This is a genomic window from Methylophilus sp. DMC18 (genome assembly GCF_056314005.1).
In genome coordinates, this window is sequence record NZ_JBQUZE010000003.1 from 1 (window position 1) to 57671 (window position 57671).

Here is a 57671-nt window from a genome sequence, read left to right on the forward strand (position 1 = left end):
TCCCGCAGCAGCTTACGGGTTGTGTAAGCTGCCAGGTTGAGTTCTGCAACCGCGACTGACGAGTAATGAAATCAAGGTAGCCTTTAGGCCGTGATGGCTGGGTGCCCTCTTCTTTGGTTACTTTCTGTGGGGCAAGCAACAGAAAGTAACTCGCCTACGGGCGAAATAAAATGTGGCTTAAACGATGTGATCTACTATTTGCCTAAAAATCACCTTTTGAATAACGGCCCTATCGCCGCCATCAACCTTTCCGTTGTCCCTCTATGCTGCAAGGTAAACCCCTTCGCTGCTTCCGCCATCGTACGCACTTTCACTTTATCCGCTGCCAGTGCCGCAATCATCCCATGCAACTCACTTACATCCTTTAGCTGTACCGCCGCATCCGCCATGACCGCCGCTTGCGCCACTTGCGCAAAGTTAAACATATGCGGCCCTAGTATGGTCGGCACGCCCATGGCGGCGGCTTCAATCAGGTTTTGCCCGCCTAGTGGCTGCAGGCTGCCGCCCATCACGGCAAAGTCGCTGGCGGCGTAATAGGTATACATTTCGCCCATGCTGTTGCCCAGCACGACTTGCACATCGGCAGGCAAGGGCTGGACCAGTTCGGTGCGCAACACATAGCGCAGGCCACGGGCTTTGAGCAGCGCTTCCACCTCGGCAAAGCGTTGTGGATGGCGGGGCACCAGCAGGGTGAGCACATTTAGGCCTTGCACGGCGTCGAGAATCAGCAATTCTTCGCCTTCGCGTGTGCTGGCGGCCATGCATACTGTGCGGTGTGGGCCTAGTTGCTGGCGCAAGGCCGTCCCTTTGTCGGTGCTGTCTGCGGGGGGCGTGACATCAAACTTGAGGTTGCCGCAAATCATCGGCTGGGCGGCGCCCAGGGTGTGCAGGCGTTCGGCATCGGCCTGGGTTTGGGCGGCGATGAGGGTGAGTTGCTGCAAGCCCTGGCGGGTGAGGCTGCCGAGTTTGGCATAGCCACGCGCGGACTTTTCCGAGAGGCGGGCGCTGAGCAAGGCCATGGGCAGGTGCTGGCGGCTGGCCTGGTTAATTAAGTGAAACCAGAGCTCGGTTTCCATCAGTACGCCGAATACCGGCTTAAAGTGGGTGAGAAAGCGCTTGGCTGCGCCGGGCGTGTCTACCGGCAGGTAGGCTTGCAGGACACGGCCACTGGCAATCTCGACGCTGAATAACTGGCTGCTGGTCGCGCGGCCGGTCGGCGTGCCGTGCGTGATCAGCAGCTGGTGTTGCGGGTAGGTGCTCAGCAAGGCGTGAATCAGCGGTTGCGTGGCACGTGTTTCGCCCACCGAGACACAATGCACCCAGATCAGCGGACTTTGCACCGATTGGCGGTAAAAGCCGTAGCGCTCAGCCACATGCTGGCGGTATTCCGGCTGCTTGAGGCCGCGCCAGAACAGCTTGAGCGGCAGCAGGACGGCGACCACGGTCATGAGCAGGGTGTAGACAAATCTAGGCATGGCGGTATTTTCGCATATTTGCCCAACACTGACCTGTTGCGTATTGCCGACACCGGCAAAAGCAGGTGAGTGATGACTCACCTATGCCGTAGCGCCTGTTTCTATCACGCTTAAAAAAATGCAAGATGTTGCACGCAAAAAAGCATCAAAAAAAGCGCAAAAAATCGGTTGACGGCAACTAGCTATAGGCATAAATTATCGCCAGCAACACAAGATATTGTGTTTGGTCAGGGCCCGCACCCATGTCGCTGTGCAGGCCGGGCAAGCGGCATAAATACACAACAAAGCTTGTCATACCCTGGCCCCGTTCCAAAACGCATCCCGCCCCAGCCGTTGCCAAGCTTGTGGCGGATGTTTGTTGTAATAACCCTGTTTGTCAAACCAATAAGAATCACCAAGGTGTGGGAGAACTCGATGTTAAAAGCTGTTGAACAAAAGAAAGTCCAGTCAGAAGGCGTTGCCGTGGAGATTCCAGTGCAGCCCGTCTCACTCGATATTTGGGACAAGAAATACCGTCTCAAAACCAAGTCGGGCGAACATGTGGATCAGGACATGGACGATTCTTATCGCCGCGTTGCGCGCGCGCTGGCAGACGTCGAGACCACCGAAGAAAAGAAAAATGAATGGCACGAAAAGTTTTTGTGGGCGTTGCGTCGTGGTGCGATTCCGGCAGGCCGCATTACTTCTAATGCGGGCGCGTTAGAACACAAACCAGCCACCTCTACCATCAACTGCACCGTGTCTGGCGTGATTGCAGACAGCATGGACGATATTTTAGGCAAAGTGCACGAAGCTGGCCTGACACTCAAAGCCGGTTGCGGCATTGGTTACGAGTTCTCCACCCTGCGTCCAAAAGGCGCGTTTGTGGCCGGTGCGGGCGCTTACACCTCCGGCCCATTAAGCTTTATGGATATCTACGACAAAATGTGTTTCACCGTGTCTAGCGCCGGTGGCCGTCGTGGTGCACAAATGGCGACCTTTGATATTTCGCATCCAGACGTGACTGACTTTATCAAGGCCAAGCGTGAAAACGGCCGCTTGCGTCAGTTCAACCTGAGCTGCCTGATCACCAAAGAATTTATGGAAGCCGTGAAAGCCGATGCCGAATGGCGTTTGGCGTTCCCGGTGACTGAAAAAGAAGCCATTATTGACGGCCTCAACGTCAACGACGAGTCACAAGTGGTGTGGCGTGATTGGCCGGTTAAACACAAATACCTGACCAAAACCGAAGGCCCTGAGGCTGGTAAAGTGGCTTGCCGTATCTACAAAACCATCAAGGCGCGCCGTCTGTGGGATGTGATCATGTCTTCCACCTACGACTTTGCCGAGCCAGGCTTTATCCTGATCGACCGCGTCAACGAGATGAACAACAACTGGTTTTGCGAAAACATCCGCGCGACCAACCCCTGTGGTGAGCAACCACTGCCGCCTTATGGCGCCTGCCTGCTGGGCTCAGTCAACCTGACCAAGTTTGTACGCGAGCCCTTCACTGACAACGCACATTTTGACTGGGACGAATACCGCGAAGTGGTGGCCGTGTTCACCCGCATGCTCGACAACGTGGTTGAAATCAACGGCCTGCCACTCGAGCAGCAACGCCAGGAAATCGCCCGTAAACGCCGTCACGGCATGGGCTACCTGGGCCTGGGCTCAACACTGACCATGCTCAAAATGAAATACGGTGATGAAGATTCCGTAAAATTCACAGAAGAAGTCACCCGCATCATGGCCGAAGTGGGCTGGGAAATCGGCGTGCAACTGGCTGAAGAAAAAGGCCCGGCACCTATCATGGACGAGAAGTTTGAAGTCACTGCCGATATGCTGCGCGTGCGCCCTGAAATGGCGGCGGATGGCATCAAGGTCGGCCAAAAACTGGCAGGTAAAGTATTGCTGGGTAAATACAGCCGCTACATGCAGCAGTTCCCAGAAGGCCTGCGTAACCAGATAGCGACCAAGGGTGTACGTTTTACACACCACAGCTCTATCGCGCCTACCGGCACGATTTCACTGAGCCTGGCCAACAACGCCAGCAACGGTATCGAGCCTAGCTTTGCCCACCACTATGCACGTAACGTGATCCGTGAAGGCAAAAAGTCTAAAGAGAAAGTCGACGTATTCAGCTACGAGCTGCTGGCCTACCGTGAACTGGTGAACCCGAACGCCATGCCGTTCAGCGACAAGCCTGAAGAGCAATTGCCGGATTACTTCCTCGATTCATCCACCATCATGGCAAAAGCCCACGTGGATATTCAGGCCGCGGCGCAAAAGTGGATTGATAGCTCCATCTCCAAAACCATTAACGTGCCTACCGATTACGACTTTGAGGATTTTAAAAACATCTACCTCTACGCGTATGACAAAGGCCTCAAAGGGTGCACCACCTTCCGTTTCAACCCGGAAGCGTTCCAGGGTGTGCTGGTGACCGAGAAAGATTTAGAGAGCACCACCTATAAGTTCACGCTGGAAGATGGCACCGAGATCGAAGCCAAGGGTAACGAAGAGATTGAATATGACGGAGAAATCCACACCGCCGCAAACCTCTTTGATGCGTTTAAAGAAGGCTATTACGGAAAATTTTAGTGTTTGCCTACTGCGCTCGCCATTGCGGCGTTGAAAAGCAGTTTTAAATCCTCATGTACTCGTTTGTACACTCCGGTTTAAAACCGCTTTTCGCCTGGCACTGGCTTCGCTCGCGACGGCAACCATCTAAAATTTTTGGACCGCGTTTAGATTATTGAATTTATTGAAAAATTAAGCTCCAATAGGGAGAACAACATGGCAATCAAGATCGACAAAAAAATCACCGCCTACAAACTGGTGACCGATGAAGACAAAAAAGCAGCCGAGGCCGCAGCAGCGCCTGTCACGAATATTATCCAAATGGGCGAACCATTAAGCCGCCCAGATATGCTTGTGGGTAACACCTACAAGATCAAAACCCCGGTGACCGAGCACGCGCTCTACATCACCATCAACGACGTCATCATGAACGAAGGCACGCCACAAGAGCACCGCCGTCCGTTTGAGATCTTCATCAACTCCAAAAACATGGAGCACTTCCAGTGGATCGTCGCGCTGACCCGCGTCATGTCTGCTGTGTTCCGCAAAGGTGGCGATGTCACCTTTTTGGTTGAAGAACTCAAAAGTGTGTTTGAGCCCAGCGGCGGCTACTTCAAAAAAGGCGGCAAGTTTGTGCCTAGCCTGGTGGCTGAGATTGGTGAAGTAGTAGAAAAACACCTGCAAGAAATCGGCATGCTGAAAAAACCTGGTTTAGATGAACACCAGCAAAAACTGGTAGAAGAGAAAAAAGCGGAATACCTGGAAAAACACGCCAAGTCAGGTGAAGAATCAAACGACGAAGGCTTCCCCAAAGGTGCGCAGCTTTGCAAAAAGTGTAATACCAAAGCAAGTATACTGATGGATGGATGTATGACTTGCTTGAACTGCGGGGATAGTAAGTGCGGATAATTTCGTACTAATTTGAAAGGAGCTTCGGCTGTGAGTGGCAGCATAAGTTGCAAGTTTGGCCCCATAAGTTGCAGTAACTGACCTCATAATATGCTATAAAAACAATATAAGTTGCTAATTAATAATAAAAGGGTGCTAAGTGATCTCTATCGAAGAATATGAGAGTCTGGTAGAAAATGCTTTAAATCGTAATCTATTAGAAAACCCTTCCCAGCATGAGTCGGTTACTCATACTGGAAATGACGTTCTTATGGTTGTAGCTGGTCCTGGGTCTGGAAAAACAACAGTTCTTGTTCTACGCGCCCTGAGACACGTCTTAGTTGACAACATTCTTCCAGAAAATCTGTTGATTACCACATTTACTAGGAAAGCTGCGAAGGAGTTGCGGACAAGGTGGCTTGATTGGGGAACTAAATTATTAGAGCAGTTGCATACACAACCTGAGTATCGTGAGCAATTAGCCCGAATAGATCTCAATCGTTGCAGAATTGATACTTTGGACAGTATTGCGCAGTTGGCTCTCACTGAAAACAGATTACCTGGTGAGATTGCACCGATAGTAGCTGAAGGAGCCGCCTCTAAAATTATTTTTAAGCGAACTTCGTTTAGTCGAATCTACAATACTCACAAAAATGAACTTGATCTTCTTTTCTCCAGATATACCTTTGATCAAACGCCACCACAAAATCGAGGAGAAGCGCTTTCTGTTGCAAAGTCATTATGTGATCGCTTAATTCAAGATCGAGTGGATTTAAGTAGTTATGCAAGGTCTAGCCCAACTCATCAATATGTAACAGATATCCTTACTGAATATTTGCAGCATCTTAATGATACGAATGTCTTTGATTTTTCAGCTCTGGAACTGAGATTTCTTGAAAGACTAAGACGGGGATCATTACAAGAGTGGCTTGGTAGTATAGGTGCTTTGCTAATTGATGAATACCAAGATACCAATCCACTTCAAGAAGAAATCTATTTTGAAGTCATTGCAGCAGCAGTACCTGTGGTTACAGTTGTCGGAGATGATGATCAATCTATGTATAGATTTCGTGGGGGATCAGTAGAGCTTTTTACTCAGTTCTCTGCACGATGCAATAGATACACCAGTCGCCAAACTAGAAGAGTCGATATGATTACTAATTATCGATCTTCAGATGAAATCGTTAGTTTTTATAACTCCTTGATTGTTGGAGATGCAAACTTTTCTCCTGCTCGCATCAACCCATCTAAGCCTGAAGTGATTTCCAATCGTGGTCACTTGGGTATGCCAGTGCTTGGCATGTTTAGAGAGTCACCTACTGAACTAGCAGAATCATTGAGTAATTGGTTGACAGGTTTTGTTGAAAATCGGCGGGTTGAATTTGTTGATGAAAATAGAAATTACGAGTTGACTCTCAATCGGAATGGCAACTTAGGGGATTGTGTTCTGCTGTCACATTCAATAGTTGAGGCAAAGTACAATCGCTATAACAGCGTCGCGGAAGAGAGATTTACTGGGCATTTGAGACACTCTCTTGAGCAGAGCGGACATCAGATTTTTAACCCGCGTGGAAGGCCATTGCGTACCATTCTGAGCGTGAAGAGGTTGCTCGGATTACTACTTTTATGTCTTGACCCAACTGGACAAAGGGAGGCTGCTGTTTATCCTACTAACGAGTCAAAGTTTTTCTTGGCGGAGTGGAGGGTTACAGCTAATGCATTCATTCAGGAAAATCCTACTCCCAATAATCAGGGAGGACTTCAGACTTTTGTAAACTCTTGGGCTGCGGCCTCCTTAGGGCAACGCCCCGACTTTCCTCAAGACTGGCCAGTTTTAGAATTAATCTTTAAGTTGATTACATGGATTCCTGATTTTCAGATCGATCCAGAACACCAGGTATGGCTGGAGGCTATTACACGAACAGTGTCTAGCGCTGGGATGGCTTCTCCATATGGGATGCAAGTCTTCCAATCACATGAACATAGAGATCGCAGTAGAGAAAGTTTTATTAGGGATGCGCTGCTATCAATTGCAGAAAATGAAATAGATGTTGATGAGGACATTATGGCTAACGTGCCTAGAGATAGGCTTCAGTTGATGACAATCCATCAATCTAAAGGCCTCGAGTTTCCTCTAGTCATCGTTGATGTAGGCAGTCATTTTTCTCGGAATCACCACGCCCAAGCACATTTGAGGTTCCCTCGGAACCCTTCGAATGTGGCTTTAATGGAGGATGATGTGGAACCTCATTTACAAGCGCCTTTAAGAGGGCATCGCGCTACAATAGCTAGAACATTTGATGATTTAGTTAGGCTTTACTACGTTGCATATAGCCGCCCGCAATCAGTTTTAATGCTGGTTGGATGTGAGGCTTTGCTTAATTATGGGCGTGGTAAGAACTTATCTGGGGCGATTCCTAATGTTGCTCTTAATTGGACTCGAGATGGCGTATGGCCTTGGCGTCAAGCTTCTACAGGACGTGCTCCAATACGTGTAACCCCACCAATCTGTTTAATTTAACCTATGGAACTCGAAATCAAACATCCGGATCATATCGTTCCAAGTTATTCATTAACTGGTGACTTGATATCATATCTTAGGTGTCGCTTACGCTACAGATACGAAAATGGTAGTGCTCTTCCTCCTTCTCGACCTATACAGCAATGGTATGGCGAGTTTCTGCATGGAACCCTTGAGCTAGCATTCAGATTTTGGAAGGATAACCACAACCTCTTTCCATTTCCTTGGCCTTGTACGCCTAGAGAATGGGGTGCAGCCTCACCTAATTGGTCTGAAAATGATATAGGTTTGTTTGCAGATATCGTAGAGACTGGTTTGAGGCAGCAAGGCAAGCAAGCGAGAAGTGCAGATGCACGAAACTCTGGATTTCATAGAGTTGCATTAGCAATAAATCTTCTTGGACCTCATTTATTTCCCTTGATTGAATCGGCAGAGAAAAAGGTTATTGGCACGAGACCTGTTGCAGCATCAAATTCTGCATTGCGATGTAAGAATTATGAGGTTCATGGAATTATTGATGTACTGACCAATATTACGCTTGGTCAAGTTGGACATCAAAACTTAATTCGAGAGTTTGTTGAGGCGGCTTGTCCTCATCTAGTTGGAAACTATGAGGTCATCGTAGATTACAAGGGTTCACAAAGACCGCTTCAAAGTGATGATTACTGGGCTCAAGGAGACCAACAAATCCAAACTTATGCATGGTTGAGAAGTCGTCAGCCAGATTCGAATCCTGTTGCTGCTGGCATTTTGATATATGTGAATGAACTCACGCCAGGCGATAAGGAAATGCGGAGTCTCAAAAGAGGGATTGCCGAAGGAACAACAGATGTACTTCCTGAGTCCGGTTCAGATGATGAGCAACTTATAAGGATGTGGAGACCAGGCAACGATACTGAACAATTATCTCTAAGATTCCGGTTGCGTCGAGCAATTCGTATTGTTTCAGTTACTGAAGACAGCACTAGGGATGCTTTACTTGCTTTTGATAATATCGTTAGAAATATAGAAGAAGATATTGTTAATGAGACGATAGAGGGTAACATTTTACAGTCTTGGGCGCCGCAATGCGGAGATGCAGACACTTGCTCAGCATGTGATTTTAGACATTTTTGTCCAGCTCCGGCAGGTGTACAAGCAGGCTATGTTCCCGATACGCCGACTGCTCCTTAATGAGGATGGTTGCTACCATGCAAAAGTAATCCTCATGTTTAGTGTTATCAGGAGGTATTAATGCATCTTTTTTTTGATACAGAAACAACTGGAGTACCCAAAAATTATAAAGCGGCTGTAACAGATTTGAATAATTGGCCTCGTTTAGTGCAGGTTGCTTGGTTAATAACAGATGATGAAGGTAATGAACTCAAGGCCGTCGAATATATTATAAGACCAAATGGTTTTACGATTCCTCTTGAGGCTTCCAATATTCATGGAATAACGACTGAGAATGCTCTGCAAAATGGCCATATGCTGCCTCAAGTTCTACAGGAAATGGCAATAGATATTTCAAATGCAATCACTCTAATTGCTCACAATATCAGTTTTGATGAAAAGATTATTGGCGCTGAGTTAATACGAACAGGAATTGATTGTGATTTAACTACAATAGCTAAAAAGTGTACGATGCAATCGTCCACTAACTTTTGCAAAATACCTGGGCCATATGGTTACAAATGGCCCAAACTAAATGAAGTATATATGATGCTTTTTCAAGATAAATTTAATAATGCACATACTGCTCTTGCAGATGTGAGGGCATGTGCGAAATGCTATTTTGAGTTAAAGCGTTTAGGGGTCATGCTTTAGTTTACTCAAGCCTTATTTTTTCTTCTTTGGTTTAGATCCCTTTTTGATGGTATCTCCGGTAACTGCACCTATACTTATGGTTTGTAAGTAGTTATACCATGGCATTAGAGCTTTCGTATTGCTCGCCATTTGCTTAAGATCCCCCACGAGCATCTCTTGACCGACGCGAGTATCAAGACCTGTAATAGTCCATTCAACTTCAAAAAAACCTGAGTCAAGCCTCTTTAGAACCTGACTAGTTTTTTTAGCCAAAATATCTGGATCTAAGTAATCTATTTCGTCATCGTTGAATAGCCGCATCTGTACAAGCGATTCAGAAATAAAAGTCGTCAACGCTTGAATTGACGCTTTTTCTAAAAGATGAGAGGCTGCATTCCACAAATGCATCCAGTCTTTTTTAATTGTTTTCCAGATTTCGGTAAAAGCTATTAATTCGAATCCTTCTACTGCGAGTAATGCTTTTCGGGTTGTAATCTCATCTAAGCCACCTTCAAGTGCATTTGGAACAATAAAACCATCTTTATTTTTTGCCCATTTTATTTGACCTTTAAAGGGACTATCGACGCCGCCGTCAAAATAGTCCAATGCAGTTATCTTTTCTTCATCTAAATTAGTACTGCCGCTATCAAGCATTCTCTTTAATAGTTCTTCTTCTTTATAGTCTGTAAATAAAGCTTTTACGTGGCTTGGAGAAACTTTAGAGCTGTTATTATTAATGACCAAAAATTGAAAAGCACCCTCGGTTGAGTCTGCACCTACGATCCCGACTACATTTAGGTGGATGCTGCCGTTTTCAAATTGATTTGCTCCCATCACCCTATGTTGCCCATCAACAATTACTCCTGCAGGTTTTTTAGAGGACCAAGTTACTTTCAAAGCTCCTCTACCATTTGTCTCAGAGTAACTGACGGCATTTTTGTCAAAAACAATAACAATAGATGTCGCAATAGTATTTACATCAAAAGCACTTAAATACTCATTAATTTTTCGAACTTTTGATTTATTCAAACTTCTTTGAATCGATTTCGGACGATCTGGTTCACGGCGATCAATGAGACCCCATTGATAAATTTCAGAGGCTGGCGCATGAAATAAATAAAATTTTAAATCTGGGGCGCTACTTCTTTGCACATTTAAGAGTGCTGGATATTCGCTAACGCTATCAGGAAAGGCTTTTTGCGTGGGTTTCTTCTGAGCGGCCATAATTATTCCGATGCAAGGGTTAAGAAGTCTAAAAATGTATATCGTTGATCAACCTTTAAAGGCAGATTTGGAATGATACCTTGAAGCCTAATTGAAGCTTCTTTTAGTGTAATTGCATTTCTTGATAGATGCGTTTGTCCACTGGCTACTTTGATTAATCTGTGAAATGCCACTGCAAGCCTGATTTCTTTCGGGATGGAGTTATTGTTATCAACTTTATCAAAGTAAGACTGTACACCAAACCACGCCCATGAAATGGCATGCTTTCTTCTACTATTGCAATCTCCACAGGAAATTGTCAGGTTGCCTAAATTGGATGTTCCTCCTAGAAACTCAGGCCAAAGGTGTTCTACCGTAGATTTCTCATCTTTAGATGAGAATTTAGTTCTATGAGTACGCTTCCCGCACCAACAACATTGGGGCCTTGATTCTTTGTGAACAGTATTTTTTATACCATTAGTCAGTTTTTGATTTTGGAAGGCTAAGCATGCTAGTCGAACGAGTTCAGAAAGTTCGGAAGTGCTACGCTTTCCCGAATTGAAACCCAAAACCTGCTTTAGATTGTGTGAAATATTGTCTGTAGTAAGGTTTGGAGAGCAACTTACCCCCAAGTTGAAGCAACGGTAAGTAAGGTCAATGGTAGTAATTAGATGAAATAATTCAGTAAGAATATGATTTGAACTTGCCAATGATTGGTTAGAGATTTCTATTTTTACATCATGTATTGCAATGTTATATAAGTAAAGAAATAGATTCTCCCCAGGTGTTTCAGTATCCCAAGGTTTTATTTTACTAAATATAGCCATTGTTAATCATTTAGTATCGTGCATTTGTCACCTGTACCTTGTCGCCATACTGAAACCTTGGATAAGATGATGTTATTTTCTTCAAAGAACAATTTAATAAACAAACATAGGTTTTCCATAGTAGGTATACCTAGAGTGGAAATGTCATTTAGGAATTTATGATCCAGTTGTTTACGAATCTCATTTGCATAATTCCGGATTATATCCATGTCTATAACCATTCCATTATCTGTAGAGGGCTGACCTAAGATAAACACTTCTGCAAAATAAGTATGTCCATGGATTATGGCATTTTGGGTCGAATTTACAACGGTTTCAAGTTGGTGAGCAGCATCGAAATAAAATTGTTGGCTTAGCTCGTATTTCATTTTTTGCTCCTATGCCACTCTTGAAACCCAATTTTTCTCAAGTCGCAGGCTGGGCAGTTGTCACAGCCATAACCCCAATCAAAATGTTGGCTTCGGTCACCCTGATAACATGTGTGAGTGTATTCCAGAATTAAATTAACTAATCTGTCACCACCCAGATTGTTTGCTAAGTTCCATGTTTCAGCTTTATTAATCCACATCAGTGGAGTCTCGATATTGAAGCGATGAGACATGCCGAGGCTTAAAGATACTTGAGTTGCTTTTATAGTGTCATCGCGGCAGTCTGGATAGCCTGAATAATCTGACTCACAGACCCCAGTTACCAAGATATCAAGATCTCTTCTGTACCCTACAGCTGCAGCAAATGTTAGGAACATCAAATTTCTACCCGGTACAAAAGTATTTGGCAAGCCGTTCTCATTCATTCTGATTTTACTATCGGTTGTAAGTGCTGTATCACTTATTCGACCTAAAGCAGATAAGTCGATCATATGATCATCACCTAGCTTTGCCGCCCATTTTGGAAAGTGCTCTTTCAGTTTGTCTAGAACGGTAATCCTAGCTTCAAGCTCAATAATGTGTCTTTGTGCGTAGTCGAAACCGATCGTTTCTACATAATCATATTTTTCTAACGCGTACGCCAAGCAAGTTGTTGAGTCTTGCCCACCCGAGAACAGAACAAGAGCTTTTTTATTCAACATATGCCTCAGATTTTTTCTTTGATTGATTGCTAGTGCCTCGGCGCACTATACCTACTAGATGTTCTGCTAATTGGTGACATTGCCGGGTTGTAAATTCAATTCGATTCCAAGGAATGATGTCATCATCTGAGAAATGCCATTGGCCGCTAGTCCATGCGGTTTTGCCAACAAGAGGTTTTATGCCTTCCTTAAAGGTATTGATCTCTATTGAACCTGTGCGAGAGTAAACCTCATCCATCACATATCCAAGAGCAACAATGCCAACGCCATGCACAAGCCTGGACGTTGTAGGTTTGTGATCTTTCCAGTCATCTGGAAATACTTCTTGAACGGCATAGAAGAAGTTGCTTACCATGTTTACAGCTTTATCTATATTCTTCTCTTTTTGCATCACCACTTGAATTGCACCGGCTGCTTCTGAGTTCATAATGGCTTTTTGCAAAGTGGTATCTTTTAAAATGCCAGTCGGGTTGGTTTGCATTTTCACAATGCCATGTAATGAACTATCTGGATTGAAGTTTAGTTTTTCCGTGATAGTTGCTGCCAAGGACCGAGATGAAAGTCGATCAGGTAAACTTTCCACACTTGGCAACAGTTCATATATCAAGGATTTCGGTAGTGGTCGAGTATTGTTTATTAAAATAAATTGGCGACGTAATTCATCCAAACTCTGACATATCAAGCATGATGCAAAGACTTCGAAATTCTCGCGTCCAGATTGTAGCAATGCGGTAAGACGTTGCTGGCCATCTACTACAAAGCCTGGTTTGTCCTTAGATATATCGATTTCTAATTCAATTCTTCCGCTTTCAGTTTTAACTATTTTTGCCCCTTCGACAAAAGCTAATACCAGCGCGTTTGGTAAGACTGCATCTGATGTCTCTAGATAGTTTCGTATTTCCGATATATGGCCGGATACCTGGGGTCTTTGGAATCCAACAGTATTGCCGCCATCATCTCGTCCAAGCCTTTCAATGACAGCTATCTGTTGAATTTGTTGAGCAGAGGCTTTAATCATCATAACCTGGTGACTGTCGCTTTGCTCTGCTACTAAGGCTTCAAATCTAAGAGTTTTATTTTCCATCTCTAATGCGCTTTACGTGTTCATGATAGGTAAAAAGATTATGAAATCCGCGTCGTTTATTGCGATTGCTAGCTCTGAAAATAATTACTTCAATGCCAACATCCTTGCAAATATCACACGGACAATCTTTCCAGGGGGCCTGCTGGAGAGTTTGCAGCAGTCGTAGTTCACAGGACTTCATTGCTTTTTCATAAGCTGTCTGTGTCTTGCTTTTCGTTAACAAATAGATATGTTGGTATGCCATTACCTTTTGCATAGTTTCAGATAGCGATAAGCTGCCATTGTCATAAGCTCTTAATGCAGTTAAGGCATCTTGTTCACTTAAAACTACGCTGTCCTGTAATAGTCGGCCTTCTTTTACCGCATTCGTTAATGTTTTATCTTCGGTAGCAAGAGGTATACGAATTGCGGTGTAATAATCTAAGAGGTTATCAGTCCTGCGTTTGTAATAATTTGACTTGGCGTCTTTAAAGGCCCTAATGAGTGGGGATGTAGAATCAAAGCTAGCGATTCCATAGTCTTTAAATTCGTGAATTTGTTCCGCTTTCGCAAAGCCTAATATGTGTAATTTGATATCTGGACTGATTTTCCCTCTAATCGCATATAGCGCTTCGTGTATCTGTTTTGCCTCAAGCGGAACCATCCCTCCCAAGGCTAGGTATTTGTATCCCATTTTTCCCAAATTGCTGGCGGCAATAGCCATACTATCTGGGGACCACCCCTGAACTACACCAAGAGGCGTGAAGTTGGGGATGTCCTTGCTAAGTTTCAGAAATTCATCAGCATTTGCTTGAGTAATGTCGAACCGCTCTTGCTCATCCCCTTCAGCGCCATGAAGGTCTTTCACATCCGTGCGATAGCCAAATATAATATGATCGACTGAGCAGCCATGGGTAAACCCCACATCTGAGTAGAAATGAACCATTTCCTCTGATGTGTAAAGTGGCAACTTGTCAGCAGCATATGAAAATGCTCCGCAATCTCCAAATATGGGCATTTTTTTTAATTCAGGGCTTGTGTTTAGACGTAAGAACTCTCTTGCTCCTTCACGGCGTAGTCTAATTGCATGAGCATCGGAGTATTTACCTTTGCGTTTTGAACAACCTACTATTCCACGTGAAATGAGGATTCCGTCGTAGGGTGGTGTTTTGAAGACCTCATGCGGGTATGCATCTGACCAATACATTTTTCGGCCCTTAGAAAATTGGTCGCGAATGAAGTCGTATCCAGGATCAACCTGATCTATAGCATCTGCAAAAATATACTTCACGATGCATCCGATTGAATATAGATAGTATTGATGATGGAGCTAAGTTGATTGAGGCCCTTTGTTGTCATCTCAATAGAGTTCCACGGGGCATCGATCATTGGCCATTTTCCTTCTGTCCAAGCACACTTGGTCGCTATGCGTGCTAATTCTTTGTTGAAAGCTAATTTCAGATCCTTGTCTTGTAATCTAATGCGACTGCTAATGCGATCCATAAGGCTTCCCATTGCTCGAATGCCAACAGAGTGCGTAAGTCGACTTTTGTCGGCCGGAAGGGCCCATGCTTCTGGGAATGTTTCTGCGACAGCACTCCAGTAGGCGATTAATACTTTGAGCATACCGTTAATATCTGTACTAACTGTTTGGTAACCTTTAAAGTGCGTTAAGGCACCAGTGGGTGAGTTTATTCTGTCTCTTATCATTTGAATAATTGCGGAATCAGTGATTGTGTCAGTACGGTCACTTTTCGCGGATATGCGGTTAACGCGATTGAAAAATGGAGACTTTGGATTGTTATTTAGGAGGTTGCATAACTCACTAGGTACTTTATTGATTGCAATGTTGCGCGGTAAGTAAGCATCCTCCGTTTCAGGTAATAGTTCATTTATCAAGCGCTGATTGAGAGGTTTTGCGCGGTTTACCAAAATAAACTGTTGTCTTTGAATATCCAACGAACTCGATTCAAATGCAACTATAGGGACAAGCAAGTCACCGTGTTTTGATTTTGCTAAAGCCAGTGATCGTTGTTGACCATCTACAATCCAAGCCACTTTCGCTTCATCATCGCCGGTTGGTATATGAAGTCGTCCAGTCTCTAGGCCTGGGATAGCCTCCTCAACTTTTGTGCCTCTTGCTTTGGTGAATAATAGCTGTGGTCCAAGGGCGAGAATGATTGCATTGGGAAATAGCGAATGTCCTCTATCAAGATATTCTGCAATTTGATTTACATGAGCTTGGATTTCTTTCCGTTGGAATCCCTCTAACCGGTCGTTTTCATTACGTTTTACGCGACTAAAGTCAGCAATGTCAGTTATCATTTTTCCTGGTAATGCAAAACAATATACGACACTATCTCCTTGTTTAAACCGTACAGCATGCACTACGGTCATGGAAGGTTTTTTCTTTGTAGCCATTTATGCGCTCAGTTTCGTTACTTGATCGTACACTCGATAAAGTCTGCTTTGCTCACACGCAATTCCATCAATATGGCGCAAGTGCTCCAACAGTTTAGTTCTCGGTATTGGTTGTTTGTGGAGTGCTTTTTGAACACGCATCACTAGTTCCTCTTCGCTGATTTTTACTCTTTTAATAGTTTGGATTTGGTTGATATCCTTAAAATAATTGTCAACTAAGCGCTGCTGTTCAGATGCACTAAAAGATTCCGCATGGTTCTCTCTTATTAATTGTGAAAAGTGAAGCAGTGCTCGTTGGGAAAAGGAAGCATTTGCGCCGCTGGGGCCGTTTTTCAGTTTATTAAGACGTTGGTCATAGCGAATAGCTATCTTGGCCAAGGAGTTCTCAAGCTTGATTTTGTTTGAGGAGATTATTCTGGTTTTATTGGGAAACTCATTTGCGATTTTTATTAGCTCTGGTTTCACCATGTCCAGATAAAGAGCCGGTAAAGCTATGTATACAAAACCATCATGTTCTTTGATAGCGTTGTATATTGGTTCTTGATAACCGTATGCGGAGTTTAACGCATTCCACCAATCATTCGAGTTGCCAGATACTTCAACTTTTTCAAATGGAGTTGGGCCACCATTATCATTAATGGTTAAATTGTAGCTTGGTATGTTTTGATCTGAGTCGACTAAAGACATGCCGGCGGATAGAAACTTAACACTCGCATTTAAATGTTTTGCTGCACTTCTGATAGCTGAAAAGCCTACTCCCGAATATATGTTGTCAGGATTTGATGTTGTTTTGGCTTCGCGAACTGTTGCAACCCACTTTGATGCGAAAGCATTGAAATCAGATGCTCTTGGGGCATTCCCATCCAATCCTGGAGCTGGTTCTATTCGTTTCCTGGAACTGCAAGATGCAATTATTAGCATAATTAAAAACTGTCGTTGTACAGTTTTAATTATCCGGATTAAGAGTGGTGGGTCAACGCGGCCGCCTAATAAATCACAGATGTTCCCTAGATAAAATCGCAGTGTTGCGCCGAAGCTACACCACGAACTCTAAAAATTAATATTGCTATGACGGTCAATTTTTAACATGGGTGAGTATATATTTCTCGATCGATGAGAGATTTCACGGTAGCGACAATGAGCCTCCAACAAATAGTTTTTCTTGGGCTAGTAAATGATCAGAATTGGCGTGAGAATTATTTTTGTAAAAACGCTGGAAAAAATAGGGCCATGCCGAATGCCTTCATCTTCAATTTTTATTAGCGCTTTTTTGATGAGATTGAAGCATGTTTCATTTTGACAAATTAATGACTCTCTCAATAAAGCCAGCAGTGCTATGAATGCCAAGGGAGAGGGATTTTTAATTAGGCTTTCGTAAAACGGTGGTTCTGTAATAAATTGCTTCCGCCAGAACAATGTTGACGGGTTGGCATTTTCGCGAACAATATGTTTGCGTATATCGGGGGGTAGTGACTCAAAAACCTCTCTGATAAATTTCATCGTGATTTCTTTATCCACGTTGGCCAAGTCAAAACGTTCATCTGTCAGCCAATGGATGGTTCCAGGGTATTTTTCTTCAACTAATTGAGCAATACCTTTTCTACCGCCTTTCTTTTCCTTAATGGTCGGCATTGTCTTGCCAAGACGGTATTTTTCCCAAAGTCTCGCACGCTGTTTATTGAAGTTTTCCCTGTCCACAGTGGACGGTGCAAATTCTTTTTCTAATTCATAGGCTGTTTTTCCACTGGCTTCTGCAACTGCATTAAACCAGGTCTGCACTCTCAATTGCTGCAGGGTTTTGTTGGTTTTTGGTCTGCCAACTGATCTTTTTTTCGCTGATTTTGATTCAATCATCAAAGATTCCGAGTATATGCAGATGAATTTAAAGACATTTCATGATATTAGTGTCATATTTTACACTAATAACTTGCTACTAATGCACAGTCTTGATTATTGAAAGTCCTAGGTTAGTTTGAAATGGAGACCCCCCATTAAATGCAACCAATGCAGGGTGTCTCAAAAGGTCAGCAACCATCCGGTTGTTGTAAACAAGAGAGGAACTAGTTCAGAAGAGTTGATATAGCCAAGAATGTCTTTTGCGGACATGAAATGCAAAACGACCCAAGTACGCCAATACTTGAGTCGCTTTTAAGAACATCTGTTTGTGTACCAGATGATTCTATTCTACGACACGTTAGCTGCTAGTCAAGAGCCTTAACGCGGGTAGTCTCGCATTTCTTCTGGAAAGGTGGTTTCAGCAGGCTGTTTTGCTGATGTCATCTTCAATTCGCTCACTAGATCGTCTCTAGATTTTTTCTAGGAGACTTTTATGAGTTATTTAATATCGTCAGACTGCTCAGTAACGAGCATCGCTTTTGCCCCACCTGGGGAGTTAAGCCGCAAGGTTGTAAAGCGGTCGAATGCTAGGGTGACCTTCAAATACCCGAGCTGGAAAATGCAGACCAGTCTGCAGTGCGAATCAGAAAACGAGCGCAACTGCATGCTGTATCTGGACATGAGTCCCCATGTAATCAGCTTCAGGCCGCAGCCCTGCGAAATACAGTATGTCATGAATGGGCAAGACCATGTCCACTATCCTGACTTCCATGTTGAGACCAATGGTGGTCAACACCTCATTGAGGTTAAAACCTTATCGGGTCTGAATCAGCATATTCGTGATCGTTCAGACCTCCTGACAAAGCTGCTGCCGAATCACGGATTCCAGTACCACGTAGTGATTGCTGAGTTGATTGATAACCCAGTGTTTTTGAGTAACGCCTGGTACATCAAACGCAACGGCAAGATTCAAATGCCTATGTTGGCCCGTGAGCAACTGCGTCGGCTTTTTCAGAGCATAGGTGGTATTCCATGGCGCTCTCTACAAAGCACTCCTGATAACCCATACCTCAATCAGTACGTGTGCCAACTGATTCTGGAAGGGTTGCTCGTCGTTGAGCTTACAAAGCCCATCACCGCTGAAACATTGGTTGCCTGGGTTAATTATCAACATGCGGAAGGAGAAGGAACATGGGCGTCGCTTATTTCCAAAAAGGTGCACTAATTTCGTTCAAAGGACGCGTGTCTACGCTCAAGCGTGAAGTGGGTGAAGCCCTATGGCAGCTTGAGGATTCACAGACCGGCTATCTTGAGACTTCTAAGTTGGATGAGATGTTATTGGCGCTTGAGTCCGGGGATCTGACTTTTATTTTGGAGCGTGACAAGTTTGTCAAAACACCCCCTACTAAAGCACTGCTGATTGATACCACTGATGCAGGATTTGATCTTGCCAAGCTCAAACGTGGATGTGTGAAAGCTGTAGAGGGGCTACCCGCGACCAAGGCAATGTATCAAGCCGCCTTACAGGAGTTCTGGAATACCCACAGTTTGAAGCAGCCGATTCCACACTGGATCACGGTGCGAAGATGGGTATTGAAGTTCATGAAAGGGGCACGGGATATTCAAGCGCTTTTGGAACAGCATCAACGCAAAGGTAATCGCCGCAATCGCTACCCTGATGCAGTGATTGAAGTGGTTGAGCGCTTTATAGATAACGTCTACCTGACCACATCACGCCCAACCCAAACAAGGATTCTGGAGTTGGCCACAGCGGACATTCAGGAACGCAATCAATGGGCGATGCAAAGTGGCAAGTTACCTCTGCCATCTGCGCGGCTGGTGAAGCGTTTAATTGATCAAATCCCGGCCTTTGATAGGGATGTTGCCCGTCGCGGTGCGACCGTTGCGCGAAGGATGTATCGCGGCAAGCTCAACCATATCGAGACCAATCAACGGTTGGAGGTGGCTGAGATTGATCACACCCAACTGGATATCTTTGTGGTGGATGACGCTGGTATTCCACTGGGGCGGCCGTGGCTCACGGTTTGTATTGATAAGCATACCCGTTGCATCTTGGGTATTTATATCGGTTTCGAGTCGCCTAGCTATCTGTCTGTCGCAAGGTGCTTGAAGCATGCGCTGAAACCTAAGCTTTCTCTGCAAACGGAATACCCGAGTATTAAAAATGCCTGGGAGGCGTTTGGTGTGATGAAAACACTGGTGGTCGATAACGGGATGGAGTTTCACAGCGATAGTTTTGAAAAGGCCTGCTATCAGTTTGATATCGAGATCAAATATACGCCGCGTAAGTCGCCCTGGTACAAGGGGAGCGTTGAGCGCTTTATGAGAACGATCAACGATGGTATCAGCCATGGCAACCCTGGGACTACGTTCAGCAACATCTTTGAGAAAGAGGATTACGACCCAGAGAAGCATGCCGTGATTCGCTATGAAAAATTCAAGGAAATCGTTTTTAAGTGGATTGCTGACTATTACCACCAGAAGCCTCATGCAGGTCTGGAAAGGGTGAAGCCGGCGGATGCTTGGCGAAATGCAGACTCAGTCAGTAATACGCCAGTCGCCACCAATCTTGAAGTGATCGACATGTTGCTGGGCAGACGCGATGAGTGCTCTCTCACGCATAAGGGTATTCAGGTGAATAACCTGCTCTACAACTCACAGGAAATGATCCTCTGGCGTAAGCAGTGTGGCGACAAATTGACGGTCGAAGTCTTAGTTGATGAGGGCAATCTTGGCCAAGTGCATATCAAGCATCCAGTGGATGGTAACTATGTCGCGGTGCCTGCGCTGAATCAGGCATACGCCCAAGGCTTATCGCTTTGGCAGCACAAGCTTTATCGCAAGTATGCCAAAAACAGAATCGGCCAGGATAACGAAAAAGGATGGATGCGCGCTTCTAAGGACATTCACGAAATGGTCATGGCTGAGGTTGGTTTTAAAAAGACCAGCGCAAGGCTGCGAGCCAAACGAGGTCGTCTGATTGAAGATCAAAAGCGTACCCAACACATCGTTGAGCAGTATCACGAAGCTGAGGCTGAGTTGATGCCGGATGCCATGATGATGTCTTTATCCCTAAATGAAGTTGAAGGTTTTTCCGCAATCGTACAGGAGCGTCGTAAATGAATACACAAACTATGAACCAAACCAATATCCGTAATTGTATTGATAACTTATTGATACCAAGTTTCAATTTTCAGATGGCCTCAAAACGCCTTGAGCAGCACTTCAATAACTCTGTCACTGCGGTTGAACCGCTGGGAATTGCGGTGGTTGGTGAGTCTCGCAGCGGTAAATCCAGAGTGATTGATAACTTGATGCTCAATCATAGCCAGGAGCGTACTGAAGAAGGACTGCGCGTGCCAATTCTCAAAGTCACCACTCCTGCCAAACCTACTGTCAAGGGATTCGTGGACGAGATGCTGTATGCCATTGGTGACCGCGTCAAGACTGGCCGGGAAACTGAAATCACGAAAACTGAACGGTTAAAGTTGCTACTTAAACAGGCCGGTACAACGTTACTGGTGATTGAAGAGTTTCAGCATTTCTATGATCGTGGCTCGCACAAGGTTCAGCATCACCTGTCTGATTTTCTGAAAAACCTGCTGGAGGAAACCAAGATTTTCCTGGTCGTTGTTGGTCTGCCAACTTCCATTAATGTGATTAACCAGAACGAGCAATTGAGTGGTCGTATGCTGGGGCCTATCAAAATGCAGCGTTATAACTGGTCGAATAAGGATTCACAGCATGAGTTCGTCAGAATTCTTAAGGGATTTGAATCTGGATTGAGAGACTTCAAACTCCCAGCAATCGGTAACGAGAATATCGCCTTTCGTTTTTTCTGCGCTTCGGGTGGTTTGATTGGGTATGTCGTCAAGATTCTCAAACAGGCGGTATGGGATGCCATCGAGGATGATAGAACCGAAATCACCATGCGACACTTGGAGGAGGCTTTCAGTAAGGCAATATGGGTGGAGGGTGTCTCGGTTGCGCATAACCCGTTTGCCTCATCATTCGATCCTACTCCCACCAAAGCGCTCATGGATCAGGTTGCAAGAATTGGTCTTTCGGCTGCTGACTTGGAAAGTTTACGCATGCGCGAACTCAATACCAAAGGCGCATTGTTAACGCCGAAAGGAGGTTTGTTTAATTGATGTTTGATAACGTTCAGCCATTAGTGGTCACACCTCAGCCTATGCCTTTTGAAAGCTATAAGGGCTATATTTTGAGGGTGGCTGAGGCTAACGGTTATCGTTCCATTCACGGCATGCTCCGGCATGCCGGAATGACTGAAAACGAAATCCGTTCGGCAACGCCTGACCCTGAAAAATTAAAGCGGTTGGTAGGCAGTGATCTCCCAGAGTTTGATTTTCTGACTGAGAAAATCAAGCATAGTCGCTACCAGATCCTTTCAGGCCACCGCATTCCAAGTTTGTATCTGCGCTCTAAGCATACGAGAGTCTGCCCTTGTTGTATTGCTGATAAGGGGTATATCTCCAGTTTTACTGAGCTCAAATATGCTGTTGTCTGCCCTGAACATAATATTGAAAGCATCGAACAATGTCCAAGCTGCCATAAGGGGCTGGATGTCTTTCGACCAGGACTCTCCAAATGTCAGTGTGGATACGATTTTAAGCACGTAAAGGCGCGCGAGGTAACAAATCAAGCGGTGATTGGTTTGATGCATATCCTCAAAGCCAAACTGGAAAATCAGGATTTGGATAACTCATTGCTTGAGCCCTTAGGATTTCCTGTCGACGCGATTGCTAAGTTGTCGCTCAACACAGTGCTGAGTTTGTTATACCGGCTGGAGGGTCGTTCAGTTGATGCGCAACCCAATGGCGACGTAATGGCTACAGTCACTTTGGCGGCCAGCATCTTTACGCACTGGCCTCGGGGTTTTCAGCAATATCTGGAGGAAACGCAGGCGCCACAGGCAAATATGACAAGCACAGGTCTACGCAAGCAGTTTCTGCCCATCTATGAAACCTTGTTTAAGAATGGTCTACCCAAGGATGAAGTGGCATTCATGCACCAGGCCTTTGTTGAGTTTGGCCAAAGCCAGTGGCGTAAAGCGCTGATCCATCCTAAATTCCAACAAAGTGGCACATCCAATATCGTTGGGATTTATGGACTGGCACAGGCATTGAGAAAACAGCCTGCCACACTCCGAAAAATGGTGGCTGCAGGACTGATTCCTGTACATGCGGTCAATGCCAAAGGACAGGCACTGTTTGAGGTCACTGAGCAGTTAGTATTTGAGTTTGCCGCAGGCCAAAGCCTCACAATTAAAGAAGCTGCGGAGCGATTGGATTTACCGGTGGCCATTTTGAATGTATATCGCCAAAAAGGGTATTACCAGGCACACTTCATGACCAACCCAATGAAGCTGTTTCATGAGCGGGATGTGGAGCGGTTGAGAAGTCAGTTAGTGGACGGTGTGGAGTTTATTTCCAATTCACCACAAGATATTCGCTACATCAGTTTAAAGCAGATTCTGCTCAAGAAACTGGGACCATCGGTGATTAAGGCTGCATTGATTGAAGCCATCAGAGTTCGGGCGATTCTGCCTGTAGGCATCGCGGGTGAAAGGCCTAGTGATTTACTCTTTCAGCGCTCGCAAATTGATGAGGCCATTTCTAGCCTAGCGCAAAAATTCTCTGGCATGATTTCATCAGAAGATGCCGGCGAGATTTTGGGAGTAGATGCCAAGGTGGTTAAAAGTTTGATCAAGGCTAATGCATTTGAGGCATGCTCTACGGATTACGGGATCTATGTGATCGAAGAGTCTTTGGTTGGATTTAACCAATCTAGTATGCAAGAGTATTCTGTCAATCGAGCATGATTTAGCCAATAAGGAAGGAGCGTCATGATGAAAAAGTTTCGAGAAAAGGTGGTTCAGGAAATATCTGGCTACGTATGTGATCGTTGTGGTCGTGAAGCCGAAGCTCATGGAGGAGAGGCGGAGGAACTCATTTCCATTGATCGAGTGGGCGGGTATTGCTCAATTTTTGGGGATGGCAATCGAATTTCAGTCGACATTTGCCAGCATTGCCTTAAAGACGTCTTGGGGGAGTGGTTACGCATTGTGCCGCTGAGGTTTTCATGACTATTGAATCTAATACTGCACAAAATCTGGCAAAGATTCGATCTTTAGCGATTGATACCTTTGGTTCTGAGTCGGCGGCAGAGTCTTGGCTCAATCAGTATCATGCCCTGTTAGGAGCCGCTCCTATCGTTGTGGCAGAATCGCCCTCTGGATTTATTGAGGTTCAGAAAATTCTAAGTGCGATCAGTTATGGCGGAGCGGTTTAAACTCAGTTGTTTGATAAAGCAGGCTGCGATTATCTAGAATCATATTTGTAACCCATGAAAGGTACAGGCGATGGCTAAAAAATTCTCCGAATTACATTCCAATATGAGTCCTGAATCGCAGCTGCGCTCTCAATCGATGACAGAACAACTTTTCAGAGAGATGCCACTTCATCAATTACGACAAGCGCGTGAGCTCTCCCAAAAGCTGCTCGCAGAGGTGTTGAATGAACAACAACGATCTATTAAAAAATTAGAAAAACGCGCAGATATGTATTTATCTACACTGCGGACCCATATCCAAGCGATGGGCGGTGAACTGGAAATTGTTGCTCGTTTTCCTTATGGGTCAGTTAGCGTCGATAATTTTTCAGATTTGGAAAATGAAACAGAGTCTGGTAGTTGTGAATGATATTTACCTTTAGTATTGACCTACTCATATTTTCTATCTTTCTGAGGTATGCAGGTATCAATGAAGCCCTCAGTAAATTCTTTTGGCAAAGTCAAAAGAGTTATCGCCCATTAATCTATACTATTCACAATTTTCTCGTTTAGATAACAATTAATAATAAGCATATGGCCTCTATATATTGCGACGAGTCAGGCAACTCAGGGCAAGCTTTAATTGATTTAGAACAGCCTTATTTTGTCTTGGCGTCTAATGATTACAGTCAAGCGGAGGCGGAGGACTTACTCAGACACCTGCATTCAGATCAAGCGAAAGAAGCAAAGTTTAAGGTACTCAAGAAATCATCGTCAGGCAAAAAAAGATTAATCAACTTCTTTACTGATCCTCGTTTAAATGAGACGCGAGTAATCGTAAGTTTTTTCCACAAGCGTTTCATGATAGTTTCTAAAATGGTGGACTTAATCGTCGAGACTTTGTTTCACGATAAGGGGTATGATTTATACGAAAACGGGCAAAACATAGCCATGGCTAATATGCTTTATTATTGTATGCCTGAGTTTTGTGGGGCTGAGAATACAGATGAGTTACTAAAAAGCTTCGTTACTCTAATGAATGATAGGTCATCGGAAGCTGCGGCTACATTTTTCGAGGCTGGAGCGAAAATGCTTGATTCCTGTACACGGCCAGAGTTTAAAGAGGATTTGAGGCTAATAACTGATAAACAGTTATTAGAGCATTGGTATCCCCATATTGGGAAAATACCTCTTGAGCCGGCTGTTCCAGCTCTTTTCGAACATATCGCAATATGGGGGAAGAGAAAGTCTGAGCGATTTGATGTCATACATGATAGTTCGAAACCAGTTTTAGCCACGCAACAAGACTTTGAGGCGATGATGGCTCAAGGGGAAGAGTTGTCAAAAGATACTGGCTATGATCGAAGAAAATTTCTGTTTCCTTTACGTTGTACCTCTCTTAAGCAGGGAGATTCTATTCAGCACCCTCAGATTCAAGTCGCAGATGTTTGCTCTGGTGCGATTAATCATTATTTAAAGTGCACTGAGTCTAATGAGTTCGATGAGCTTGCTACCATCATAAAAGACACAGGTTGTTTGCAGTGGATTGTCAATGGAGTGTTGCCAACACAAAATATAACGCCGGAGCAGCTTGGTACAGGATCAAACGCTGGAAGCAATCATATTGATTTTATTGTGGACTATCTGAGGAAAAATAGTCCAAAAAATAAGCTGTAGTAAATATGTTTGCACAGTTGAAAACCATAATTGATCTTGTCCGCGCTGGAGTCTCAGACTTCAAAACCTTTCAAGCTAAAGAGAGGCGCAATGAAGTTGTACTAGAGTTACTAAAAGTATATTTTGTCTTGAAAGATTGTGTTGACGATGGTGAGTCTTTAATCACAGAGGCTCAGCCGAATCCTGTTTCCACTATTTCAAAAATGCCTCCTGACGAAGCGCTAAATACACTAACGCGATGGGATGAGTTGATTAGGCAGCAAGGTATACGGCTTTCGTATCTTGAGAATGCTTTTTTAGGCCAGCATCATCTTTTAGTCATCAATCCAGAATTGAAGAAGCAAATTGACGAATTAATTGGCTACAAGCTTGATCGCACCGTTACATTGCATAGTATTGGTGTGGAGCTATATTTCAAGAATATATTTCCCAGGACAGAAACCGCTGAGGAAAAAGCCCGCTATATATCAGTAATGGCTGGGGAGTTGGGCGATACTCTCGATATGCCTCGAATTACCGCAGAGATAAAGGGTTTACGCGAGGCATTAAATAATTATCGCGCTATAGTAGAGCGTATGGTTTCTGATGAAGAAATACTTGTTCTTTCAGAGCGTGCTCGCCTAGCTACTCAAATTTAGTGACGCTACATAACTGATTAGTCGGTTATCTATGGGGCTGATATTTTAATTGATAGATCAGCCAAGATTTTAGTTATGCTTATTTCAGTATACGGATTTCCGGTTCTGTTTTTATCTGTCTTATAAATCCAATGTTTTCACTGTAACCAGAGAAGCGACGTAGATCAGATAACAAGCCCCCTACACCGTCCTGTGCAAAATTGAGGTATTTAACAACGTTCTTAACTTCGTAAGGAATTGTCGGTTGAGAAGGATGAACTAAAGAGTTTCTCTGCATTTTTAGCTCAATAAATTTTGATCGAGTTTTCGAATTCTTGAAGTCTTCCATCTTGTGTGTCGCAAAAGTTTGCATCCAAGCATCCAGCCTATCTTCAATAGACCTTCTAGAATCTAAAGCCTCGGTATTAACGTATTCTTTTGTCGATGCAATAAGTACTCTTATATGGAACACATATCGATGAATAAAACATTCAACAAGAGATACGCTGCTTTGAAGGAAAGCACGATAGCAACGTGCAAAATTACTTAAATCGTCATTATTAAAGGCAATAACCGCTTCTTTACGATAGAAGGTAATTTCTTTTGAAAATGAAATTTCCGGAGCTTCTATGAAGCCAGGGTTATTCATTGAAGACTTGTGATTGCCATAATTAGATGCCATTTCAATTTTAAGTCCTGGAACATTTCCTCCCAAACCAATACTCATCGGTGAATTTAGAAAACGGTCCGATGAATCAAATATGGATTGAAGAACATCGGCTCTGCCGTGTTTTATTGCAAAGTCAATTTCATGCTGCAAATTGACTGAATTGTTTGTTCCAGCTTCAATATTTAATTGTTTACATAAACCAAGGACATATTTCTCAGCCTTTTCTCTTCCAAGACGATGTTCATAAATAGCAAGTTTCAAAATCAGACTTTCTAGCAATGATTTAAATTCGGAGTGGATTGATTGCTTAGTTTAAGCGGCAATTTTTACTGGTTTATACCTAGGTTGAAAATCTTTTGTGTGTGGGGTCGAGTTCATTAGCGACATTGATAGCCCAGCTTTTCCAAGTCATATAATTAGGATTTTCTATTTGAGGATGATTATCTAAATGAGCTATGTAATCACGTATTAATTGAGCACTTTTCCAGCTAGAAGCTTCATCTAATAGCTTAGCGCGTAAGGCGACCTCTTCCTCCTGTTTCTTCAGTTCTTGTTGTTTGAGTTTTTCTTGCTCTTCTCGGATTCTCCGATTCTCAGCGTAATGCCTATCTCTTTCGGCCCATTTTCGTTTATTTTCACGTAGCGTGACGATCACTTTATATATTTTTTGAAAGATTTCATTGAGCCTATTTTCTAATGGCGTACTTTCGGAGTCGGATATACATGCGTCATCATAGCCTGACGTCGAAACATAAATTCTCAAAATTCCAGTGGGCACTTTAATTCTTTTATCACCCAAATGTTGTTCTAGTGCCGAAGGATTTTCTCTTTTCTGAAATTCATCTTTGACCTTCTCACTTACCCGAAAGCGTATCGTTTCATCCAATAATTGAAGGCCTAAAACGTTATCCTTTTCTATTTTTACGATCTTGAATCCACGCGTCTCAGCATTGAGAAGGAGAGCATTCAGAATCGCTAATGTTCGAGTGCTTGTTGATTCAGACACTCGAAGGGGCACGCCATTTGTTGGAATAGTTATAAGTTGTCCTGCATTAACAAACATATCCCAGTTCAGCTTGTTTAACCTTGGCGCCCATTTCTTGCCTGGTCGTTGAGAGAGTTCTTGTTCTGCATTTATTTTTAAATTGGCATACTCTTTAATTTTTGCTTTAAGTTGCCGATGCGTCTCTAACAATAGGCGATGAGTTTTCTCAGGGTGCAAATCGACAGTGATTCGATTCAGTGGGTTCGATTCGAATGCATTTCGCTCTGCTAGCCATTGATGGTCTGCCTCTAATTCTGGAGTAGGTATTTCAAGAGGCTTGGGATTACTAATAAATTCTGTTTTATCCGATTGTGCTGGTAGGGGAGGTCTTTTGATTTGATGGCCGGCTGCAATCTTTGTCCAGTGACCAGCTTTTGGTAGAGGTATATTCAATGCAATACAGATTTTTCTAACTCCATTATCTGATAGGCCATATTTCTTCCCTAGCTTCGTGAGAGGAGTTGTCCATACCTCTTCGTATAACGACTGACGTTCAAATTTAATAGTCATTTCTCTGCTCCATTGATGCAATTACCCACTGATGTTTATGAGGATAAATCGTTTTCACGACAGATCAATGAACGAGTTGCAGCTTATGTAACTAATGGTCGACGATGCTGCAATTTATGTGAGTATTTTGTTGCGATATTTGGATGCTGGTGTGGGTGTAAATATCTGACACTAGTAACAGATTGGTTGCGCTTTATGTAGGTGGGCACATCGGCTCCTTTTTCAATTTAGGGGTCCATTTTTTATGAAAAACTGTCCTGTGTGTTCATCGGTTCTAATCCATTTTAGAGAAAATATTAATCAAATGGAGGCGTGCGCATTTGATTGTCCCAGATGTGGAGATTTCGTTTTTAGTAACTCTTTAATTGCATCAATCAATAACATATTGCTTAAAGATGTTGATGCTGCAGCAAAAATCAGCCATGCGATTCGTCAATCTCAAAAAAAGAATAGCGGATCTAATGTTATTGATACACAAACTATAAATGCTTTTCTATTACGTCCATTGCCTAAACCAAATGAACAAGCTGATTTACTTATAAGATGGCTTGCTGAGAACAGCAAAGGTCCTGGGGAACGTGAAACAATAACATTTAAAACTCATGGCTCGGTAATAGGTAGCAAAAGCCCTGCAGGATTTGAGCTTGTACTGAATTACTTATTTGACTCTGGACTGATAGTGGGCAGACTTTCAAATGCAATAGGAGTAATTGGAGAGGCAGATGCGACCTTATCATTCAAAGGTTGGGATTATTTTGAAACTTTAAAAGCTGGTTTAAAAGTATATCGAAAAGGATTTATGGCGATGAAGTTTGGTGATGCAAGTTTGAATAATTTACTAGATAACGTTTTAAGACCCAGTTCACTAAGAGCCGGTTTTGAGTTGTTTAAACTTGACGATAATCCTCGGGCAGGTTTGATTGACGATAGGTTGCGTGTTGAAATCCAGTCTTCTGATTTTGTAATTGCAGATTTAACACACGATAATTTAGGAGCCTATTGGGAGGCTGGATATGCAGAAGGCCTCGGAAAACCTGTTATTTATACATGTGAAAAATCAAAATTTGATAGAACAAAAACACATTTTGACACTAACCATCACTTGACTATTCTATGGGATATTGACTCACCAGAGTCTGCTGGTGTAAATCTAACGGCTACTTTAAGAGCAACTTTGCCACATATTGCGAGCTTGGTTGATTAATTAATGAAAACAATTCTTGACTGGACTTATTACAGAGCTCTTGAACCCTGAGTAGGAAACAAGTGCCTAGGCACTTGTTTCCGACAGCACCTCGCCCCCAATGTAGGGTCCAGGGAGTTGCTCTTTATGAACGCCGCATAGGATCGGGTTGTGATTGTGCGTTTGGAAGTCTTAGCATAGTTGCGCCATCGCATACCTCAAAGCACTCATTTCTCCATGAGATTGAACCAAAGTTGCGGAGGTTATCTATATGTGCGCCTAGAAATGTTCGTTTACCATTATGAATAACACCATAGGTAATAGCACTAGATTCCGGTTTTCGGATAATTCCAACGAGCTGTGGAGCTCCGCCGACTGTTGGCTCTTTAGAGTTAACAAGCGTATCGCAAAAGCAATGGAATATAGCCCTACTTGTACCTTTGGTAGGACCCTCGTCATAACGTTTAAAATTCTCTGTGAATTCAGAGTTACCTGTACCAAGGGAAAAAAGAATACCAGAATAATCCGTTGGCATAGGCTTTTCTTCTCCATACCATCCTGAATTTTTGCTCCATCGTATCGTGTGGCTGAAAAATATTTTGTTGTTATGCGGGTGGCGGGAACCATGGATTATGCTTAGTGCATTTTCACTTAAGCCTGAGTGAAGCATGGGATATTGTCTGAATGAATCATTTAATTTGTCGACGATTGCTTGGAACTTTTGCTTGGGCGAAAAATTCTTACCAAACAATAAACCCGCATCTGCTAGGTCTACAATTTGATTTAGGACTATCGACGGAAAAAGAACATCACCACAATAACCTAGAACATCCGGCCAATTTGAGAAAGCAAAAACCTTCCTAGCATAGTCGAACTGTGCAGATGCCTTCCAAGAAATTCTACTGTCGGCAGCCATGTACAACGCAGATGTACCATGACTATCTATTGCTGCCCAGCAAACTAATAGCGTCATATTTTTCTAAATTTACTAGCCCAAGTCTGATTTTACAGTTTCTGAGTTTTTAGGAAATATCTCAGAGTAAATTAATGCGGGATGAAACTAAGAATTAAAAGTCTTGGATTGATATGTACATACTTAGTCTCCGTTAATAAATACTTCATGATCCAACAGTAGTATGGTTTCTTAAATTTCTAACAAAAATTATCATTGGGGGCATCATGAAAATAATAACAACATTTCTATTACTCTGTATTTCAGGAGTAGCATTTGCGAACTCCGCTTGTGATAAACCAAGAGATGATTTCGACGGTTTGTATTGCTTAAATAAGGTTTACCAAGAAGCAGACAAAGAGTTGAATGAAAACTTCAAAAAGCTAAATTCAAAATTGGACGCTGATGGTAAAAAGGCTTTAAAGTCAGGCCAACTTTCATGGATGTCGGAAAGAAATAGTAGTTGTTCCAAGCGTGAGGGCGAAGCTTTCTTCGTAAATCTGAATTGCGCCTCCAGTATCACCATAAAACGCTCCCAGTTTTTGCAAGACCGAATTCGAGAGTGCTTAAGCTCTGGTTGCCAAAATAGTAAGCTTCTCTAATCAATCAGTTAATCCATACACGGGGGTCATGGATGCTTATTCTCAAAGGCCGAGCTACCTTATGCCTGCTAATGTTGGGTATTTTCTTATCCTCTAATGCAAGTGCAGACATACTTATTAAATACATGGCATTCTTAAATGGCGAATGTATTTCAGCTAAGCAAAACGATGAAGATATCACCGAGCAATGCAAAAAAGGGAAAGCAACGAATACGTCTTATCAAAATGGGCGAGCAGCATTTTCATTTGTTTCTGATTTTCCGGTTTCATTTTCAGGGGGTAAAGACGCGCAACCTGCCGCAGATAACTACAAGTTAGAAGTAGATCAGGTGTTAACGGTTATTTCTGGAACACCAGTATCTTGGCCTGCAGTTGGTTCATGTTCAGTGACTGGTGACATTACAAATAAAGCAACGATTACTTGTGAAGCGACCATCAATGGAAAAAACAGTTATAAAGTTGTCTTCGAAAGTACTGGCAATGCAGAAATGATTTACGGGGTGGGTTTTGAGCCCTTCGATATTAATAAAAACATCGATTTTGCTATAAGGGATTTTGACAGAATATACTCAGCACAAGGCATAGATGGTGTCGAGGCATTCCTCAAAAGCTGCTATCCAGCAGCACTAGAATCTCACTGGCTACCTGCATTTATTAAATGCGCTTCGATCGATTATGCAGGTAATTTCCTAGACATGCTGATCGTCAAAAATACCGGTAATCCTGCTCGTCCGTATTTCACAAAAGAAGCTACTCAGTTGCGAGTTAAAGAAAATATATCTAGGGAAGCCACACAGAAAAGCTCTGAGCAGGTTGAAAAAATATTACAGGTAACACAGGGACTTTCAATTAAATCGCTTAGTGCTCTCATTAAAGCCAAAACCAATAAGTAATTTAGCTTAAGCATCTCATGCATATTCACTCATCTTATCGACCTACTTATCTTCGAGGTGGCGTTATCCCCGATGACATGAGATTTTTCTGGATTTACATCGCTTTGAGTATTGTATGTTTGATAATTGCTGCGCTACTCGCCAGAGTCAAACTAACGACTTTCCCGATGAATCCAATTTATTGGCACTACTGGGTAATGGCTAACGCCAAAACTCCACCAGTGATTGGAGATGTGTTTGATCGACCAAGGAATTACAGGTTTTATGTAATCTTTTGGGCCTTATCAGTTTGCTTTCTGATTTTTGCACTAGTCGTTCTTTTAGCAATTCTTTTCTAAGAAAAGTAACTTCATTTTTTATGCGCAATCTGATTAGTTTTAATTTAGTACTCCTTGTCTTTACTGCTCATACCCTGAAGGCAGAAACCCAAGAGATTGAGCTTCGATATTGGATAAGTCCAAATACAGACTTTATCTCTGAGTCTACGAATGAATCAGTGAATTCGTTACAAGTACTCGAGGACCGTGGAATCATTGCGAACTCAAAAGGTAAGCTAACCATGGAGCCTAAAATCCAACACCTTGTTACGAAGAATAAAATTCGAATAATTACTGGTAGCTTGCAAGCAGATCAAACATATCCATTGGAAGTTAGCTTTCTGGAAAAAGAAACATATAGAAAGGATCAATCTGGGAAAGATACACTGGTTCAGCAGCCGATTGATGTTAAAGGCATGCATGTTTCAGGCTCAATTAACGCTTCCGGACAAATATTAGAAGAGTCAGTCAAAATCTCCGGAATGAAAGAATTGCCACCAGAGCTCAATCAGCTAGTTCAAAAAATAGCATCATCAACCCTGTCACAAATTACAAATGTTGAAACGCTGAAGTTATCACTGGGCAAAAGCACGCCTCAAGAAATTTCACTCAAAGTGCCGATCGGTAACATAGTCGTTATAGACGTTAAAATGCATATCGATAATAAGCTACTGGCTATCGATAATGGTATTGCCCGAATTTCCCAAACTTATTCCATGGATTTTATTGTGCCGAATGGTCTTTTCAAAGCTACTACGGTAGGTGATGGAAGTGGAATGATGCTTTACGATACAAAAGCTCAGATATTCCAACATAGTGAGACTGAGACGCGGATGTCGATAATTTTCGAAACTGCTAAAGAAGGCAAGATCGAAATTAAAACGAATTCAAAGCAAATTCAATCAACCCACCCATTCATAGAAGATAAGTCTTATTGATCCTGGCGCAAATCGTGATTTTCTGATTAGCACTGGGAGCCAGTTTAGGCTGAATTTGTAAACATTTTTGGGACGTACTAGGCCGTCGAGCGTTTATAGCATCAGACTATGCGATTCATAGTTAATTAATATTCATAGGCTATTTTGCTTTGTCTCTGCATGGGTTATTAAAAAGAGAACCAATTCAATTATGAAAAGCATTTTAAAACCACTCACATTGGTTGTTGTTATATCGGTCTTAACATTGGTGGGTTGTTCATCACTCCCAGAGCATGTCGCTAATCCTGATAAAAACAAACTGGGTATCCTGATTATGGCGGGTGAGGGGTTTAATCCAACCTATGATGATCCTAAGGACCAAAAAGTTAGAGCCACTTGGTTGGAGACCTCAAAAAAGTTAGCAGAGTATTTAGAGACTGAGATTGAACAAGAACATCACACAGATGCTGAACAGGCTATAAATTTAAACTCTCGGATCGATTCCAACACTTTTATAGCGCAACAATTTGCGCAGAAAAGAGTCGATGGGCTTATTCAAGTCAGAATCAGCCATATCAAAAACACTTCTGAGAATACTATTTACCTAAAACTCGCCTATAACGCAGTGCAATACGGTAAAAATCCGCAAGGTGGTGACACGATGATCATTGGGAAAGGGATAGAGGAAAAATACACGCTGGTCGGAGTTAATTTTGAGGGCTCGAAAACTCCCCTTAATTACTTTACCCATGACTTTATACGCAAGTTATCCCAAAAAGGGTTTATTGCGGATTAAAGAATCATGCTGCTAATTATTCGCATAGCCCTAACCCCAAAGCCTGCAAAATTTCCCCCGTTGCTAAATTCTGCACAAAGGCAACCAAACTCAAGTCACGTTGCTTCCATGCTGGTTGAAGTTGAATTTCATGACTAGCACTTATTTTGCCATCGACACCCACCTTAAACGGCCCTAACCACTGGCGCACCACATAATCATGGCGCAGCACTTCACCCCGGTTTTCACCTGCATTGATGGTGGATTGCAGGTTATTTTCTTGTAGCGCGAGGTAATAGACCAATGGCCCTGCCTCAGAGGTTTTGATGCTTGTGGATACTTGCAGCGACTTTGTCGTGGGGGAATTTACTGCAAGGCGAATTTCGGCTTTAGCAGGCATGCGATTGATGCTGGCAATTTCATTCTTAAAGCGCGATTCACTTACCCAACTGCGGGTATCCTGACCATTGATGGCAATTTGTGGGGTATACACACCACGCGCATGCCCTGAGACGGCCATGTCACGCTGCCGCTTGGCAAATGCAGGGTGGGCAAAGTTGTCTTTCCAGCCGATGTAATCCCAATAATCCACATGCAAAGCGATGGGAACGATGTTGCCAAACTGATTGCCTTGCGTTTTCAGGTGCGTTAACCACTGGTCTGCGGGTGGGCAACTGCTGCAACCTTCAGAGGTATATAGCTCAACCAGTGCATTGGTTTGCGGGCCGCTGACGGCACTGCATTGTGGTTGCGCAAGGGCGTTTGATGCAAACACGATGGCGCATAAAGCGGTGAGCAGAGGTTGTTTTTTCATTACTAGACTCCATCAATTGGCTGGAGTGGATTGGTCGTGTGACTTGTTGATGCCTTACACGTATTTGTTCTCCGACGCAGTTTCAAGACTAAATGTGATGGGTTGTACAAAATGTACAAAATAGACATTTTGTACTATGATTAGGCAAACAGGAGAGTTGATTATGCAATATGTTTCTGCAACAGATGCTAAACAAAATATGGCGGCTTTAATTGATACGGCACAGCGCGAGCCAGTGACGATTCGTCGTCAAAACCGTGATGTTGCGATTGTGCTTTCTCCCGCTGAATATCAACGCTTGCGCGGGCTGAATCTGGCTGAGTTTCAATCATTTTGTGACCGTGTCGGGCAGCAGGCGGTGGCAAATGGCTTAACCGAGGACAAATTAGCCGAGTTGCTGACCAATGAGTGAGGCGTTACGGGTAGTCTGTGACACCAATACTTTGATCAGTTATTTGCTGTTACCGAACAGCGTTTCGTCAATTGCCGTGCGTAAAGCTTTTGAGCGAGGTGTATTGCTGGTGTCTGAGTCTACGCTCAATGAACTGGCGGACGTATTATCTCGCCCAAAGTTTGACCGCTATATTTCGCTTGAAGACAGGCAAGCTTTTTTTAGACTGTTTAGTCGCATGTATGAACGTGTGAATATTGTCTATCCCGTGAATGCCTGCCGTGACCCAAAAGACAATCAATTTTTAGAAGTCGCCGTGAATGGTGGTGCATCGATGATCAGCACGGGCGATGCTGACTTGTTGGTGTTGCATCCTTTTCAAGGCATCTCTATTTTGACTGCCGCACAGTTTAATGCGCTTTGAATTAAGCAGGTTTGCAACTATATTTTTCGTGCTATACGCTAATGCTACATGCGTGTTGACGAGAGGGATGAACGATGGCTATAAGCACTGTGTTTATTAATAATCGCACGCAAGCTGTACGCCTGCCTGCTGAAATGCGCTTGCCAGAGGATGTGAAACTGGTGAACGTGCGTGCACTTGGTAACGAGCGCATTATCACGCCGATTGCTGAAACCTGGGATAGCTTTTTTAATGCTAACTTGACGGTGAGCGATGATTTTATGCCAACGCGGTAGGGCGGACTCGCTTTCAGTGCGCAGCATGGTTCATTTCAAATACAACGCACCATGCGCGGGAGCTACATAAAAACAATTGCCTTAAGCATTCACCGCGTATTTTTCTTATACACACGGAAAGACTCCACACTCAACTGCCTGGTGATGGTTTTGATTTCCAGTGTTTGCTTGCCTTTTTGGTAGAGGAATGTGCAGCCGTCAATTTCCATCGAGATGCAATCGGTGACCTCTGTCATGCCCATGTTGTAGATTTCTTGCGCGTATAGACTAGCCCGATCAATCTTGGTGTTTTTAATCGGCGCCCAACCTTGATCAATCAGCGTTTGCTTGACCTCGTTGTATGGTTTGCCTTCAGTCATAAAGCTTAAGTCATTGGCAGCAAAGGCAACGCTGCAGCGCATCATAAAGAGGGTTGCTAATATTTTTGTAAGCATGATTTTTATCGCCTGATTAGTCAAAATGTTTAGGCAAACTGTGCCACAAACTGCTCAACTTCGTGGTGAATAGCATCGTGTGCGGTGAGGCCTTTGATCCAGCGTGGCGGAATCGCCTCCAGCCCTAACGAGGCACCCAAAATTGCACCCAGCACCGCACCGCGGTGGCAGTTATCCCCGCCAACATTGGTGTTGGCAATAAGCGCGCTTTCAAAGTCGTCGTGGTAGCGGGTGGCGAGGTAGAGCACAGATGGAAACGACTGGTCTATGTAGCAGGCGGGGCTGAGTAGGCCACCAATCACGTCGAGGTCAGATTTTTGTGTCGCGCGTACTTGTTCGACTACTTTAGCGGCCGGAAATCCCAATTGACTGGCCGCAGCGCTGGCGAGTTGTTCGTTGTCAGGGTGTGGTGAGTTGAAAATTTCAAACAAGAGTTGGCTCAGTGCCAGCGTATGGCGCTCTAACTCGGTTGATCGGTGGGTGAGGTTTTGTTGCGTTAAGGCGGCTTGGTTGCAGGCGGCCAGGTCGTTCGCCTTGACGCTGGCCATGACCACCATGGGGATGTTCACCAGGCCGCCGATGGAGGCGGTGTCATGGCCTTCGTTGCCCGCACACTTTTCCGGGGCCACGCCTTTGGCATAGTTGGCAAAAAAATCACGGTGGTAGGACTCAGCATAAGTGTCGTTGTGCTGATCGGGCTCGGTCATAAAGCGCACATAGGCTTGCAAAAAGTCAGCAGGGTCATGCTGGCCTTGGGCGATAAGGGAGCGCAGCAACACACGGGCGCACAGCAGGTTAAGCGTGTTGTCGCCTGCCTGCATGCCTTGATGATAGTGGCCGTTAGGCAGGCCCCAGAATTGTTTTTTGCCTTTTAAAATCACACTGCCGACAATATCGCCCGCTTGCGTGCCGCGGCCTGCCTTGCCTGTGCTGGCCAAGGGCATGATGGAGCTGGGGTGGCTGGCTTTGGGCGCTTGATAGTCGCGAATTTGACCAAAGTCTTGCCAGAGGGCGGCGATGTTGTAATACCAGTGCACGGGCATGGCCAGCGCATCGCCAATAAACATACCCCAGAGGGCGCCGCGCATCCGGTCTGCATGTTGAAGGGTGGTGATTGGCATCGTGTGATCCTTGTTTAACAGCCTTGCAGTTGCTGGCTTTTACATTGCGTGGCCAATTGGGTGGCAGCGGCTTTTTGCTCTTCGCTCATTTGCGCATAAAGATAATTCAGCATTTTGCTGTGGCGATTCACCAGGCGTTTTTCTTCGTTTTGGCTTGCCAATATCAACCACATCGCCGCTTTGAGGGTGCTTTGTTCAACGCCGGCCCCTTGCTGGTAAAGCTCGGCCAGGTAGCCCTGGGCTTCACTATTGTTGTTGCTGGCGGCCAGGCTTAACCATTGCACGGCGGCGGGCATGTCTTGCGCAATCACTTCGCCCCGCAAATACAGCATGCCTAAATTGAGTTGCGATTTCACATGACCTTGCTTGGCTGCTTGCTCGTAATAGGCCACCGCTTGCGGGTAGCTGATGCTTTGAATCTGGCGCTGAAACACCAGTGAACCCAGCGTGTACTGCGCCTCTTTGTAATTCAACTCGGCCGATTTTGTGTACCACTTGACCGCTTCGTCCATGCTTTTGGGCACGCCATCGCCGTTCTGCGACATCAGGCCCAGGTTGTAGCAGGCTTTGGCATCGTTTTGACTGGCGAGCGACAGATAAATGGCGTGGGCAGCGGCATAGTCTTTTTGCAGTAGCTTCTGTCTGGCTTCTTCTAGCGTGTTTGCCTGCGCGAGGCTGGCTGCACACAGCGCGCACAGCATCAATGTGGTGGAGATTGCTTTACTGAATAACTGCGCCAACATCGTTTTAGCTGCTTGCGTCATGGCTGTTCCTAGCGTGTGGTGAGGTGAGTTTTAAGTTGAGAGACCGTGACGGCTGCAGGCGGCTTTTAATCGCGCCAGCGCCGCGAGCACGTTGGCCTGGGGGGTGCCTATGTTCATGCGCATAAAGCCTTCGCCGCCATGACCAAACATCGCACCGGGCGAGAGGCCGAGTTGCGCTTCTTCAATAAAAAAGCGTTTTAATGCGGCGTCATGCAGATTGAGGGCGCGGCAGTCCAGCCATAGCAGATAAGTGGCTTGCGGAGCGATGACTTTGATACTGGGCAGCTCTGCCTGAATATACGCCACTGCCGCATCGCGTGTAGCTTGCAGATAAGGCATCAGCTCATTTAGCCAGTTGCTGCCGCCGCGATAGGCCGCTTCAAAGGCGGCCATGTTGAGGGGGTTGGTCACTGAGAGGCCTAGCGTGTTGAGCTGGCGTTGAATGGCTTGCCGATGCGCGGTGTTTGGCACAATCAAGGCTGAAAGGCCCAGGCCTGGAATATTGAAGGTTTTGCTGGGCGAGACGGCGGTAATCACGCGGTGGGACAACGCGGTTTGCTCGGTGGTTTCGGCTTGCATGGCCAAACGGCTAAGCGGTTGGTGTTGCGCTTCTGCATAGACTAAATCGGCATGGATTTCGTCGGAGAGCACTATTAAATCATGTTGGTCCGCGATGGTTAAAATAGACTCCAGCTCTGACGGTTGCCACACCCGACCTACCGGATTATGCGGTGAGCAGAGGAGCAGCATGCGCGCCTGTTGCGCGCACGCCGTCAGGTGGCCCATATCCATCTGGTATTGCGGCTGGTGTGCGTGATCGGAGGTCAGGCGCAACGGGTTTTCAAGCAAATGCCGCTGCTGGCCGGTGACCGCTGAAAAAAACGGAAAATACACGGGTGGTTGCACGATCACCCCGTCGTTGGGGGCGGTGAGGGCCGCGACGACCAGGTTGAGCGAGGGCACCACGCCGGGCGTGAGCACAATCCATTCGCGCTGGACTGGCCAACCGTGCTTGATTAGTAGCCAATCAATCAGCGCTTGATACAGGCTATCGGGTGCCAGGGAATAACCAAACACCGGATGGGCGATGCGCACTTGCAGCGCCTCAGTCACTGCTGCGGGCACGGCAAAATCCATATCGGCCACCCACATGGGCATGACCTCGGTGGTGCCGAAGGTCTGCTGGCGGCCATCGTATTTTAATGCGCCGCTACCTTCACGCGCGATGGGCTGGTCAAAGCGGCTGCTCAACGCACGCGCTCCCATAGCGTCACTTCTGACAGTGTATGCTGGAATTTGTGGCGGGTTTCACGAATCACAAACGGAATCTCTACCGGGGCTTGCATGAGTGTAAAGTGCGGGCTTAGCAGCGCTTTCAGGCCATCCAGCGTGGTCACATTTTCGCCATCTTGCTTGTAGCCGCCTATCCATTCCTCACGCGGGGTGTGCTCTTCCAGCCAGGTATACGGCGAGGTGATCATGAGTACGCCGCCGATATTCAGGCGTTCGTGAATGCTGCTTAAGAACTGGCGCGGGCTATACAGCCGGTCAATTAAATTGGCGGCCAGAATAAAGTCGTAGCCGGTGAATTGAGGCTTGAGGTTGCAGGCATCGCCCTGCCAGAATTCCACCTTGTCGACCACCTGGTCTAAGCCTAAGGCACTCAGTGTGCGCTCCTGGTAGCTGACCAAGTCGCCTTCATTGACCATGGTGTAACGCAACACGCCCTGTTCGGCCGCTTGTAACGCCAAGCCAATAAAGCGGGCAGAAAAGTCTATGCCGGTGACGTGATCAAACTGTGTGGCCAGCTCAAAAGTGGCACGGCCGGTGGCACAGCCTAAATCGAGCGCTTTGCGTTTTGGTTTGGCTTGCAAATGCTGCAGGGCATAATCGCTCAGCGCTTTGGGGAAGTTGGGTACGCCAAAATAGCTGTCACCATAATGGAATTCGGCATACTCGGACAGCTGCTTGTCAGATTCGTAATACGAGCTGTTATTTTCTACGGGGGTATCAGTCACAATATAGCGGAATCCTGCATGTTGAAAAAAATGTCGGCGAAAGGCGTAGCGCGCACTTTTAATCGCCTCGTTGCCCGTTGAGATCCAGGAGCCGCCCTTGATGAGATTATGGCGGCCATCATAGGTCGGGGTGGTAAAGTCATCGTACAACGGGTGTACTTTAAAGCCATCAAACGGAAAAATGGGTGTTTCTGTCCATTGCCAGACATTGCCCACCACATCATACAGCTCACCATGCGCAAACTGGTTGACCGGGCAAGACGATGCTCCATGGTCTAAAAACAGATTGGCAAGATGGCCGTTGGTGACCTGGGCGTCGGACAAGCCTGCATGTTCATACAGACTATACCACTCCTGCTCGCTGGGCAGACGCACTGGTTTGCCCAGCTGTGCCGACAGCCAATTGCAAAACGCTTTGGCCTCATGGTAATTGACTTCTACCGGCCAGCTCCATGGCATGTCGATTTCTTCCGTCAGCAGGCGCAGTTGCCAGCCGGAGGCTTGTTTGATCCAAAACGTGGGATGCTCGGCTTGCGTGTAGGTGCGCCAGGCCCAGCCTTCTTCTTGCCAGTAGGCCTCTGCCTGGTAGCCGCCCGCTTCCACAAAGCGTAAAAACTCGGCATTAGAGGTCAGGTATTGGGCCGCCTCAAAGGCCGGGCAGTGGCCGTGAAATTGACCGTATTCGTTATCCCAGCCGTAATACGTGTCTGACTTGCGCAACACAATTTCACGCGCCGGGATAGGCACCAAGCGATTTTCAGGGGCGACTACATCCCGCGCAGCAGAGGGTGCCCATGCGGGGGAGGGGTTAACATACTGTAAGGCATGTTGCCGGATCAGTACCGAGCTGGTTTCCAGATGGATGCGCTCATGCTCAATGCCCATCAGAATCGGCCACCACGGGCTCTCCCAATCAATCGGCAGCTCAAAAGGCAGGCGCGTGATCAGTTGGTCAACCACTTCGCGCACCTGTGCACGGTAGGCGTTCACCTCCGCTGGCGTTGGCCATTGGTAGTGGGCTTCGTTCACGTCATCCCAGCCCATTTCATCGACGCCGACCGCAAACATGGACTCAAACCTGGGATTCACGCGTTCGCTGATGAGCCCGGCCAGAATCAGCTTGTTGATAAAAAAGGTATGGGTATGGCCGTAGTAAAAAATCAGCGGATGTCTCAGCGCAATGGGTTTCACGTAGTACGCTTCCTCGTTGCTGAGTAACGTAAACAAGGCTTCATAGACATCTGAGGTCTCATGAAAATAAGCCCGTATCTGCTCACGGGTGAGCGATGTGTGATCCTGGCTAAGTAGAAGGCTGCGATGAGGAGGTTTGGTCATGTCTGTCGTGATCGGTTTCGTGGCCTGTCTATCAAGCGCATCTTTAGAGATTGGAAAATAAGCGCACACAGGGGGGAATGCAAATCCCCAGGCAGCGCTTGTTTATTGAATAGCATTTGAAATGATTGGTTCAATTTGAATGCACGATACTCATTTGTGTCGTAGCGATGGATAGGGTGCGCAGCAAACGGCGGCAAGGCTGTTATTCAATTAAACCCAGCCATTGCGCCGCGCCCACCGCTGAGGCCTGCACGGCTTGTTGATAGGTAGCCGTTGCTGGCAAATGGTCAGCCAGCTGGTGTAGCGATCTGTAGCCAGGGTCTAAGCATATGTCTTTTTCGCGGAAGATGCTGTGCTCTTGGGCATAGGTGTCTGCCAGCGCTCGCAGCGATTCGGCCAAGGGCTTGTTGGGCACGCTGGGGATAAAGTCACCCAGCAGCCACAGGTGCACATTCTCCTCTTGGGAGTAGCCTGCTTTAGGGTCAGCCAGCATGAGTGCATGGTCTATTCTGGCCTGAGTTTCAACTTGTTTCGGGTCACCATAGGCGACCTCGTAATATTTCACCTCACGCATGAGCAAAGAGGTCGGGCCGTCAATCGGCACCTGGCCCACCGCATAATAGCCTGCAATCGCGCGCAGGCTTTGCAAATGATGCTCTTTGCCGACAAAGTGGATGGGTTCGCCTTGTGCCTGCAAGGCTTGAATACCCGCCGCCATGTCTTTGGTCGCGGCGTAAATCAGCGCGGCGCTCTGTTCGGGACTACTATGCTTGGCACTATCACGCTCGGCACTAGCATGCTCGACACTTTTTCGGGCCAGGCTGTAGTTGATCATGGCGGTGCCGTTGCGATACAGCTCCAGCGCACTGGCGGCAGCGACTTCACCCTGCGCATCCAGCACCACCGACACAGCCATTTTGGTGCCGTTGGCATTGCCGCCCGCCAAGGCAGCCAGCCAATTAGGCAACTGCTCTGCGGGCCATTCCGGGTATTGCTCGCGGGCAAGGGCAAACACTTGTGGCAGCAGCCGGGATTGCTCGGTGACGCTTAAGTTTTGCAACCTTACGATGCTGTGTGCTGGGGGTAGATTGTAGTCGTAGCGGGCGATCATAGTGACCTATTTTAAGTGTGGTACAAGTGAGCATTCAACCGTTTTTCTGCAAGGGTGTCAGCGCACTGATGGTATGAGTGCTGCAGGCTTGCAATCTCGCTACGATGCTGGCTGGCATGCAAAGGCGCTTTAGGCATGAAAACCAGGCATTTTAGGCGGTTGTAATAAATCCTTCACAAAATGGATTCATGATGGACGACATTTGAAATGCCGCCTTTATGAAGTCATTGTTTCCGCATCTCCGACCGCTGTTACTGCTCCTGTTGGCAGCCGTGCAGATGCCTGCTTTTGCAGCGGAGGTTATTGCGCCGCCCGCCTTTGTCAAAGACGGCCTCTCCGCCCATTTTCCTGATCAACATCGTTCACCGCTGGCTGCTGAGCAGCTGGAAGACACGGCGCTTGATCTCAACAAAACCATCTATCTCGCGCTGCAGGCAGATCCACAAATCAAGTCTGCGGTGGAGGGCATTTATCAGGCCGAGGCGGACCTGGTCACGGCCAAGTTGCCGCCTAACCCGGTGATGAACGTCTCCAATACCTTGATGCCGCTGAATCAGTCTTTTAACGTCAATCGCCAAGGCGGCCCTCCGCAGTTTGATCTCGGGGTGGCATATCCGATTGATTGGTTTGTGTTTGGCAAGCGTGCGGCTGAGATGCGCGCTGCCCAACTCGGGGTGGAGGTGGCCAGGGCGAGTGTGAATGACACTATCCGGTTGCGCATTGCTGGGGCGATTGCAGCTTTTTACGATGTGCTGGAGGCGCAAAATTTGCAAGCGCTGGCGCAGGAGGATTACACCGAGCTGGCGGCCCTGAAAGCGTTGACGGAAAAACGGGTGTTAATCGGCGGGGCCGGGTCTATCGAGCTGGATAGAGTGAATTTGTCTTTGCTCTCCAGCCAAACCGAGTTGCGCGCCAAACGGGTGGCTGTGGAAAATGCCATCAGCCGCCTGAAGGCCTTTCTTGGCATGCAAAAGAACAAAGCCATCCACGTGGTTGGCAGCCTGGAGATTGAGCATCCGCAGCCGATCAGTGATCCTGAGCATTTGATCCAGATGGCCGAGGAAAACCGGCCGGATATCGCCATGCTAAAGCGGCAAATCGAACAGTCAGTCGGCAATATCGAGCTCGAAGAGGTCAAGGCTTATCCCTCGGTGGTGACCCATGTGGGGGTGACCCGCCAGTTTCAGAAAGAGGCGATTGGTTTCCCGGATCAGAATGCCTGGGGCATAGGCGTGGATGTTTCGTTGCCGGTATTTGACCGCAACCAGGGCAATATTGCCAAGGCCAAATCCCTCAAAAGACAGAGTGAGCTGGATTTGGATACGCAGCTGATTGAGCTCAGGTCTGAAATCGAGCGTAATTACCACATCTATGACGCTTCGTATCTGGTGCTGGTCAATGAGGCAGACACCAAGTTGGGTGTTTCTAAAGTGATCCGTGACAAGATGAAAGCGGCTTACGCACTGGGCGGCAAGAGTCTGTTCGAGTTATTGGATGCGCAAAGAAACTACCGCGAAACCAATCGCGTACACATTATGACGTTATCCAACTATTGGCATTCGCTCTACGCTTTGAATGCAGCCATTGGGAAGCAGGTTTTAAAATGAGTCAATTACAAAAAAAAGGCGCCCTGTTTGCACTGGTGTTGTTGGGGATGGTAGGTGCCGGGCTTTATTATATGACCGCACACTCGGCCAAACCGGCGGTCGCGTCGGCACCGGCCCAGCAGGGGCAGGCAGTGACGCTGTTGCGGAACGGGCAAATCCTGATTGATCCGGCTTCAACCTTTAATCGCAAGATTCTGCGCGAGCAGCTGCAACTGCAAGCGGTCAGTTTGCCGGACTTGACCGTGACAGGCAGCATTATTGCCAAACGAAAACCGACCAGCGCGGCCGACGATGAGCAGTATGAGTTCATCAATCAGCAAATCTCCAGTTTGTATGCCAACTGGAAAAACGATGGCAATGAAATCGAGTTTCTGAGCAAGCAGTACAAGAAAACTGCCGAGCTGAACGAGGCTAAGTTGCACTCGCAATGGATAGAGGTGGAGCGCCTGAAAAAACTGGTGGATATCGGCACAGAAGCTGCCAGAGACTTGAGCCTGTCGGAAGCCAACTTGCTGCAGGCGCAGCTGGAAGGGCAGAAAGCACTATTTGATATTCAGAGCGCTTTAAACCAGGCAAGAAACAACCGTGCGGATGCGGAACGTCAGCTGTTTCAGCAGGGCATAGACATTGATTTACTGATCCGCCTGAAGGCGGATGAAGTGCTGGTGGCGGGCGATGTGCCGGAAATGAATGCCGGCAAGGTGTATGCAGGCCAGGCCCTGACCACCGTGTTTTACGGCAATGCGGATAAACCGTTTGCGGGTAAGCTGGCGAGTATTTCTCCGCTGGTGTCATTTGAGAAGCGTTCCTTACGCATTTACTATGCGCTGCAGGACAGCCTGCATCAGCTCAGGCCCGGCATGTTTGCCGATATCCAGTTAGGCACTGAGCAGCGCAAAAAAATGCTGGTGTCGAATGAGGCCCTGATTCATCTCAATAAAAAAGATTATGTCTTTGTCTTGAGCCAGCCGAATACCTGGAAGCTGGTGGAAGTGACCATCGGCGATAATTTTGATCGTAAATCAGTTGAAGTCCTGTCCGGGCTGCGAGAACACGACACCATCATTGCGCATGGCGCCATTTTGCTCAAGCCCTTGGCCATCAAGGCGGTAGAGATTGTGAATGCGGACGAGAGTGCTGCATCATGATGGCGAAATTGATTCGCCAGGCATTGCAGTACAAATGGATCGTCATCGGCGGGCTGGTGGCGCTGAGTCTGTTGAGCCTGTATTCCCTGTCGCGCATGAAAATCGATGCCTATCCGGATATTTCATCGCAAATGGTGCAGATCATTACGGTGTTTCCGGGCAAGGCACCCGAGGATGTCGAGCGCCAGGTCACGGTGCCGCTCGAAATCCTGATGAAAAATGTCCCCAATGTGGAGACCGTCCGCTCGCGGACCATCTTTGGTTTGTCGGTGATTCAGCTTATTTTCAAGGAAGGCACCGAAAGTTACTGGGCCCGGCAGCGCGTGCAGGAAAAACTTTCACTGTTTACGTTGCCGCCGGGGGCTGAGGCCGAGCTAGGGCCACTGGCGACGGCGTATGGGGAGATGGTGCGCTATCAATTAACCGGCGGTGAGGGCAGCGATCTGGTGCAGTTGCGTACCCTGAATGACTGGGTGGTGATCCCCAGGCTGTTACGGGCGGATGGGGTAGCCGAGGTCACCAATTTCGGCGGCTATGAGAAACAGTACGGCATTATTCTGAATCCCTCGCAATTGCGCCGCTACGATGTGTCGGTGAATGATGTGATTGAGGCCGTGCAATTAAACAACGCCAACTCGGGCGGCAGCCTGCTGTCGCGAGGCAGTATGTCGTTTGTCATTCGCGGTGAAGGTGCGATCAAGAGCAAGAAAAATATTGAGGATAGTTTTCTCAAGAATATCGATGGCCAGCCCATTTACGTGCGCGATGTGGCCAGTGTGCAAATCAACAAAAAGATTCCGGCCGGGATTTTTAGCAAGAATACGGTGGATGAATCCGTCGAAGGCATCGTCTTGCTCAGAAAAGGCGAAAACCCCTCCGAGGTGCTGGCCAGGGTCAAACAGGCGATACAGGAGTTGAACGACGGCATGCTGCCCAAGGGCGTCCAGCTGGTGCCATTTTATGACCGCAGTGAGCTAATCAACAGCACCTTGCATACGGTGACGCATAGCGTGGTGTTAGGCATTGCGCTGGTGTTGCTGGTGCTGTTCTTGTTTTTTGGACGGCCCTCGCTGGCTATTCTGGTGGCCTTGACCATTCCGGTGGCGTTGGTGTTTGCCTTGCTGGTGATGTATTTGACCGATATCCCGATTGGCTTGCTGTCCTTGGGTGCGATTGATTTCGGTGTGCTGGTGGATGGGGCGATCATCATTTCTGAAAACATAGCCAGACGTCTGGATGAGCGCAATCATGCCGCGGATCCGCCATCGGTGGAGCTCACGGTGCTCAATGCCACGCTGGAGGTGGAAAAACCAGTATTCGTTTCAATTTTGCTGATTATTGGCGGCTTTTTGCCTCTGATCTCGCTCACGCATATTGAGGGCTTGTTATTCCGGCCCATGGCTATGACCATTATTTTTGCACTGATAGGCGCCAGTTTATTCTCCTTCTTTGTGGTGCCGGTGCTGGCGACCATGATCTTTAAACAGGGATTCAAGGAGCGGCACAACCCTGTCCTTGAGCGCGTGAATCAGTGGTATACCCGGGGCATCACGCACTTGTTGCGCCATGCCTCGAAAACGCTGCTGGCGGTGTTTGCCAGCCTGATCTTGCTGCTGGTGTGGGTGGTGCCCAAAATCGGCAGTGAGTTTTTACCATATATGGATGAAGGCGTGGTCTGGGTACGCGCCAATTTCCCGGAGGGGACATCGCTTGAGCAGACCGCACTGTTTGGCAAGCGCTTGCGCGAAATTGCGCTGCAGTACCCGGAGGTGAAGTATGCCACCATTCAGACCGGCCGCAATGACAGCGGCACCGACCCGTATCCGCCAAGCCGGATCGAGATGATGATTGTGCCGCAACCGCATGAGCGCTGGCAGCAGTTTGCCACCAAGGCCGAGTTGATTGTTGCCCTGGGGCAGGCATTTAGAAATGAGTTTCCAACCACCCGATTCAACTTTACCCAGCCCATCATCGATAGTGTGACAGAAGATTCTAACGGCACCTCGGCCGATATGGCGGTGGAGTTTTCCGGGCCAGACCTTGATGTGTTACTGGGCTTGGCCAGGCAGTCTGAGGATTGGCTGAAAACGGTGGACGGTGCGGTGGATGTGAACATTGAGCAGGAGGGGCCGCAGCCGCAGCTGGTTATTACGCCCAACCGTGCCTTGTGCGCGCGCTACAAAGTCAATATTCATGATCTTTCGGCGTTTATTGATAATGCGATTGGCGGTGCACCCGTGGGCGTGATTTACGAAGGCGAGCGCAGGTTTGATATTGTGGCCAAGTTTGACAAGGCGGCCATCAGCTCTGTCAATGCCATAGAACGCTTGCCGGTGACCAACACCGATGGCGTGACGATCCCGCTGTCGCAGGTCGCTACCATCCGTGTGGTAGATGGGCAAACGATTATCGCCCGCGGTGATGGCAAGCATAGAATCACCGTGCGCAGCGACATCCGTGGCCGCGATCAGGGCGGCTTCGTCGCCGAAGCGCAGCAGTTGCTGGCACAAAAAATGGTGATTCCAAACGGCTACCGGATGAGCTGGATCGGCATGTATGAAAATCTGGACCGTGCCGCCAACCACTTCAAGGTGCTGGTGCCGCTGACCATGGCCATCATCTTTGCCATCCTGTTTTTCTTTTTTAAATCCTATCGCGATACGCTGGTGGTGTTGTCTGTGTTGCCCGCCGCGCTGGCGGGCGGGCTGTTGGCGCTGTTCATGCGCGGCATGCATCTGAATGTGTCTACCGGGGTTGGCTTTGCCGCCGTGTTTGGGGTGTCGATCATGAGCGGGGTACTCATGGTTAAAACCATTAAAAACTACTCAACGCAGGGGCAGGCCTTGCATACCGCGATTATTGAGGGGGCCAGCGTTTGCATGCGGCCAGTCATGATGGCCTCATTGGTCGCGATCTTGGGCTTGCTGCCCGCCTCACTCGCGACGGGGCTGGGCTCGGATGTACAACGTCCACTGGCGACGGTGATTGTATGGGGGCTGTTCTTCTCGTCAGTGATTTCGCTGTTTATTTTGCCGGTGATGTATCAGGCCTTGCACGGCAGACATGCCAAGCCAGAGATTGCATCCGCACTGGCATGAGATGCCCGATAAAAAAGCCGCCTAGTGCGACTTTTTTATCAGAGGCTGTACAGGCTCAGCCGCACAGCCATCCTCCATTATTTGGCATGTAGCCTGGCATTCAGTTGGTCGATGACCTCTGCCCAGTCCGCATCCTTCAATATTTCCTCTCTTAAAAAAGCGGCTTGCGCCGGTGTCCAATACGGGGCATCCGCCAGTGAAATGGTGCCTGCAAGTTGACGATGCGTGTTGATAAACTGTTCAATCTCGGCATCACTATTTGGCAAGCCGAGTTGGGCAAACAGATTGTTGAGGCTGTGTAGTGACGCTTCCATAAGGCGGACTCCTGACGTTGTGGGGTTGACTAAGCACGCAATCAGCGAGGCGGGCAAACGATTCACCTGCCTACCTGCGCGGTCATTGAGGTCACCAGTCTACGCCGAAACTTGGTCGGCTAGTGGTTCTCTGACGGCTGCCTGGACTCAGGGGTGATCCAGCCGCTTTTGATCTGGCGGGCCAGCGGTAAACTGGCCAGCAAGCACCGAATAAAGTGGTCGACTGAAAATGCGCGAGGTGACGGTGGCAATCAGTGACACCGCCATCAGGCTGATCACCATTTCATGGCCGTCTATCATCTCCATGACAATAATAAACGAGGTGATGGGCGCTTGTGTCACGCCAGCCAGAAAGCCGGCCATGCACAAGGCACTAAAGGCAATGGTGAGGTGGTGGTAATGAAAAATGCTGGCTAAGTCATAGCCGATGCCCGCGCCTATAGAGAGGGCCGGGGCAAAAATGCCACCAGGGATCCCACTTAAATAGGTGAAGATGGTGGAGAGGTATTTGACCACAGGGTAGTACCAGGTTTCATTGATGGAGCCATTGAGCATGGCTTTGGTGAGTGAATATCCTGAGCCATTGGCGGCACCATGACTGACAATGCCCAGGCCGGCTACCAGCAGCGCACAAAAGCCCGTCCAGTACAGCGGATGACGAGTACGCAAGCGGGTGATTCTGCCGGGCAGGTTTTCTGTGAGTTCGATCAGGGTTTTGCTGAAGATGCCGCCAAACACGCCACACACCAGCCCGCCAATCAGCACGGGCAGCAAAATTTGCGTATCAATCGGACTCACTCTGAGGCTGCCAAAATAGGTGTAATTGCCTTGCAATGAAATCGAAACCAGCCCGGACAAGACAATGGCCGAAATCATCACGCCATTGGTTCTTTGCTCAAATTTGCGGCTGAGCTCTTCTATGGCAAAGATAATCCCTGCCAGCGGGGTATTGAACGCCGCCGAAATGCCCGCGGCCCCACCGGCCAGAATCAGGTGTTTAGGGTCGATTTGAAAGGTTTGCGGCAAAAAGCGGCGAAAGGCATGCATGATGCTGGCCCCCACCTGTACCGAAGGCCCTTCTCTGCCTGCGGAAAAGCCTGCGGCCAGGCCGAGGATGACCAGCCCCATTTTGGAGACCGCAATTTTAATCGATACCAAATGGCCAATCGGCTGATGTTCTGCGTACGACAGCGCCGCCATGGTCTGCGGGATGCCGCTGCCGGCAGCGCCGGCAAACCAGCGCTTGGTCGCCCAGACAATAAAAATGCCTACCACGGGCATGACGATGAGCGGTAGCCACCAGAGCGCCGATTGCATCTGATCAAACCAGGCGATGGCATACTCGGTGGCACGGGCAAACAACACAATGACCAGCCCGGTGATGATGGCCGCAGACCAGATGATCAGACGGCCTAGCCACAGATGCACATCAGTCATTTTGATGGAGGCGAGGATATTTTTCAGGTCGTTCAGCATGGAGGTATCGCTGCCAGTTTACCGAGAGTGGGTGCTTGCGCGATGCACTAAACCTAAGTTCATGAGCGCAGGCTTTAACAAAAAGGCACTTACATCATAACAAATATGATGAGCATAAATACTTGTTATGACGTTTAAAGTAGCTCTTCGACGTGCTTTTTGATATTTGCCGCCATTTTGGGGGTGGGCAAATCATTGGTGTCGGTGCCAAACGGGTCTTCAATTTCTTCGGCAATCAGCTCCAGGCTGGCTAAGACGTAAAAGATAAACACCACCACCGGGATCACGTAATAGCCCAGGCTAAACACAAAGCCGAACGGTAACGTCATCACGTAGAAGAAAATGAATTTTTTGATGAACGCGCTGTAAGAGTAAGGGATCGGCGTGTTTTTGATCCGTTCGCACACCCCGCACACTTCGGTGAAGGCTTTGAGTTCGTCATGAAGGATAAAAAACTGGTCACCGCTGATTTTGCCTGAGGTATAAAGCAGGTTGGCTTGTTGAAAAATGCGCTTGGCGATCTGGTTGGGGTGGTGCTCATGGTGGTCAATGTCCAGATCCAGGCCTTCAAACAGCATTTTGCTCACCTCGGCATTCATCAAATGTTGGGAAAGTACGGTGGCATACGTGGGGATAATTTTTCTGAAAAAATCACGGTCATGGTCATCGCCCAGGTAAGCCGATAGCTTGATTGCCAGATTGCGGCTGTTATTGACCAGCGCCCCCCAGGCTTTGCGGCCCTCCCACCAGCGGTCGTAGGCGGTATTGGTGCGGTAGGCCAGCAACAAGGACAAGACAAAACCGACGGTGGTGTGTATCAGCGACAGGTTTTTGACATGGCTGCTGTCTGCCAGCTTCCAGTATTCGATTTCGAGATAGGCAATGCCCCCGGCATACGCCCCGATCAATAGCATCATCGGAATCAGTTGGCGGAAAGTATCGGACTCGTGAAAACGGAAGATGAAGGTCAGCCAGTCTTTGGGGTTGTATTGAATCATGCGCGTTCCAGTGAAATATTGGCTTGAGTTTAGCATGGCAGTCACACAATTTTGGGCGTCAGCGCCGCGCGGTTCTGGCGGCCTTTCCCAATCACTCAACTATTTTTAAATTATTTTCAAAAAATCTGTAAGGCCGCGTCAATGACATCGACTAAGGGTTGCAGAACACATTTTCTGTTTCACTTTTTTAATTGAATCCTTAGGAGATAGTATGAAAACGACTCAAAAATTGGCCAGCGCAGCATTGTTAGGGTTATTCACTGCAACGGTGATGAGCGCAAGCCCTGCATTTGCGGGCGATGAAGGCAAGTCTGGCTGCAATGGCAAAGATAACGCTAAGATGGAAAAAGCCAACTGCAAAACCGCGGACGGTAAAGAGAAGCATGCTTGCAAAGGCAAAAACTCCTGCAAAGGCCAGGGCGGCGATGGCAAAAATGCATGTAAGGGGCATGGTTCATGCGCGACGGACGGCAGCAAGTAAGCAGGTCATTTTCTTGAATCATTTCAAGGTGGCGGGGCAGTGGCCCTGCCGCTTTGCAAGGAGTGAATTGTCATGCTGCTGACCAATCCTGTAACAAATGCATTCCCCAATCTGGGCTTTGGACTGGGCCTCAGGCCCACGCACTACCCGTATATTTTTGAACAGCAGCCACAGGTGGACTGGTTTGAAATTATTTCTGAAAACTTTATGGATACCGACGGCAAGCCCAAGCGCAACCTGGCGCGTATCAAGGAGCAATACCCGATCGTCATGCATGGCGTGTCGATGTCTATCGGCAGTGTAGATGCCTTGAATTCTGAGTACCTGACCAAGCTCAAGGCCTTGATCGATTGGGTGCAGCCCGCCTGGATCTCTGACCATTTGTGCTGGACCGGCGTGGCACATAAAAATACCCATGACTTGCTGCCGCTACCCTACACCGAAGAATCGCTCAAACATATCGTGCAACGGATTCGGCAGGTGCAGGACCGGCTGGGACGCAGAATTGCACTCGAAAACCCATCGACTTACCTGGAGTTTCAGCATTCCACGATCCCGGAAGCCGAATTTATTGCGGCCATGGCGCAAGCGGCCGACTGCCATTTGCTGCTGGATGTGAACAATGTGTATGTGACAAGCTACAACCACCGGCTGGACGCACAAGCCTATCTGGATGCCTTGCCACTAGAGCGGGTCATTCAGGTACACCTTTCCGGCCACCGCAATAAAGGCAGCCATATCGTAGATACGCATGATGACCATGTGACGGATGCGGTGTGGGGACTGTATCAATATGTGGTGCAACGAGCAGGCCGCGTGCCGAATACCATGATTGAGTGGGATGACCAGATTCCAGAATTTCCGGTGTTGGCCGCTGAGCTGGATAAAGCCCGGCAAGTGGCTAGCCAGGCCAGCACGTATGTATTGCCAGACACCGCCAAGCCGGTTGCGGCATCTGTCCCGGCCCTGCAACCGTCTTTACTGCAGGCGCAAACCCACTTACAGCAAGCCATTGTGCTGGGCGATCGCCTGGATAGCCGCCCGGCAGACTGGATCCGCGCCAAGGATGACTTTGCGCCACAAGCACAATTAGCGGTGTATACCGAAGCTTACCGTTACCGCTTGTTTGATGTGGTGGCCGAAGATTATCCGGTGTTGGCGCACTACCTGACTGCCCCTGTATTTGACGCGCTGCTGTGGGCGTTTATTGCAGCGGTACAGCCCGACCATTTTAATATCGGCCGCTTTGCCCTCAAGCTCCCCTCTTTTATACAAACAGCGTTGCCGGAAGATGGCTTTGCCCACGCGCTTTGCCAGCTGGAAACATTGGTCGCGCAAATGACCGACCCTGCTGAAACCCCCGTGCTGCAAGCTTCGCAACTACAGGGACTCACGCCGGAGGGGTTGATGGACTTGCAACTGATGCCTCGGGCTGCATTAACGCTGGTGCAGTTTAACTACGGCGTGAATGCTTACTATCAGGCGGTGATGGACGAAGCACCGCCACCTGGTGCCGACCCCGCTGACGAGTATCTGGTGGTGTACCGCCATGAGGATGTGGTTTGGCGCATGACGCTGGAGGCACAGGAGTTTACGCTGCTAAGCAGATTATTTAGCGGCGCGACAGTGGGCGAGGCGTTATCTGCACTGGACGACGAAGCTGGACCTGCCGTGATGGCTTATTTTTCAAAATGGATGAGAAACGGTTTGCTGGCCTCACCAGCGCTTGAAGCGACAGCCATGCAGCTTACTCATCCGCAACAGGAGGAAACACATGCGTATATTTTTTGATTTATTGATTGCCTGGCCACAAAAAGTGGCTGCGCATTTTGAATGGCTAGGCCCATTGGTCGCCCGGGTGGTGGTGGGGTATACCTTTATGCTCACAGGCTGGGGCAAGCTGACAAATTTGCCAGCGATCATTGAAAACTTTCAAAGCTGGGGCATTCCTTACCCGGAAATTTTGACGCCGTTTGTGGCCGGCTGGGAGTGCTTTGGCGGCTTGGGCCTGATCTTGGGATTGATGACGCGCATTTGTGGCGGGGCGTTGGCGGTGGTGATGGTGGTCGCGATTATTTCGGCAAAACTGGCCGATATTGATTCGCTGGAAACCTTGCTCGGCTTTGAAGAGGCGACCTATTTTGCCGTGTTCACCTGGTTGGCGATTTGCGGCGCAGGCAAGGCCTCGCTGGACTATTTGTTAACGCGGCGCCTTCAGTGATCCATTGCTTGAATCTTGCGATTGCGAGTGTTCAAACGCGGGTAGCAGGGCCGGGCATACCGGCCGTATAGCCACTATTCTGTTTATTCCTTAATTTTTATTTTTAAGTCTTGTCTTGCGAGTAAATTAGGCAGCTGTAGGCGCCGATCGTAATCGGTGCGGCATGGGCAAATCCATCGAGGCTGGTGTTTTCGGCGGTCAGGTCGCTGGAGGCGGTTTCATCCATGTCTGCGTGATACTGCTTGGCGTCACTATTGAAACGGAGTTTCCATCGGCCGGGATGTGGCAGCCCGATGACATAATTTTCTTTGCGGCCCTCGGCAAAGTTAAACACCACGATGACATCATCGCCAGCACCGCCTGCCGCCCAGCGGTGTATGGCAATCAGTTTGTCTTGGTCGTTGATATGGTAGACCGCAATGGCTTGTCCGCTGAGGCCTGCTGTGTCCCCGGCGCGATTCAGGCGCAGCTGGATCAAGTCGCGATAGAGCGCAACAATCCCAGCGTATTGTTCGGCGCGTTGCCAGTCTATCGGACGGTCATCTCTAAACCATTGGTCGCGCAGAAATTCCTGACCCTGAAATAACATGGGAATGCCGGGGGCGGTCATGACCAGGGCTGCGCCTAGACAGCTGCGCTTGATGGCATAACGGCCAGGGGGATCATTGCCATCAATTTCAGACACCAGGCGCTGTTTGCCATTGGCTACTTCATCGTGGGATTCGGTGTAAATGACGCGTTGGTAGGCGTCTTGGTTGTAGCGGTTGAGCAGGGCATCGCGGACCGCAGCCATGGAGCGGTGACAGTCTTCAATTTCGGTCAAGACCTGGCGGATGGGGTGCACAAAGCCCGCGTCCCACTGGCTGCCGAAATGTGCGCCGCCATCTTCGCGGTGTTGTGTCAGTTTCGCATCATTTTGTAAGTCTTCTGCAATGGTGATTTTGCCTGGATAGCGCTGTTGAATTTCGCCATTCAGCCATTGCAGCAAGCTCCAGCCCTCGGCAATCAACTGACTGGCATCTGCCGAAACACTGCGGATATAGAGGGTCATGTCGTAGCGCAAGCCGTCTGCATGATAATCCCCCAGCCACATCATGGCGTTATCAAAAATATATTGGCGCACTTCGCTGCGACCATAGTCCGGGCGGGTTTCGCCCCAGGGGGTAGATGAACGGTCATCATTATAAAAATAAATGCCGCCTTTATCGTTTTCATGCCAGCCATCAAATTGCCATAAGCTAATATCAGAGGGGCCAAAGTGGTTATATACCACATCGACAATTACCGCGATGCCCAGCTCATGGGCTGCGGTGACAAAGCGTTTGAACGCCTCAGCACCACCATAGGCACTTTCAATGGCAAATGGATGTGCCGGGTTGTAGCCCCAGGAATAGTCACCTGCAAACTCTGCAATCGGCATGATTTCAATGGCGTTGATTCCCAGCGCTTTGAGATAAGGCAAGCGTTCAATGGCCGTATCAAAGTTGCCAACCTGTTGTGCTTGACTATCATTGTTGGCATCGCCAGTTTGAGTGTTGCCAGTTTGAGTGTTGAAGGTCCCGATATGCAGCTCGTAAATCACCAGTTGATTCCAGGGGGGCATTTGAAACGGCTTAGACGGACTTTCAAATAAATCCTGCGGTGGCACCACGGCATTGCCTGCAGAATTGGTAACGATTTTTGCATAGGGGTCAATGCGCTGTAACGCTTGCTCATTCGCAATGAGGTGAAACTGGTATTCGTCCCCGGCTTGGGCATGCGGAATGTTCACATACCAGTAGCCATTGCCCTCCTCAAAGCAGGCGTCTTGGCCCGCTTGCCAGTCATTAAAGTTGCCAATGACGCTCACTTGCTGGGCGTGCGGAGCCCATACCCTGAATGCCACGCCATCGGCATGCGTAATCGCGCCCATGCCAGGTAAAGGTTCGATGACGGGCTTGGTGTGTGGCGTAGTCATAAGGCGGCTCCAGCAAACAGGTGAAAGAGGGGAGGTCAAGAAAAAGCGTGTACAACAGCGCTGTACGTCATGAACATACCCTGCCGATGCTGACAGGCGTAGTCGTCATTTTCTGATACGGTTGTCAGTATTGTCTGGCAAATGATTCTGACAGCTTATTGCGCACTGGGCCGACAAGCGCTGGGCGTAGGATGCACATGAAAACGCACAAGGTGTTGGACAGAAAACCGTTAGCCTTCTTTGGTCAACATCTGGCAAACCATGGCACCAATCTCCTGCACCGCTTGCTCTATGGTCAGCGTCCACAAATGGCTGAAGTTGAGCCGGATGTAGTGGGTCAGGTCTTTTTTGCGCGAGAAAATCGTGCCAGGTGCCACCGTGATGCCGTTGTCGATCGCGGCACGGTAAAGGGCCAGCGCATCCACGCTGGCTGGCAGTTTTACCCAGATGACATAACCGCCTTGAGGCACAGAAAGCTGTGTGCCCGCTGGGAAACTTTGTTCAATCACATTACGGATCAAGACGTAATTGGAGCGCAAGGTGTGTCTTAATTGCTTGAGGTGTTGCTCAAAGCTGTCGCGCTGCATGAATTTGGCGATGGCAATCTGTGGCGGTGAAGGCAGCGACAGGCTATTCAGGAACATCAGCTGCTCAACCTCCTGACGGTAGCGCCCGGCCACAGTCCAGCCGACGCGGTAACCAGGCGCCAGTGATTTTGAGAAAGACGAACAATGCAACACCATGCCTTGCTGGTCATAGGCTTTGGCAGGCCGTGGCGGCACTTCGCCAAAATACAGCTCGCTATAGACATCATCTTCAATCAGCGGGATCTGCTGCGCGGCCAACAAGCTGACTAAGGCCTGTTTTTTCGTTTCTGGCATGGCAAAGCCCAGCGGATTCTGGAAGTTGGTGGTGAGGACAACGGCAGCAATGCGCACGTTATTGGTCATCGCCTGCAAGGCATCAAGGTCTATGCCGCTGTGCGGATCGGTGCGCAACTCGGCGACTTTCATGCCCAGGCGTTCTACCGTATGGGCCAGTGCATAGTAACCGGGGGATTCGAGCGCGATGGTATCTCCCGCTTTAGCCACCGCTTGCAGACATAGCGTAATTGCCTCGGTTGCGCCGTGGGTAATCACAATGTCATCGGGCGACACATCCATGCCATGCATGAGGTAACGCCGCGCAATCTGCTGGCGTAATAGCTCGTTGCCAGGAGGCAAATCGCTCAAGACGCCCCACTCGCCCTGATCATCGGTCAGCGCTTTTTCATACTGGTGGATTTTTTTGAGCGGAAATAGCTGTGGATCCGGGAATGGCGAGCCCAGCGGCACCGTGCCAAATTCGCGGATGGATTTAAGCGTAGTGAGGACTAACTTGCTGGCGTCGACTTCGGCCAGGTTGAGGTCTTTTGCCAGCGGTGAGGCGGCCTTTTGCTGCAGGCGTTTGCGCGGGGTCACGTAGTAGCCGGACTGCGGATGGCTGCTGATGACGCCTTCTTGCTCCAGCAATAAATAGGCGCGCAGCACGGTGCTGATGCTCAAGCCATATTGCTGGCTGGCTTGCC

The 57671-nt window shown here is 47.4% G+C and carries 53 protein-coding genes (1 of these 53 running past the window's edge); 28 read left to right on the forward strand and 25 right to left on the reverse strand.

The annotated features are described in order from the left end of the window. Window positions 1-209: 209 nt before the first annotated feature. Window positions 210-1475: a lipid IV(A) 3-deoxy-D-manno-octulosonic acid transferase gene (gene waaA, locus ACT53G_RS06885; protein WP_476169311.1), complete on the reverse strand. Its 1266-nt coding sequence runs from the start codon at window positions 1473-1475 to the stop codon at window positions 210-212. A gap of 414 nt (window positions 1476-1889) precedes the next feature. On the opposite strand from waaA, the gene ACT53G_RS06890 reads away from it, so the two are divergent. The 5 genes from ACT53G_RS06890 (at window position 1890) to ACT53G_RS06910 (ending at window position 9249) form a co-directional block, all read left to right on the forward strand. Beyond that, window positions 1890-4055, forward strand: coding sequence for an adenosylcobalamin-dependent ribonucleoside-diphosphate reductase (locus ACT53G_RS06890; protein WP_476169019.1), 2166 nt, complete (start codon window positions 1890-1892; stop codon window positions 4053-4055). A gap of 195 nt (window positions 4056-4250) precedes the next feature. Continuing rightward, window positions 4251-4943 (forward strand): TSCPD domain-containing protein, encoded by a 693-nt coding sequence (locus tag ACT53G_RS06895; RefSeq protein ID WP_049637539.1) that lies wholly within the window; start codon window positions 4251-4253, stop codon window positions 4941-4943. Window positions 4944-5082: 139 nt separating this feature from the next. After that, window positions 5083-7443 (forward strand): UvrD-helicase domain-containing protein, encoded by a 2361-nt coding sequence (locus ACT53G_RS06900; protein WP_476169020.1) that lies wholly within the window; start codon window positions 5083-5085, stop codon window positions 7441-7443. Window positions 7444-7446: 3 nt separating this feature from the next. Further along, a complete protein-coding gene (locus tag ACT53G_RS06905; RefSeq protein WP_476169021.1) occupies window positions 7447-8616 on the forward strand; it encodes a PD-(D/E)XK nuclease family protein in 1170 nt (389 codons plus the stop codon). A 60-nt stretch (window positions 8617-8676) separates the two neighbouring features. Beyond that, window positions 8677-9249 (forward strand): 3'-5' exonuclease, encoded by a 573-nt coding sequence (locus tag ACT53G_RS06910; protein WP_476169022.1) that lies wholly within the window; start codon window positions 8677-8679, stop codon window positions 9247-9249. 12 nt (window positions 9250-9261) lie between these two features. Here ACT53G_RS06910 and ACT53G_RS06915 read toward each other — a convergent pair whose 3' ends face one another. The 9 genes from ACT53G_RS06915 to ACT53G_RS06955 all read right to left on the reverse strand — a co-directional run bounded on the left by ACT53G_RS06915 (window position 9262) and on the right by ACT53G_RS06955 (window position 17665). After that, window positions 9262-10452, reverse strand: coding sequence for a DGQHR domain-containing protein (locus tag ACT53G_RS06915; protein ID WP_476169023.1), 1191 nt, complete (start codon window positions 10450-10452; stop codon window positions 9262-9264). A 2-nt stretch (window positions 10453-10454) separates the two neighbouring features. Beyond that, window positions 10455-11258 carry an HNH endonuclease gene (locus tag ACT53G_RS06920; protein ID WP_476169024.1) on the reverse strand — a complete coding sequence of 268 codons (804 nt, stop codon included), beginning with the start codon at window positions 11256-11258 and terminating at the stop codon, window positions 10455-10457. A 2-nt stretch (window positions 11259-11260) separates the two neighbouring features. Further along, window positions 11261-11626 carry a 6-carboxytetrahydropterin synthase gene (locus ACT53G_RS06925; protein ID WP_476169025.1) on the reverse strand — a complete coding sequence of 122 codons (366 nt, stop codon included), beginning with the start codon at window positions 11624-11626 and terminating at the stop codon, window positions 11261-11263. Further along, window positions 11623-12327, reverse strand: a complete 705-nt coding sequence (gene queC / locus ACT53G_RS06930; protein ID WP_476169026.1) for a 7-cyano-7-deazaguanine synthase QueC — start codon at window positions 12325-12327, stop codon at window positions 11623-11625. The genes ACT53G_RS06925 and queC overlap by 4 nt, the downstream gene beginning before the upstream one ends. Next, window positions 12317-13411, reverse strand: a complete 1095-nt coding sequence (gene dbpB / locus ACT53G_RS06935) for a DGQHR domain-containing protein DpdB (RefSeq protein ID WP_476169027.1) — start codon at window positions 13409-13411, stop codon at window positions 12317-12319. The genes queC and dbpB (ACT53G_RS06935) overlap by 11 nt, the downstream gene beginning before the upstream one ends. Then, a complete protein-coding gene (gene dpdA / locus ACT53G_RS06940) occupies window positions 13401-14681 on the reverse strand; it encodes a tRNA-guanine transglycosylase DpdA (RefSeq protein WP_476169028.1) in 1281 nt (426 codons plus the stop codon). Before dpdA ends, dbpB (ACT53G_RS06935) begins: the two co-directional genes overlap by 11 nt. Next, a complete protein-coding gene (gene dbpB / locus ACT53G_RS06945; protein WP_476169029.1) occupies window positions 14678-15811 on the reverse strand; it encodes a DGQHR domain-containing protein DpdB in 1134 nt (377 codons plus the stop codon). Before dbpB (ACT53G_RS06945) ends, dpdA begins: the two co-directional genes overlap by 4 nt. Then, complete coding sequence (locus tag ACT53G_RS06950) at window positions 15812-16732, reverse strand: hypothetical protein (RefSeq protein WP_476169030.1); 921 nt, start codon at window positions 16730-16732, stop codon at window positions 15812-15814. A gap of 246 nt (window positions 16733-16978) precedes the next feature. Next, entirely contained in the window at window positions 16979-17665 is a 687-nt protein-coding gene (locus ACT53G_RS06955; protein ID WP_476169031.1) for a hypothetical protein, read from the reverse strand. 475 nt (window positions 17666-18140) lie between these two features. On the opposite strand from ACT53G_RS06955, the gene ACT53G_RS06960 reads away from it, so the two are divergent. The 9 genes from ACT53G_RS06960 to ACT53G_RS07000 all read left to right on the forward strand — a co-directional run bounded on the left by ACT53G_RS06960 (window position 18141) and on the right by ACT53G_RS07000 (window position 26274). Continuing rightward, window positions 18141-18872: a TnsA endonuclease N-terminal domain-containing protein gene (locus tag ACT53G_RS06960; protein WP_476169032.1), complete on the forward strand. Its 732-nt coding sequence runs from the start codon at window positions 18141-18143 to the stop codon at window positions 18870-18872. Beyond that, window positions 18839-20791 (forward strand): transposase, encoded by a 1953-nt coding sequence (locus ACT53G_RS06965; protein ID WP_476169033.1) that lies wholly within the window; start codon window positions 18839-18841, stop codon window positions 20789-20791. Before ACT53G_RS06960 ends, ACT53G_RS06965 begins: the two co-directional genes overlap by 34 nt. Further along, entirely contained in the window at window positions 20788-21819 is a 1032-nt protein-coding gene (locus ACT53G_RS06970) for a TniB family NTP-binding protein (protein WP_476169034.1), read from the forward strand. Before ACT53G_RS06965 ends, ACT53G_RS06970 begins: the two co-directional genes overlap by 4 nt. Beyond that, window positions 21819-23510, forward strand: coding sequence for a TniQ family protein (locus ACT53G_RS06975; RefSeq protein WP_476169312.1), 1692 nt, complete (start codon window positions 21819-21821; stop codon window positions 23508-23510). The genes ACT53G_RS06970 and ACT53G_RS06975 overlap by 1 nt, the downstream gene beginning before the upstream one ends. A gap of 24 nt (window positions 23511-23534) precedes the next feature. After that, a complete protein-coding gene (locus ACT53G_RS06980; RefSeq protein WP_476169035.1) occupies window positions 23535-23774 on the forward strand; it encodes a hypothetical protein in 240 nt (79 codons plus the stop codon). Beyond that, entirely contained in the window at window positions 23771-23980 is a 210-nt protein-coding gene (locus ACT53G_RS06985) for an antitoxin Xre/MbcA/ParS toxin-binding domain-containing protein (protein WP_476169036.1), read from the forward strand. The genes ACT53G_RS06980 and ACT53G_RS06985 overlap by 4 nt, the downstream gene beginning before the upstream one ends. A gap of 70 nt (window positions 23981-24050) precedes the next feature. Beyond that, window positions 24051-24389, forward strand: coding sequence for a helix-turn-helix domain-containing protein (locus ACT53G_RS06990; RefSeq protein ID WP_476169037.1), 339 nt, complete (start codon window positions 24051-24053; stop codon window positions 24387-24389). A gap of 164 nt (window positions 24390-24553) precedes the next feature. Next, the gene (locus tag ACT53G_RS06995) at window positions 24554-25636 is read left to right on the forward strand and encodes a DUF3800 domain-containing protein (protein WP_476169038.1); all 1083 of its coding nucleotides are present in this window, start codon (window positions 24554-24556) and stop codon (window positions 25634-25636) included. Window positions 25637-25641: 5 nt separating this feature from the next. After that, window positions 25642-26274, forward strand: coding sequence for a hypothetical protein (locus ACT53G_RS07000; RefSeq protein WP_476169039.1), 633 nt, complete (start codon window positions 25642-25644; stop codon window positions 26272-26274). Between the two features lie 79 nt (window positions 26275-26353). Here the strand turns inward: ACT53G_RS07000 and ACT53G_RS07005 are convergent, their stop codons facing one another. Together ACT53G_RS07005 and ACT53G_RS07010 are read right to left on the reverse strand one after the other, a co-directional pair. Beyond that, window positions 26354-27184 (reverse strand): hypothetical protein, encoded by an 831-nt coding sequence (locus tag ACT53G_RS07005; protein ID WP_476169040.1) that lies wholly within the window; start codon window positions 27182-27184, stop codon window positions 26354-26356. A gap of 79 nt (window positions 27185-27263) precedes the next feature. Continuing rightward, window positions 27264-28478: a hypothetical protein gene (locus ACT53G_RS07010; protein WP_476169041.1), complete on the reverse strand. Its 1215-nt coding sequence runs from the start codon at window positions 28476-28478 to the stop codon at window positions 27264-27266. Between the two features lie 244 nt (window positions 28479-28722). Here ACT53G_RS07010 and ACT53G_RS07015 point away from each other — a divergent pair, with 244 nt between their 5' ends. Continuing rightward, window positions 28723-29682, forward strand: a complete 960-nt coding sequence (locus ACT53G_RS07015) for a hypothetical protein (protein ID WP_476169042.1) — start codon at window positions 28723-28725, stop codon at window positions 29680-29682. 124 nt (window positions 29683-29806) lie between these two features. Here ACT53G_RS07015 and ACT53G_RS07020 read toward each other — a convergent pair whose 3' ends face one another. After that, window positions 29807-30634 (reverse strand): hypothetical protein, encoded by an 828-nt coding sequence (locus ACT53G_RS07020; RefSeq protein ID WP_476169043.1) that lies wholly within the window; start codon window positions 30632-30634, stop codon window positions 29807-29809. A 206-nt stretch (window positions 30635-30840) separates the two neighbouring features. On the opposite strand from ACT53G_RS07020, the gene ACT53G_RS07025 reads away from it, so the two are divergent. From ACT53G_RS07025 to ACT53G_RS07040, 4 genes are all read left to right on the forward strand, one after another. Then, the gene (locus ACT53G_RS07025) at window positions 30841-31215 is read left to right on the forward strand and encodes a lysozyme inhibitor LprI family protein (protein ID WP_476169044.1); all 375 of its coding nucleotides are present in this window, start codon (window positions 30841-30843) and stop codon (window positions 31213-31215) included. Window positions 31216-31247: 32 nt separating this feature from the next. Continuing rightward, entirely contained in the window at window positions 31248-32108 is an 861-nt protein-coding gene (locus ACT53G_RS07030; protein WP_275357866.1) for a hypothetical protein, read from the forward strand. 358 nt (window positions 32109-32466) lie between these two features. Continuing rightward, entirely contained in the window at window positions 32467-33363 is an 897-nt protein-coding gene (locus ACT53G_RS07035) for a hypothetical protein (protein WP_476169045.1), read from the forward strand. A gap of 190 nt (window positions 33364-33553) precedes the next feature. Continuing rightward, window positions 33554-34138 (forward strand): hypothetical protein, encoded by a 585-nt coding sequence (locus ACT53G_RS07040; protein ID WP_476169046.1) that lies wholly within the window; start codon window positions 33554-33556, stop codon window positions 34136-34138. A gap of 16 nt (window positions 34139-34154) precedes the next feature. Here ACT53G_RS07040 and ACT53G_RS07045 read toward each other — a convergent pair whose 3' ends face one another. Beyond that, window positions 34155-34931, reverse strand: coding sequence for a DUF1223 domain-containing protein (locus ACT53G_RS07045; protein WP_476169047.1), 777 nt, complete (start codon window positions 34929-34931; stop codon window positions 34155-34157). A gap of 163 nt (window positions 34932-35094) precedes the next feature. Between ACT53G_RS07045 and ACT53G_RS07050 the strand changes: the two genes are divergently transcribed. The 3 genes from ACT53G_RS07050 to vapB all read left to right on the forward strand — a co-directional run bounded on the left by ACT53G_RS07050 (window position 35095) and on the right by vapB (window position 36021). Further along, the gene (locus tag ACT53G_RS07050; protein ID WP_194748922.1) at window positions 35095-35343 is read left to right on the forward strand and encodes a type II toxin-antitoxin system Phd/YefM family antitoxin; all 249 of its coding nucleotides are present in this window, start codon (window positions 35095-35097) and stop codon (window positions 35341-35343) included. Continuing rightward, window positions 35336-35746 (forward strand): putative toxin-antitoxin system toxin component, PIN family, encoded by a 411-nt coding sequence (locus tag ACT53G_RS07055; protein ID WP_476169048.1) that lies wholly within the window; start codon window positions 35336-35338, stop codon window positions 35744-35746. Before ACT53G_RS07050 ends, ACT53G_RS07055 begins: the two co-directional genes overlap by 8 nt. 74 nt (window positions 35747-35820) lie before the next feature. Beyond that, entirely contained in the window at window positions 35821-36021 is a 201-nt protein-coding gene (vapB, locus tag ACT53G_RS07060; protein WP_049637567.1) for a type II toxin-antitoxin system VapB family antitoxin, read from the forward strand. 89 nt (window positions 36022-36110) lie between these two features. Here vapB and ACT53G_RS07065 read toward each other — a convergent pair whose 3' ends face one another. The 6 genes from ACT53G_RS07065 to ACT53G_RS07090 form a co-directional block, all read right to left on the reverse strand. Beyond that, window positions 36111-36425 (reverse strand): hypothetical protein, encoded by a 315-nt coding sequence (locus tag ACT53G_RS07065; RefSeq protein WP_313985020.1) that lies wholly within the window; start codon window positions 36423-36425, stop codon window positions 36111-36113. A gap of 59 nt (window positions 36426-36484) precedes the next feature. Then, the gene (locus ACT53G_RS07070; RefSeq protein WP_476169049.1) at window positions 36485-37576 is read right to left on the reverse strand and encodes an ADP-ribosylglycohydrolase family protein; all 1092 of its coding nucleotides are present in this window, start codon (window positions 37574-37576) and stop codon (window positions 36485-36487) included. A 14-nt stretch (window positions 37577-37590) separates the two neighbouring features. Continuing rightward, a complete protein-coding gene (locus ACT53G_RS07075) occupies window positions 37591-38340 on the reverse strand; it encodes a tetratricopeptide repeat protein (RefSeq protein WP_476169050.1) in 750 nt (249 codons plus the stop codon). 30 nt (window positions 38341-38370) lie between these two features. Then, on the reverse strand, window positions 38371-39606 hold the full coding sequence (locus ACT53G_RS07080) for a MalY/PatB family protein (protein WP_476169051.1): 1236 nt from the start codon (window positions 39604-39606) through the stop codon (window positions 38371-38373). Next, a complete protein-coding gene (gene ovoA / locus ACT53G_RS07085) occupies window positions 39588-41693 on the reverse strand; it encodes a 5-histidylcysteine sulfoxide synthase (RefSeq protein WP_476169052.1) in 2106 nt (701 codons plus the stop codon). The genes ACT53G_RS07080 and ovoA overlap by 19 nt, the downstream gene beginning before the upstream one ends. A 202-nt stretch (window positions 41694-41895) precedes the next feature. Beyond that, complete coding sequence (locus ACT53G_RS07090; protein ID WP_476169053.1) at window positions 41896-42804, reverse strand: hypothetical protein; 909 nt, start codon at window positions 42802-42804, stop codon at window positions 41896-41898. A 218-nt stretch (window positions 42805-43022) separates the two neighbouring features. Here ACT53G_RS07090 and ACT53G_RS07095 point away from each other — a divergent pair, with 218 nt between their 5' ends. From ACT53G_RS07095 to ACT53G_RS07105, 3 genes are read left to right on the forward strand one after another with little or no spacing between them, the layout of a single operon-like run. Continuing rightward, a complete protein-coding gene (locus tag ACT53G_RS07095; protein WP_476169054.1) occupies window positions 43023-44411 on the forward strand; it encodes a TolC family protein in 1389 nt (462 codons plus the stop codon). Further along, on the forward strand, window positions 44408-45559 hold the full coding sequence (locus tag ACT53G_RS07100) for an efflux RND transporter periplasmic adaptor subunit (protein ID WP_338655633.1): 1152 nt from the start codon (window positions 44408-44410) through the stop codon (window positions 45557-45559). The genes ACT53G_RS07095 and ACT53G_RS07100 overlap by 4 nt, the downstream gene beginning before the upstream one ends. Beyond that, window positions 45556-48657, forward strand: coding sequence for an efflux RND transporter permease subunit (locus ACT53G_RS07105; RefSeq protein WP_476169055.1), 3102 nt, complete (start codon window positions 45556-45558; stop codon window positions 48655-48657). Before ACT53G_RS07100 ends, ACT53G_RS07105 begins: the two co-directional genes overlap by 4 nt. Before the next feature lie 77 nt (window positions 48658-48734). Here the strand turns inward: ACT53G_RS07105 and ACT53G_RS07110 are convergent, their stop codons facing one another. The 3 genes from ACT53G_RS07110 to ACT53G_RS07120 form a co-directional block, all read right to left on the reverse strand. After that, on the reverse strand, window positions 48735-48971 hold the full coding sequence (locus tag ACT53G_RS07110) for a DUF2789 domain-containing protein (RefSeq protein WP_476169056.1): 237 nt from the start codon (window positions 48969-48971) through the stop codon (window positions 48735-48737). A gap of 147 nt (window positions 48972-49118) precedes the next feature. After that, a complete protein-coding gene (locus ACT53G_RS07115; protein ID WP_379074210.1) occupies window positions 49119-50447 on the reverse strand; it encodes a chloride channel protein in 1329 nt (442 codons plus the stop codon). 134 nt (window positions 50448-50581) lie between these two features. Continuing rightward, window positions 50582-51445, reverse strand: a complete 864-nt coding sequence (locus tag ACT53G_RS07120) for a bestrophin family protein (RefSeq protein ID WP_476169057.1) — start codon at window positions 51443-51445, stop codon at window positions 50582-50584. Between the two features lie 211 nt (window positions 51446-51656). Between ACT53G_RS07120 and ACT53G_RS07125 the strand changes: the two genes are divergently transcribed. The 3 genes from ACT53G_RS07125 to ACT53G_RS07135 all read left to right on the forward strand — a co-directional run bounded on the left by ACT53G_RS07125 (window position 51657) and on the right by ACT53G_RS07135 (window position 54147). Next, a complete protein-coding gene (locus ACT53G_RS07125; protein WP_194748904.1) occupies window positions 51657-51926 on the forward strand; it encodes a hypothetical protein in 270 nt (89 codons plus the stop codon). Between the two features lie 72 nt (window positions 51927-51998). Further along, window positions 51999-53717, forward strand: coding sequence for an MNIO family bufferin maturase (gene bufB / locus ACT53G_RS07130; RefSeq protein WP_476169058.1), 1719 nt, complete (start codon window positions 51999-52001; stop codon window positions 53715-53717). After that, entirely contained in the window at window positions 53701-54147 is a 447-nt protein-coding gene (locus ACT53G_RS07135; RefSeq protein WP_476169059.1) for a DoxX family protein, read from the forward strand. Before bufB ends, ACT53G_RS07135 begins: the two co-directional genes overlap by 17 nt. Window positions 54148-54250: 103 nt before the next feature. Here ACT53G_RS07135 and ACT53G_RS07140 read toward each other — a convergent pair whose 3' ends face one another. Further along, the gene (locus ACT53G_RS07140; RefSeq protein ID WP_476169060.1) at window positions 54251-56104 is read right to left on the reverse strand and encodes an alpha-amylase family glycosyl hydrolase; all 1854 of its coding nucleotides are present in this window, start codon (window positions 56102-56104) and stop codon (window positions 54251-54253) included. Between the two features lie 230 nt (window positions 56105-56334). Continuing rightward, window positions 56335-57671: the 3' portion of an aminotransferase-like domain-containing protein gene (locus tag ACT53G_RS07145; protein ID WP_476169061.1), read on the reverse strand. It continues 88 nt past the right edge of the window; 1337 of the gene's 1425 nt are visible here — the last part of the coding sequence; its start codon lies beyond the right edge, outside the window; it ends in the stop codon at window positions 56335-56337.

Bases quoted from the DNA above. Each gene is read 5' to 3' on its own strand.
- ACT53G_RS07050 (WP_194748922.1), top strand. From the start codon at position 35,095: ATGCAATATGTTTCTGCAACAGATGCTAAACAAAATATGGCGGCTTTA.
- ACT53G_RS07010 (WP_476169041.1), bottom strand. From the start codon at position 28,478: ATGACTATTAAATTTGAACGTCAGTCGTTATACGAAGAGGTATGGACA.
- ACT53G_RS07090 (WP_476169053.1), bottom strand. From the start codon at position 42,804: ATGATCGCCCGCTACGACTACAATCTACCCCCAGCACACAGCATCGTA.
- ACT53G_RS07100 (WP_338655633.1), top strand. From the start codon at position 44,408: ATGAGTCAATTACAAAAAAAAGGCGCCCTGTTTGCACTGGTGTTGTTG.
- ACT53G_RS07140 (WP_476169060.1), bottom strand. From the start codon at position 56,104: ATGACTACGCCACACACCAAGCCCGTCATCGAACCTTTACCTGGCATG.
- ACT53G_RS06975 (WP_476169312.1), top strand. From the start codon at position 21,819: ATGTTTGATAACGTTCAGCCATTAGTGGTCACACCTCAGCCTATGCCT.
- ACT53G_RS06895 (WP_049637539.1), top strand. From the start codon at position 4,251: ATGGCAATCAAGATCGACAAAAAAATCACCGCCTACAAACTGGTGACC.
- ACT53G_RS07125 (WP_194748904.1), top strand. From the start codon at position 51,657: ATGAAAACGACTCAAAAATTGGCCAGCGCAGCATTGTTAGGGTTATTC.
- ACT53G_RS06910 (WP_476169022.1), top strand. From the start codon at position 8,677: ATGCATCTTTTTTTTGATACAGAAACAACTGGAGTACCCAAAAATTAT.
- ACT53G_RS06950 (WP_476169030.1), bottom strand. From the start codon at position 16,732: ATGCTAATAATTGCATCTTGCAGTTCCAGGAAACGAATAGAACCAGCT.
- ACT53G_RS07105 (WP_476169055.1), top strand. From the start codon at position 45,556: ATGATGGCGAAATTGATTCGCCAGGCATTGCAGTACAAATGGATCGTC.
- ACT53G_RS06920 (WP_476169024.1), bottom strand. From the start codon at position 11,258: ATGGCTATATTTAGTAAAATAAAACCTTGGGATACTGAAACACCTGGG.
- ACT53G_RS06955 (WP_476169031.1), bottom strand. From the start codon at position 17,665: ATGATTGAATCAAAATCAGCGAAAAAAAGATCAGTTGGCAGACCAAAA.
- vapB (WP_049637567.1), top strand. From the start codon at position 35,821: ATGGCTATAAGCACTGTGTTTATTAATAATCGCACGCAAGCTGTACGC.
- ACT53G_RS07065 (WP_313985020.1), bottom strand. From the start codon at position 36,425: ATGATGCGCTGCAGCGTTGCCTTTGCTGCCAATGACTTAAGCTTTATG.
- ACT53G_RS07015 (WP_476169042.1), top strand. From the start codon at position 28,723: ATGAAAAACTGTCCTGTGTGTTCATCGGTTCTAATCCATTTTAGAGAA.
- ACT53G_RS06960 (WP_476169032.1), top strand. From the start codon at position 18,141: ATGAGTTATTTAATATCGTCAGACTGCTCAGTAACGAGCATCGCTTTT.
- ACT53G_RS07080 (WP_476169051.1), bottom strand. From the start codon at position 39,606: ATGGGAGCGCGTGCGTTGAGCAGCCGCTTTGACCAGCCCATCGCGCGT.
- ACT53G_RS07075 (WP_476169050.1), bottom strand. From the start codon at position 38,340: ATGACGCAAGCAGCTAAAACGATGTTGGCGCAGTTATTCAGTAAAGCA.
- ACT53G_RS07025 (WP_476169044.1), top strand. From the start codon at position 30,841: ATGAAAATAATAACAACATTTCTATTACTCTGTATTTCAGGAGTAGCA.
- ACT53G_RS06905 (WP_476169021.1), top strand. From the start codon at position 7,447: ATGGAACTCGAAATCAAACATCCGGATCATATCGTTCCAAGTTATTCA.
- dbpB (WP_476169027.1), bottom strand. From the start codon at position 13,411: ATGGAAAATAAAACTCTTAGATTTGAAGCCTTAGTAGCAGAGCAAAGC.
- ACT53G_RS06965 (WP_476169033.1), top strand. From the start codon at position 18,839: ATGGGCGTCGCTTATTTCCAAAAAGGTGCACTAATTTCGTTCAAAGGA.
- ACT53G_RS07070 (WP_476169049.1), bottom strand. From the start codon at position 37,576: ATGCCAATCACCACCCTTCAACATGCAGACCGGATGCGCGGCGCCCTC.
- ACT53G_RS06980 (WP_476169035.1), top strand. From the start codon at position 23,535: ATGATGAAAAAGTTTCGAGAAAAGGTGGTTCAGGAAATATCTGGCTAC.
- ACT53G_RS07095 (WP_476169054.1), top strand. From the start codon at position 43,023: ATGAAGTCATTGTTTCCGCATCTCCGACCGCTGTTACTGCTCCTGTTG.
- queC (WP_476169026.1), bottom strand. From the start codon at position 12,327: ATGTTGAATAAAAAAGCTCTTGTTCTGTTCTCGGGTGGGCAAGACTCA.
- ACT53G_RS07000 (WP_476169039.1), top strand. From the start codon at position 25,642: ATGTTTGCACAGTTGAAAACCATAATTGATCTTGTCCGCGCTGGAGTC.
- ACT53G_RS06995 (WP_476169038.1), top strand. From the start codon at position 24,554: ATGGCCTCTATATATTGCGACGAGTCAGGCAACTCAGGGCAAGCTTTA.
- ACT53G_RS07110 (WP_476169056.1), bottom strand. From the start codon at position 48,971: ATGGAAGCGTCACTACACAGCCTCAACAATCTGTTTGCCCAACTCGGC.
- ACT53G_RS07115 (WP_379074210.1), bottom strand. From the start codon at position 50,447: ATGCTGAACGACCTGAAAAATATCCTCGCCTCCATCAAAATGACTGAT.
- waaA (WP_476169311.1), bottom strand. From the start codon at position 1,475: ATGCCTAGATTTGTCTACACCCTGCTCATGACCGTGGTCGCCGTCCTG.
- bufB (WP_476169058.1), top strand. From the start codon at position 51,999: ATGCTGCTGACCAATCCTGTAACAAATGCATTCCCCAATCTGGGCTTT.
- ACT53G_RS06970 (WP_476169034.1), top strand. From the start codon at position 20,788: ATGAATACACAAACTATGAACCAAACCAATATCCGTAATTGTATTGAT.
- ACT53G_RS07035 (WP_476169045.1), top strand. From the start codon at position 32,467: ATGCGCAATCTGATTAGTTTTAATTTAGTACTCCTTGTCTTTACTGCT.
- ACT53G_RS07135 (WP_476169059.1), top strand. From the start codon at position 53,701: ATGCGTATATTTTTTGATTTATTGATTGCCTGGCCACAAAAAGTGGCT.
- ACT53G_RS07030 (WP_275357866.1), top strand. From the start codon at position 31,248: ATGCTTATTCTCAAAGGCCGAGCTACCTTATGCCTGCTAATGTTGGGT.
- ACT53G_RS06915 (WP_476169023.1), bottom strand. From the start codon at position 10,452: ATGGCCGCTCAGAAGAAACCCACGCAAAAAGCCTTTCCTGATAGCGTT.
- ACT53G_RS07120 (WP_476169057.1), bottom strand. From the start codon at position 51,445: ATGATTCAATACAACCCCAAAGACTGGCTGACCTTCATCTTCCGTTTT.
- dbpB (WP_476169029.1), bottom strand. From the start codon at position 15,811: ATGGCTACAAAGAAAAAACCTTCCATGACCGTAGTGCATGCTGTACGG.
- ACT53G_RS07020 (WP_476169043.1), bottom strand. From the start codon at position 30,634: ATGACGCTATTAGTTTGCTGGGCAGCAATAGATAGTCATGGTACATCT.
- ovoA (WP_476169052.1), bottom strand. From the start codon at position 41,693: ATGACCAAACCTCCTCATCGCAGCCTTCTACTTAGCCAGGATCACACA.
- ACT53G_RS06925 (WP_476169025.1), bottom strand. From the start codon at position 11,626: ATGAAATACGAGCTAAGCCAACAATTTTATTTCGATGCTGCTCACCAA.
- ACT53G_RS07040 (WP_476169046.1), top strand. From the start codon at position 33,554: ATGAAAAGCATTTTAAAACCACTCACATTGGTTGTTGTTATATCGGTC.
- ACT53G_RS06985 (WP_476169036.1), top strand. From the start codon at position 23,771: ATGACTATTGAATCTAATACTGCACAAAATCTGGCAAAGATTCGATCT.
- ACT53G_RS07055 (WP_476169048.1), top strand. From the start codon at position 35,336: ATGAGTGAGGCGTTACGGGTAGTCTGTGACACCAATACTTTGATCAGT.
- ACT53G_RS07045 (WP_476169047.1), bottom strand. From the start codon at position 34,931: ATGAAAAAACAACCTCTGCTCACCGCTTTATGCGCCATCGTGTTTGCA.
- ACT53G_RS06890 (WP_476169019.1), top strand. From the start codon at position 1,890: ATGTTAAAAGCTGTTGAACAAAAGAAAGTCCAGTCAGAAGGCGTTGCC.
- ACT53G_RS06990 (WP_476169037.1), top strand. From the start codon at position 24,051: ATGGCTAAAAAATTCTCCGAATTACATTCCAATATGAGTCCTGAATCG.